This is a genomic window from Helicobacter pylori (assembly GCF_015904775.1).
Classification (GTDB): Bacteria; Campylobacterota; Campylobacteria; order Campylobacterales; family Helicobacteraceae; genus Helicobacter; species Helicobacter pylori_DM.
Genome location: NZ_JADZNC010000004.1, coordinates 1 through 57512 on the forward strand (window position 1 = coordinate 1; position 57512 = coordinate 57512).

Genomic DNA, 57512 nt, shown 5'->3' on the forward strand with positions numbered 1-57512 from the left:
CTTTGGTGTTTTTCACCATTTGAGCGGCTTCACCGATTTGATAGCCCGCACTCATGTAAAAGCCGTCGTCTTCAGCGCTCAAAGTGGAAACTAAAAGCGAGCCTAAAGTTAATGAAAGGATGTGTTTTTTCATGTTTTTTCTCCTTTTTGGATTAAATTGGATTTTAACATTAGGGATTTCATACATTAGAACGCATTTGCATTGGAATGTATTTGCATTGGAATGTATTTGGGGTATTATAGCATAAAGCGTTTTTTTTTTTTTTTGTCATTTGGGGAAAATTTTGTGATTTTTTTGCTTTTGGCGCTTTTTGTGGTGCTTTTTGTTTGGTGTTAGCCTAATAAAAAGGCTTTTAGCATTTTTTAAGATTAAATAGTAAAGAACTTGATTTTGCCATAACCTCTTTAAAAAGCGATCTTTTGGGGCGTTTGCCCCTTATGAGTGAGAAAGCTTATTTTTTGTGAGCGAAATTGTGTGGGTTGCCTTTATCCCCAACATAAGCGATTTTGTCGCCTAAAATATCATAAGCCTGACCAAAGCCTTTCACAAAACGCCCTTCTTTGAAATCCAATGCGATCAAATGGAAATCTTGCATGGCACGAATGGTTTTAATGCCCCCAGCGCCGCCGGTTTTTTCAATGAAAGAATCAAACGCTTTGTCAAACTCTGCCCCTCTTTCAATGAAACGAGCGTTGGTTTTATAACGCAAGCGTTTCCTCAAAATGGCTGATTTAGCCTTGCTTTCATCTTCTAAAAACATCACTTCCACATTATGGGGGTTGTTTTTAAGGCCGGCAAAATGCTCAGCCACTTCGCTCACATAAATGTAGTATTGTTTGCCATCTGTCATTAAAGGCGCATAAGAGCATACCACATGCCCATTAGGGTGTAAGGTCGCTAAACAAACAGAATCAAAGCTTCCTTTAAAGGCTTTAACTTCTTCTTCCACGCCTTTTAAATCATGGGTTTTTTCCACGCTTTGGCACAATTCAATGATGGCGTTTTTGTAGTCTTTAGGATCTTTAACTTCGTGGTTAAATTCAATCCTTAAGGTTTGGTTGTTGTTATAGCCAATCACAATGCCTTGAGAATCCACGCTTTTAAAGGCGACATTTTCAGCGTGATGGACTTGCCCGAATTTTTTCAACAAACCTTTCATGTCTTCTACATGGTGAGCGTTCATGTGTTCTATAATACGATTAAGCAAAATATTCTCCTTAGTTTCAAAAAATAAGGGGAATGTTATAACAAAAAATTAAATATTAGCTTAATCTTTAGCGGAAATTTTGGTTTTGATTTCTATGCCTAAAAGTTTGAAAGCGTTAGTCAAACTCAAACTCACCATTAAACAAATTTTTAAAAGCTCTTTCGCTTTAGGGGTGTCTAAGATTTTTCCAGCGTTATAGAAGCGGTGGAATTCTGAAGCGAGGGTTTTTGCGTATTCGCACATTTTTTGCAAGCCGTATTCTTCAAAAGAGGATTCAACCGCTTTAGGTAAGCTTAAAGCGCTAAAAAGCAGGTATTTTTCTTCGGCGTTTAAATTTTTTAAAGGGGTTTGCAAGATCTCTTCTTTAGAGAAAGGCGATTTTTCTAACATGGTGTGGATGCGCGAATTAGCGTAATGGATATAGTAAATAGGGTTTGAGCTGTCCTGCTTTTTTAAAGTATTGACATCAAATTCTAAATGGGTGTCAAGCCGTTTGCTTAAAAAAATAAATCTCAAAGCGTCCTTACCCACATCATCAACCACATCTTTAATCAAAATAAAATTACCCGCTCTTTTACTCATCTTGTAAGGTTCGTTATCTTTGAGCAAGCGCACCATTTGAGCGAGTAAGACTTCAAGCTTGTTGGAATCATAACCCAAAAACTCAAGGCTGGCTTTCACTCTAGCGATATAGCCGTGGTGGTCTGCCCCCCAAATGTTGATATATTTGGTGTAATTTTGCTTAAATTTTTCATCATGATAGACAATATCACCGGCTAAATAAGTGCAACTTTTATCTTCTTTAATGAGCACCCGATCGCTTTCATCTCGGTAGAGTGAAGATTTGAGCCAGATTTTAGAATCCTTTTCATAAAGGGCGTTCGCTTTTTCTAATCGTTCAAACACCGCATCTTTACGTTTAAAAATTTCTCTTTCGCTCGCATAGGAATCAAAATGAATGCCTAAAGCGTCTAAATTATCTTTAATTTCTAAAAGCATTAAATCCTTAGCATAGCCGCTTAAAATTTCAATAATCGTTTCTTCGTTTTCTTTAAAAAGGCTTGGCTCTAAATCGTTGTGAGCCTTTTTAGCGATTTCAATGATGTATTCGCCTTTGTAAAAGACTTCTGGGTAAGTTACGCTTTCTTTTAAAACATGCTCTCTGTAAGCGAGCCACACAGAAAGCCCTAACAAGCGGATTTGAGATCCCATGTCATTGACATAATATTCGCACAAAACTTCATGCCCTAAAAAGCGAGCGATTTTAGCCAAACTATCGCCAAACACCGCTCCTCTAGCATGCCCTATGTGTAAAGGCCCTGTGGGGTTAGCGCTCACGAATTCTAAAAAGATTTTTTGAGAACGCTCGCTTTTAATTTGAGAGCCAAATTGTTCTTTTAATTCTAAAGCCTTTTGGGTGAAACGCTCTAAAAGATCTAAAGAAAGCGTGAAATTGATATAGCCCTTACAAGCCACTACGCTGTCAAAAAACCCTTGAGTTTTTTCGTGTGTGCTGATTTTAAGGGCTAACTCTTCAGCGATAGCTAAGGGCGATTTTTTAAAAACTTTGGCGAGATTGAAAGCAATGGGCGTAGCGTAATGCCCATGCTCTCTGTCTTTAGGGTATTCAATAATGACTTCTTCTTCTAAAATCTCTTCTAAAACGCCCTTAATGAGAGTGTGCATGCTTAACTTTCTTGTTTGCTTTTAATCTCGCTACTCTCATGCACTTTGGTTTGCGTTGCTTGAGCGTCTAGGGTTTTTGGCTCGTTTTTAGCTTCTTCTTCATCGTCTTTCACGGCTTTTTTGAAATTCTTAATCCCACTGCCTAAACCTTTAGCCAACTCTGGGATCTTTTTAGCCCCAAATAACAACACAATCACTAATAAAACAATGACCCAATGCCATATACTTGTGAATCCGCCCATATTTTACTCCTTAAACTATTGGTTGGTTTTTATTTGAATTATAGCTTTTTTAAAAAATAATTGATAGGTTTTATAAGGATTCGTTTTTCCAAGCCTTACAGATTTTTTCAAAATTAAACGCTTTTAAGCGATAGACTAAAGTTTTTGCGATGCTTAAGATGATTTCTTTGGATTTTTCTAAATCTTCATTGATGATGAGGTAATCAAAGCTCTCCAAGCACTGCATTTCTTTATAAGCGTTGATCAAGCGTTTTTCTATCGTTTCTTTAGAATCCGTCCCCCTTAAAAGCAAGCGCTCTTTTAAAATTTCTTGGTTTTTGGTGCTAATAAACACTGAGCATGCATTAGGGTAATGCTTTTTAAGAATTTCATGCCCTTGCACATCAATATCAAAAATGACGATTTTGCCCTCTTTTAAGGCTTTTTCTACAGGGATTTTAGAAGTGCCATAATAGTGGTTATGCACGATCGCCCATTCTAAAAACTGCCCTTTTTCTATGCCTTGCTTGAATTCTTCTTCGCTGACAAAATTGTAATGCAAGCCATCAACTTCGCCCTCTCTGGGTTTTCTCGTGGTGGTGGAAAGGGAAAAATGGGTTTTTGGGATTTTTTCTTGCAAATACTTTGTAAGGGTGCTTTTACCCGCTCCGCTAGGGCCTGAAAGGATGAGTAAATTAAAATCGTTATTCATTAGGTTTTTTATCCTCTAAAGTGATTTTAATGCTTAAGGTTTTGTTTTCTAAAAGGCTTTTTAAGGACTCTTGATTCAGGCTTTTTAATAAATCCTGCAAATTCAAGCGCAATTCTAGGGGGCTGGAAGTTTTATCGCTTTCTTCTTTTTCTTGCGGGAATTCTGTGGCGTTTTCATTCTTGGAGATTTCTGTAACACTCTCTTTAGGGGTTTCTGTGTCGTTCTCATTATTAGGAGTTTTTGCAACGGCTTCATTCAAAAAGGGCAATTCTTCCCCCATCGCTTTAGCCATCACCGGCTCAGGAATGTCTTCAATATTTTCGTAATGGTCTTCTTGGGTTTTGGGCGTTTCTTTTTCTTGCACTTGGGTTTTTTCGGTAACAACTTCTTGGGTTTCTTGGGTTTCTTTTTCTTGTGATTGGGGGATTTCTACATCTTGCGGTGTTTCTGTATCTTCTTGTTTTTCTTTTTCTTGGGGCGTTTCTGCGATTTCTTGTTTTTCTAACTCGTGTGCTTGGGTTTCTTGGAGAGCTTCTGCGCTTTCTTGCGTTTCTTTTTTATCCTCTTGGTCGTTAGAGTTTTCTTGGATTTCTTTGACTAATTCTTGCATGGCCTCTAATTCTTGCGCACTTGGGGAATCTTGCGTTTCTTCTTTCATCTCTTCCTTAACTTCTTCTTGCGTTTCTTCTTTAGGAATTTCTAATTCTTCTTGCGTTTCCAACTCTTTAGAAACTTCTTCATCTTTAGGGGTTTCACCCTCTTGCGTTTCATCGTCTTTAGGCTTTTCTTCTTTTTGGGGCGTTTCTTTAATCTCTTCTTTTTCTTCTTGCACATCTAAAGTGGGGAGTAGTTGCTCTTCATTGTTAGGCTCTTCTTTGGCGAGGGCTTCTAAATCGCCTAAATTTTCTAACTCGTCCCAATTGGTTTCTAAAATTTCTTGAGTTGGGTCTAAATTCTGGCTAGGTTCTAGCTCGCTTGCGTTAGAACCAAGCTTTTTTTGAAGGACTTTCAACATTTCAGTGGGTAAAAAAGGTTTTTTGATTTTCATCTCAAAGCCCTCTAAAAAGGGCTGCGCTTCATTGCCTTTTTTATACATGCACACGCTGTTTTTATTTTGAGAGATGATTTCTTTTAATTCTAACCAATCCACTTGGTCTAGTTTTTCCAAACATTCATCATCGGCTATCAAAAGCCATTCTGGATCTTTTTTAAGGCGTGCGGATAACTCTTGATAGTGGTTAAAATTTTCTATAGATAATTCTAATTTCTTAGAGACACTCTCAAGCAGTTTTGTGATCATGGGGTTTTGGTTGAATAGAATCGTTTTCATTTTAGGGACTCCTTATTTGATAAGAAACGCTTCTTTAAGCCTATCAATTTTCATCGCTTTTTTTAAATTTTTTATTATAATCAAAAATACAATCAAAAATCCACTGGGTTGGTTATTTTTATCGCATTATTGATAAGGATCATTTGATGTTAAACAAGTTTAAAAAAATCGTTGGCGTGGGTGTGTTAGTGGGCTGTTTAGGGGTTTTGCAAGCTAAAAACAGCTTATTTGTCTTACCTTATGAGCAAAAAGACGCTCTCAATTCTTTAGTTTCTGGCATTAGTAACGCTAGAGAGAGCGTGAAAATCGCTATCTATAGTTTCACGCACAGAGATATTGCAAGAGCCATTAAAAGCGTAGCGAGTAGGGGGATTAAGGTGCAAATCATTTATGATTATGAAAGCAATCATAATAACAAGCAATCCACTATTGGCTATTTAGACAAATACCCTAACACGAAAGTGTGCTTATTGAAAGGGCTTAAGGCTAAAAACGGGAATTATTACGGCATCATGCACCAAAAAGTAGCGATCATTGATGATAAGATCGTGTTTTTAGGCTCAGCGAATTGGAGCAAAAACGCTTTTGAAAACAATTACGAAGTGCTTCTAAAAACCGATGACACAGAGACGATCCTCAAAGCCAAGAGCTATTATCAAAAGATGTTAGGGAGTTGCGTTGGGTTTTAAAAGCCCTTTAGAAGTGGTAATTATACCCCACATAAAAGGCAAAGACCCTACGCATTTGAACCTTGAGTGCATCAGTAGTGTAGTATTTGTTATTAATGGTGGGGAATTTAAACCCGATTTCAAATTCATGTTCATCTACAAATAAAGCCTTGAGGCCAAAGTTAAAGAGGAATTGAAAAGAGGTGTTATCAACCGCACTGCTGTTAGTGATGCCTAACAATTCCTGCCCTTTACTGCCAATATACCAGCTATTCCCCGCAATCGCAATCCCCCCAAAAACGCCAATATCCACGCTAATGTCATCTTGATAGAAACTCCCTTGAAAGAAATTCCACATCGCATCCACGCCCACGCCATAAGTGATCATGTTATTGCCGCCATAATAGCCTTTAGGGTATCTCATGCCATAGCCTTGCCAGTCTAAAAAAGCAAAATAGCGCAGGCCCAAGATTTTATCCGGATGGAAAAAGTGGTTATAGCCCATGACTAAGCCAATCCCATTAGATCCCATGTTGGTGAGCTTTTTAACGCTATTAATGCTAGTCATTACATTGGTGTAACCGGTTTGATAGTTAGTCACTTCTCTAACTTCATGGATATTAGTCATTAAATTGATAGAACCTGTTTGGTAATTGACTCCCATATACAAATTTTTTGTCCAAGAAGGTGCTGCGCTTTCTTCTTTAGCTACTAAGGCGTGTGTTAGCAAGCTTACACCAACTAACATTTTTAACAAGGTTCTCAATTTTATCTCCTGCATAGTAAGTTTCATTATAAAGATCTAAATTTTACAACAACTTACTCAAAATTAAGCATTTATTCTTTATAAGAGAGTATAATCTAGGGCTTAAAATAACTCAAAAGTAAGGCTAGTGGATGAAAAAAGCGCTTTATTTAGGGGCTGTTGCGTTTAGCGTTGCATTCAGCATGGCATCAGCCAATGAGCCAAAAATTGATTTTAACCCTCCTAATTATGTAGAAGAAACCCCCTCTAAAGAATTTATCCCTGAATTGAACAAGTTGGGGAGTTTGTTTGGGCAGGGCGAGCGCCCTTTATTTGCGGACAGGAGGGCGATGAAGCCTAACGATTTGATCACAATCATTGTCTCTGAAAAAGCGAGCGCGAATTATTCCAGCTCTAAAGATTATAAAAGCGCTTCAGGGGGTAATTCCACGCCCCCAAGACTCACTTATAACGGGCTAGATGAAAGAAAGAAACAAGAAGCGCAGTATTTAGATGATAAGAATAATTACAATTTCACCAAATCCAGCAATAACACGAATTTTAAAGGCGGCGGCTCGCAAAAAAAGAGCGAAGATTTAGAAATCGTGTTGAGCGCTCGCATCATTAAGGTGCTAGAAAACGGGAATTATTTCATCTATGGGAATAAGGAAGTGCTAGTGGATGGGGAAAAGCAAATCCTTAAGGTGAGTGGGGTGATCCGCCCTTATGATATTGAAAGGAATAACACCATCCAATCCAAGTTTTTGGCTGATGCTAAGATTGAATACACGAATTTAGGGCATTTGAGCGATTCCAATAAAAAGAAATTCGCTGCTGATGCGATGGAAACCCAAATGCCTTATTAAAAAGAGCAAAGCCTAGCATGAGAGCGATCGCTATTGTTTTAGCCAGAAGTTCTAGTAAAAGGATCAAGAATAAAAATATGATTGATTTTTTCAATAAACCCATGCTCGCTTACCCTATTGAAACAGCACTAAATTCCAAGCTCTTTGAAAAGGTGTTTATCTCTAGCGATAGCATGGAGTATGTTCATATAGCTAAAAATTATGGGGCGAGTTTTTTGAGTTTACGCCCTAAAGTTTTAGCGGACGACAGAGCCACGACTTTAGAAGTGATGGCTTATCACATGAAAGAATTGGGGTTAAAAGATGAAGATATTGCGTGTTGTTTGTATGGCGCTTCAGCGCTTTTACAAGAAAAGCATTTGAAAAACGCTTTTGAAACTTTAAAACAAAATCAAAATACGGATTATGTTTTCACATGCTCTCCCTTTAGCGCTTCGCCCTATCGTTCTTTTAGCCTTGAAAACGGCGTTCAAATGGCTTTTAAAGAGCATTCAAACACGCGTACGCAAGATTTAAAAACGCTCTATCATGACGCAGGGTTGCTTTATATGGGGAAGGCTCAAGCCTTTAAAGAAATGCGGCCTATTTTTAGCCCAAATTCTATCGCTTTAGAATTATCGCCCTTAGAAGTCCAAGATATTGACACTTTAGAAGATTTAGAATTAGCCAAGCTCAAATACAGCCGTTTGAAAAACGCATGCCAGTAAAAATTTTGTGCGATTCGTTTTCAACAAGCGGTTTAGGGCATGTGAGGCGTTGTGAAAAAATCCTTTCTTTTATAGAAAAATTAGGGGTTGAAGCGAGCCTTTATTTACACAAGCAAAATAATATAAGCGCTTTTTTAGAGGGCGTTGGCAATGATGATTTTTTGATTGCAGACAGCTATTGTTTAAATTCAAAAGATTTTTACCTTTTAAAAGAAAAAGCCAAAAGCCTTATGGTCATAGAAGATAAAGAGCATGCTAAGGGGTTTTACCCTAAAAACACTAAGATCATGAATTTCACGCTGAACGCTTTAAAACACTACCATCATTTATCAAAAGATTATCAGTATTATTTGGGGGTGGGGTTTTACCCTGTTGATGCTCGTTTTATTTATGAGCGCCCTATCAATACAGCAAACAAAGAAGTGCTGATCACTCTAGGGGGGAGCGAGCAAAAAACGCTCAAAGAGATAGTCAAAATTTTAGAAAATAAGAATGTGAATTTGCATATCATTTCACCTTATACTCCTAAAAATCCTCCCAAAAACACGCATTATTACAGCCCTTTAAACCCTTTGGAGTTCAGTTCTTTGATGAAATTTTGCACTTGCACTATTAGCGCTTCTGGTCAAACCCTCTATGAATTGGCCCTTTCTCAAACGCCTTCTCTTATCCTTCCTATCGCTTCTAATCAAATCATTCAAAGCCAAGAATTTGAAAGCTTGGGTATTTTCAAACAAACGAGTTTAAAAACTTTAGCGAAAGATTTTGAAAAATTACAAATTCAAAAAAACCAATCCTGGGCAAAAAACCTGGCCTTTGGGAGTGAGCTAGAAGGCGCATTAAGGGAGTTTTTAGAAATTTGAAGAAAAATTATTCTTATGGAAATATCCAAGCGATTGATTTTACTAATTTAAACGATGAAGAAAAATTGCTGGTTTTAGAGTTTCGTAACCACCCAAACACTGCCTTATGGATGTATAGCGCTTTTATTTCTTTAAAAACGCATTTGCAATTCATAGAAGATTTAAAAAACTCACCCAACCACCGCTATTTTTTGTTTAAAGAAGAGGGCGTTTATTTAGGGGTTGGCTCTATCACTAAAATCAATTTTTTTCATAAGCATGGGTATTTGGGGATTTATAAAAACCCTTTTTTGAAAAATAAGGGAGAAACGATTTTAAAAGCTTTAGAATGCATCGCTTTTGAAGAGTTCCAATTGCATTCTTTGCACTTAGAAGTGATGGAAAATAATTTTAAAGCGATCGCTTTTTATGAAAAAAACCATTATGAGTTAGAGGGGCGTTTGAAAGGATTTATCTCTAAAGATAAGGAGTTTATAGACGTTCTTTTGTATTACAAGGATAAGAAAGGATATAACGATCAATCTCCTCTAAAACTTTAGGGCAAATTTCTAGTTTTAAATTTAATACGCTTAAGGGCAAGTTGCAATCTTGTAATTTGACGAGATCTTTTGAAGTGACCAATAAGGAAGCGGCGTTATTTTGATAAAACTCTTTTTCTAAAAGCTTCAAATCAAAAAGGGCATGGTCTCTAAAATACAATTTTTTAACCACTTCTTTGGGTAAAAACGCATCAAGCCTGCTAGGATTAGCGATAGCCGTTACTAAAAGCATGCACTTGGTGGGGTGGGCGATAGAGGTGATCCTTTTATAATCCTTATCTTCTGTAACGACTAAATGGGCTTCTTTGTAGCTTTTAATATTTTCTCTATACAACCCGCTAGGCAAACAAAAAGGGTAGTAGGGGGGGACTTTAGGCTTTAAAAGCAAATTGAATTGGTTGAAATTAAACCTAAAACCATCGTCTAAAAACACGATCTTTGCCCCTAATTCAAGGGCTTTTAAAACGCCTAGCTCTCTTTTTTCGCTCACAATCACGCTCGCTTGTTTTAAATTTAAGGCTAAAAGATAGGCTTCATCGCCCGCTGTTTTTTGAGGAACTAAAATGTTTCCTTTAACGCTCACCACCACTAAACCTTTAGAATCCCGTTGATACCCTCTAGAAACAACCGCCACTTCTTGGTATCTTGGAGCGATTTCTAAAATAAAGGGCGTTTTACCGCTTCCCCCGGCGATCAAATTACCTATGCTGACAATGGGGATTTTAAAATCATGCCTTCTAGCGGTTTTTCGTTTAATTGTGGCAATAAATTGATAGATTAAAGAAAAAGGATAGAGCGCGAAAATCAACCCCTTTTGCAGGAGAGTTGGGTCATAAAAATAGCGCTCTAAAAAGGGTTTATCGCTTTTCATTCAGGGTTAAATCGTTTGGCGATGGTGGGTAATTCCAATTTAAAAGCATTTTTTTGGATACGGCTTGTGATGTTTTTTACTAAAATTTCATCATAGCCTAATTGAGTGAGCGCTTCTGCATCAATGGGCTTGTTTTTGAACAACGCTTCAATATCCTTCAATAAAGGATCGATCACGCTATAAGGATAGCCCAAATCTTTTTCATCGCTTTGCCCCACAAATAAATCCGCGCTAGGGGGCTTATTTAAAATCTTTTTAGGGATATTTAAACGGCGAGCGAGTTCATAAACTTCGGTTTTAAATAATTCCCCAATCGGGTTAATCGCACACGCCAAATCCCCAAATAAAGTGCCATAGCCTAGCATCCTTTCGCTTTTATTGCTCGTGCCAATGACTAAAGAATCGCTTTTTAAAGAATAGTCGTATAAAAAAGCCATGCGCAATCTTGCGCAAAAATTCCCCTTTCTAGTAAGGCTTGCATCTTTAAAATGAGAGCCAAAAATTTTATCATAGGGAGCGATAGAATATTCTGTATAAGGGATAGAAAACGTTTCGCACAAAGTTAAAGCGTCTGTTTTACTTTCTGGCATAGAGACTGAAGAGGGCATTAAAAGGGCATGGGCGTTTTCTTTAAAAACCTTTTGGCACAGCACCCCAACGACCGCGCTATCTAGCCCTCCGCTCAGCCCGTAAACGACTTTTTCAAAGCCTTTTTTTTGCACTTCTTTTTCTAAAAAATCGCATAAATAAACGATGAGTTTTTGGTAATCTTTTTGCATGCCTTAAATTATAATAGAAAAAACGCATCGTTTAAGTGAAAAATTAGCTTTTCTTGCTATAATCATCGTTTCACTTCTTTAAAAGTGCTCGTAGCTCAGCTGAATAGAGCAACAGGTTGCGGTCCTGTAGGTCGGGGGTTTGAATCCCTCCGAGCACACCATTTCTTAACATTCTGCATGTTTTTAAACATTATCGCTCCCATTATGGTAAAATAAATACTTGCTTAAACACGCTAGGAGATTTGATTTTGGCATTACCCGTTTATTATGATAAAGACATTGATTTAGGCGTTATCCAATCCTTACAAGTGGGCGTTATTGGCTATGGCGCGCAAGGAGAAGCTCAAGCGCTCAATTTGAGGGACTCTAAAGTGAAGGTGCGTATTGGCTTGTATCAAGGGAGTTTGAGCGTTTCAAAAGCAAAAAAAGAGGGCTTTGAGGTGTTAGAAGTCAAAGAGCTAGTCCAACAATCTGATGTGATCATGGCACTTCTTCCGGACGAATTGCATAAGGAAGTGTTAGAAAAAGAAGTGATCCCTTTTTTAAAAGAGGGGCAAATTATAGGCTTTGCTCATGGTTTTAGCGTGCATTTCAATCAAGTTGTTATTCCAAAAGGCGTGGGCGCGATTTTAGTCGCGCCAAAAGGGCCAGGGAGCGCTTTAAGAGAAGAATACCTTAAAAATAAGGGCTTATACCATTTAATCGCCATAGAGCAAGAAAGTTCAAAAAATAACGCTAAAGCGGTGGCTTTAAGCTACGCCAAAGCGATGGGTGGGGGGAGAATGGGGGTTTTAGAAACGAGCTTTAAAGAAGAATGCGAGAGCGATTTATTCGGCGAGCAAGCGGTTTTGTGTGGGGGGTTAGAAGCGATCGTAAGAATGGGGTTTGAAACTTTACTCAAAGCAGGATACCCTGAAGAATTAGCCTATTTTGAATGCGTGCATGAAGTGAAATTGGTGGCGGATTTATTGCATTATAAGGGGGTAGAGGGCTTAAGGAAGCACATTTCTAACACCGCTGAATTTGGGGCGATTAAAGCTAGAGAGCCTATGGGAAATCTGTTAGAAAAACGCATGCAAAAAATCTTAAAAAAGATTCAAAACGGCGCATTCGCTAAAGATTTTTTACTGGAAAAGAGCTTGAATTACCCCAGGTTAAACACAGAAAGGAAAGCCCTTAAAGAGACTAAAATAGAACAAATTGGGGAAATTTTACGCGCCCCATTCAATCATAAAAAATAAATCATTAAAATAAAAGGAATAAATATGGCAATAGTAGTTACTATCACTTCAGGTAAGGGGGGCGTGGGTAAAAGCACCACGACGGCTAATTTAGCGATTGGCTTGGCTGAGAGCGGTAAAAAAGTCGTAGCGGTTGATTTTGACATAGGCCTTAGGAACTTGGATATGATTTTAGGCCTAGAAAATCGCATTGTTTATGATGTGGTGGATGTGATGGAAAAAAATTGCAACCTTTCGCAGGCTTTAATTGCAGATAAAAAGACGAAAAACCTTTCTTTTTTAGCGGCTTCACAAAGCAAGGATAAAAATATTTTAGATAAGGAAAAAGTAGCGATTTTAATCAACGCTTTAAGGGCGGATTTTGACTATATTTTGATTGACTCACCGGCTGGGATTGAAAGCGGTTTTGAGCATGCGATTTTGCATGCGGACATGGCGTTAGTGGTGGTAACGCCTGAAGTGAGTTCCTTAAGAGATAGCGACAGAGTGGTTGGCATTATTGACGCAAAGTCTAATCGGGCCAAAAGGGGCGAAGAAGTGCATAAGCATTTGATAATCAATCGCTTAAAACCTGAATTAGTGGCAAATGGAGAGATGATTCCTATAGAAGAAGTGCTTAAGATCTTGTGCCTGCCTTTAATTGGGATCATTCCTGAAGATCACCATATTATTTCAGCGACCAATAAGGGCGAGCCGGTGATTCGCACGGACTGCGAGAGCGCGAAGGCTTACCAACGCATCACCAGACGGATTTTAGGCGAAGAAGTGGAATACGTGGAATTTAAGGCTAAAAGAGGCTTTTTTAGCGCGTTAAAAGGGATATTTTCATGAGTTTGTTTGATTTTTTTAAAAACAAAGGGAGCGCGGCTACTGCAACCGATAGATTAAAATTGATTCTAGCCAAAGAGCGCACCTTAAATTTACCCTACATGGAAGAGATGCGTAAAGAAATCATTGCTGTTATTCAAAAATACACTAAATCTTCAGACATCCATTTCAAAACCCTTGATACAAACCAGAGCGTGGAAACGATTGAAGTAGAGATCATACTGCCCAAATAGTTTAAAATGAAAAGTAATTTCCAATACAGCACGCTAGAGAATATCCCTAAAGCCTTTGACATTCTCAAAGACCCCCCTAAAAAGCTCTATTGTGTGGGCGATACCAAGCTTTTAGATGCGCCTTTAAAAGTGGCGATCATAGGCACAAGAAGACCCACCCCTTACAGCAAGCAACACACGATCACTCTAGCTAGAGAGCTTGCTAAAAATGGCGCGGTTATTGTGAGCGGGGGAGCGTTAGGCGTGGATATTATCGCTCAAGAAAACGCCTTGCCAAAAACCATCATGCTTTCGCCTTGCAGTTTGGATTTGATTTATCCTACGAATAACCATAAAGTGATCCAAGAAATCGCGCAAAACGGCTTGATTTTAAGCGAATATGAAAAGGATTTCATGCCCGTTAAAGGCTCTTTTTTAGCGAGAAACCGCCTGGTGATCGCTTTAAGCGATGCGGTGATTATCCCCCAAGCGGATTTAAAAAGCGGCTCTATGAGCAGCGCGAGATTAGCCCAGAAATACCAAAAACCCTTGTTTGTTTTACCCCAACGCTTGAATGAGAGCGACGGCACTAATGAGCTTTTAGAAAAAGGGCAGGCTCAAGGGATATTTAATATTCAAAATTTTATAAACACCCTTTTAAAAGACTACCATTTAAAAGAAATGCCTGAAATGAAAGATGAATTTTTAGAATATTGCGCTAAAAACCCTAGCTATGAAGAGGCGTATCTCAAATTTGGGGATAAGCTTTTAGAATACGAGCTGTTAGGTAAGATCAAGCGCATCAATCACATTGTGGTGTTAGCATGATTTTAGCGTGCGATGTGGGGCTAAAACGCATTGGCATCGCTGTACTTTTAAACGGCGTTGTCTTGCCCTTAGAAGCGATTTTACGCCACAACAGGAATCAGGCCTCTAGGGATTTGAGCGATTTATTGAGAGAAAAAAACATTCAAGTGCTAGTGGTGGGCAAGCCCAATGAAAGCTATGCGGATACGAACGCCAGCATTGAGCATTTCATCAAGCTTGTAGATTTTAAGGGCGAAATCGTTTTTATTAATGAAGACAGATCCAGCATAGAAGCTTATGAAAATTTAGAGCATTTGGGTAGGAAAAATAAGCGGATCGCTATCAAAGACGGCCGGTTAGACTCTTTGAGCGCTTGCAGGATCTTAGAGCGCTATTGCCAACAGGTTTTAAAAAATCATTAGGGATAAAGTTCTAATATAAAAAATGCTCAAAGGTATTTTTTACAAGTGCTCTTTTTGGATTAGGGGGGATTAAACGCAAAATATTCCTATCTCCTTATGATTTTTATTGTAAAACAAAACAACTAAAACCCCATTTGTGAAATTAAAAGGTTTTAGTCATCAATATTTGATTATAATAAAGTCTGAATTTTTTAATAAAAGGGAGAGCATCATGTTAGGGAATTTCAAAAAAGCGATTTTTAGGGCTTTATGCTTGTGTTGTGTGTTGATTGGGGGGGGTTAATGGCAGAGCTAAACCCTGAAGAGCTTTTTGATCAGGGCAAAGAGATTCTTGATTTTGCCGTGAGTGGTGGGGGTGGTGCATTTAGAGGAGATAGTCTTGAGGCTAAGAAATATTATATTCAAGCTAAGGAATACTTTGAAAAAGCTTGTAATTTAAACTATGCTAAGGGGTGTGTTAGTCTAGGGGGTCTATATGATGGTGAAAATCTGGTAATAGGAGAAGATCCTAGGTTAAAAGAGCGTTTGAAAAAAGCCATTCAATACTACTCTAAAGCGTGTGATTTAAAAGATGGTGAAGGGTGTTTTAATTTAGGGTATATATATGAACTAAATGGGTATGGAGTAGTAAAAAAGGATTTGAAAAAAGCCGCTCAATACTACTCTAAAGCGTGTGAATTAGATTGTGATGGAGGGTGTGTAATATTTTTAGCAAGAGAAGATGGAAAACTAGCGAACAAACAAGAAGTTTTCTCTAAAGCTTGTGAATTAAATAGTGGTAGTGGGTGTTTTTTGTTAGGGGGATTATATCATGATAGGGAAGACTTAAAAAAAGCCATTCAATACTACTCTAAAGCTTGTGGATTAAATAATCAACATGGGTGTTTAATACTAGGAGCTATGCAATATATTGGCAAGGGTGTAGTCAAAAATGAAAAACAAGCGATGGAAAAATTTGAAAAAGCTTGCAAACTAGGAAAGCAAGAAGCATGCGAGATGGTTACTTATAAAGGGCTTTGCGAATTAGGACATAAAGAAGCATGCGAGATATTTAGCCTTGAAGTGCTTTGCGAATCATCAGATCAAAAGGCATGCGGTATGTCCTATGACAAGAAAAAAGCCTTAAGTTTTTAAGGGGGTTAAGGTATCGCCAAAATGCCCCTTATTCTTTTAAGAAAATATTTTTACTAGAGAGTTTTAATCTTTTTTTGGTATTCTTTTAGGGGTCATTAGTCTCAAAAACTCTTTAAAAACGGATAACCATGAAAATTATGCATCAAGTCAAGGATTTTTTAGATTTTTGCAAACAAACGATCCATAAAAATTCTAATGAAGCGTTTCAAAAAACCAAACGAGCGCTTTTTAAAGAAAAATCTCAAAAAATCAGGGAGCAAGCGGTTAAAATCGTAGAAAAACGCTTGATAAAAGAGAACATGCAACTGAGCGATTTTAATGAAGAAGAATTAAAAATCATGTTTGAAGCTGAAGAAAAAAGGTTGTTAGAACAAATCCACGCTAAAGAATTGAAAGAAAAACAAGAAAAAACCACCAAGCATTTTAAAGAAGTTTGGGAAAAGGGCGAAAATGAGCAAGAAAAATAGCGTAATTTCTGGTTTAATGAATTTTTTTAGCGAAAAGAATGAACGCTGGCTGTTAGCCCACAGGCACACGAGAGGGTTTGTGATAGTGGCGTGGCTTTTTAGGTTTAAAAGCATTGTATTTTCTATTTTGATCACTCTGTTGGTTATTTTAGTGGATATTTGGGTTTATAGCGATGTGCGCCAGTTTTTATTGGACACTTCTAGCTCTTTTATTTGGCTTTTAATCGCTTTACTAATCAAGTGGGGCGTGATTGTCATAAGCGCGCGCAAATGCTACCAATTCAGCCAAAAAATGTTTGCGCTCATTCAAAGAAAAAGGCAAATCAGAGAGAATTTAAAAAACCGCTCCAACTACAAAGACACCAAAAATGCGGAAAAACTCTCTAGCATCGCCGAAGAAATCATTTCAAAAAAACAAGAAGAGTCCCGCCATAAAGAAGATTCTAATAGCGAAAACCATAAAGACAAGCTTTCTAGTATTACCGAAGAAATGATTCTTAAAAAACAAGAGGAATTGAAAACTAGAAAGGATAAGGGGGATTAAAAAAGGCGTATAGAAAACCTTAATCAAAAAAACCCCCCAAAAAGAAAATAGTCAATAAAATAATCAATAAAATAATCAGGGGATAATCAATAAAAAAGGGGGTCAATCTTTTAAAAAGGGCATGAAGCGTTCGGGCATGGGGGAAGCGATTTGATAGATCGCCCCTTTAAATTCAAATTCTAAACTAGCGGCATGGAGCATGAGGGTTGGGGCGTTATTTTCACGCTTCAATTGAAGGTATTCTCTGGCGTTTTCATCTGCCACCCCATAAAGCCCCTCGCCCACGATCCTGTGATCCACGCTGCTTAAATGCAAGCGGATCTGGTGCGTGCGCCCGGTGAGTGGGGTTATTTTAAGCAAGCTTATATCCAAAAAAGGGTTGTAGCTTAAAGGCTCAACAAGGGTAATTGAAGGCTTGCCTAAAGGAGAAATTTGAGATCGAATGCGCAAATCTTTTTGAATGTTTTGTGGCGTTAGAATGGGTTTGTCTATGATGATACTTTTATCCACCAACCCATGCGCTAGCGCTAAATAAGTTTTTTTCACTTTTTTTTGCATGAAAAGCGCTTTTAAATCTTTGGTGCTTTGTAAGGTTTTACCCGCTAAAACTAACCCGCTCGTTTCATAGTCCAATCTGTGGGCTGGGTGGGCGTTTTTACCCAAATGCGATTGGATACAATCTAATAAGCTTTCATGGTAAAAATAGCCTTTAGGGTGGGTATAGACTTGAGCGGGTTTGTCAAACACGCCAAAATCCTTAGTCTCAAAAACAAGCTTTTCTTGTTTTTCATTAGGCTTGAAATAAATCAAACGAACGACCCCTTGAATGATTTGAGATTTACGCACGGCTTGTTGGTTTTGTTTTAAGCGTTGCTTGTCAAGGTGCCGTTGGGCTTCTTTTAGAGAGCATTTTAAAACATCGCGCACCAAAAACAAGGCTTTGGTGGGTTTTAAAATTTCAAATTCTTCTTCAACAAAAGGCACTACAACAAACTTTTAACAAACATTTTAGGCTCATTAGAACACTCATCTAATTCCACGCTAAAAAGCACGCTCACCTTTTCACCCGCTTTCAAAAACCGATCAGCGTTAAAATAAATAGCCTCTTTGACGCATTCTTTATCCTTAAAACGCAAAATCTGGTGGCTTTCTTTAATGATTTTTTCTTCTATGACTTCTAAATTTCTTGCTTGGAATAGGGGTTCAAGGTTTTCTTGCCCATAAGGTTCGCCCGCTTCTATAATCTCTAAAAGCTCTCTGTCAATGTCTTTTAATTTGAGCGTTAAAGGGGGTTCTTTTTCACAAAAAGGCAAGACTTTAAAATCAAAATTTTCTAAAGTTTCAAAGAGCGAGACGATATTGTTTTTTCCAACGCTCAACCCGCACGCTTGCCTATGCCCTCCATAGCCGAGTAATAAAGAAGAAACCCCATTCAAAGCGTCAATCAAATCAATATTTGGAGAACTGCGTCCGCTCCCTTTATACACCCCTTCTTTAAAGGTAAAAACCAGGCTTGGCTTTTGGGTGGCTTCCACTAATTTTGAAGCCACGATCCCAAGCACACCCTCATGCCAATTATCCTTAAAAGCGACGATAATTTTTTCTCCAACCATCGCATGCTTAAAGGCTTCTTCAAAAACCTGCTGTTGGATCATTTTACGCTTCATATTGCATGCTTTCAAGCGTTCATACAAAGAATAACCATCTTGAAAATTATTCGTGCTTAAAAAATCTAAAGCCATTTTAGCGTCTTGCATGCGCCCTGCGGAATTGATTAAAGGGGCGATATTAAAAGAAATATCGCTCGCTTTTAAAGAGCGTTTTCTAAAAACTTCTCTTTGGCGTAAAAACCCCATCGCCCCTAAGGATTCTTTTTGCAAAAAATACAAGGCTTTAGAAACTAAAAAGCGGTTAAAAAAAGTCAAAGGCATCATATCAGCAATAGTCGCCACGCCCGCTAAGCACAATAACTCACTAGAATGGCTTTTTTCTTTTCCTAGAAGCTGGTGGATACCATAGCACAAATAAAACGCTACCAACGCCCCGCACACTTCCTTTTGGATAAAATCACAATCCGGTCGCTTGGGGTTGATCACCGCATAAGCGTCTGGGACTTCATCATTATTTAAGCAATGGTGATCGGTGATGATTAGGGTGTAGTTTTTTTCTTTACAAAATCGTGCGGCTTCAAAAGCGTTAATCCCGTTATCCACCGTGATGATCAAAGGGGCGTGGTGTTTTTCTAAAAATTTTTTAGAAATCCCATAGCCATCAATGAAGCGATTAGGGATTGCAACGCGAACATGCCTATAATTTAAACTTTCAAAAAATTTTGCCATGATAGTAGAGCTAATCACGCCGTCAGCGTCATAATCGCCCACCACTAAAATTTCTGTGTTTGCGTGCATGGCTTCTATGATTTTGAGCGCGGCTTTTTTCAAGTCTTTGAATAAAAAGGGGCTAGGAAACCCTTTTTCATTATAAGCGATAGAAGCCATGCGCTCTTTGATTTGAGCTTTAAGCTTTTGTTTCATTTGTTAGATTAGGATTTAGAAAGAGCGCTCTTAATGAAATCCAAAATAATAGGGTTAGGGCTTTGCAACCTAGAGGTAAATTCCGGGTGGAATTGCACCCCCACAAAGAACGGGTGATCTTCTAATTCAATCGCTTCAATCAAATGATTCGCTCCAAAACCCACCACTTTCAAGCCCTTATTTTCCCACTCTTGGCGGTATTTGGGGTTGATTTCATAACGATGGCGGTGTCTTTCTTTAATGCTAGGCTTTTTATAAGCTTTTTCTAACAAGCTATTAGGCATGATTTCGCATTCGTATTCGCCTAATCGCATGGTGCCACCCAATGGCGAATTATAGGTGCGCACCTGTTTTTGGTGGTTTTGATCCATAAAATCTTCAATCAAATACACCACAGGGTATTCGCAGCGTTGGTTAAATTCCGTAGAGTTAGCCCCCTTTAAGCCTAAAACATTGCGGCAAAACTCCACGATCGCTAATTGCATGCCCAAACAAATCCCTAAAAAGGGGAGTTTTTCTAGCCTAGCCCTTTGAATGGCGCAAATTTTGCCCTCAATCCCCCTTTCTCCAAAGCCCCCAGGCACTAAAATCGCATCAACGCCCTCTAAATCCGTCTTTTCATTAAAATTCTCGCTATCCAGCCATTCAATATTGACTTGCACATCCAAATGCGCACCCGCATGGATTAAGGCTTCAATCAAGGATTTATAAGATTCTTTTAAGCTTAAATACTTGCCAACAAAACCAATTTTGACCTTGTGTTTAGGAGCGATAATCTTTTCTACTAGAGTGTTCCAAGCCGCCATTTTGGGGTGCAATTTATTCAAGTTAAAGCGTCTGGCAATGGGGGTTAAAATGCCTTCTTGCAAGAAAAGAATGGGGCAAGCGTAAATGCTTTTAGTGTCTGTGGCCACAATCACGCTGTCTTGCTCCACATCGCAACTCAAAGCGATTTTCTTTTTCAATTCTTTATCCAAAGGCTTAGGCGATCGCGCCAAAATGATTTGAGGGGTTACGCCAAGGCGCCGTAATTCCTGGACGGAGTGTTGCGTGGGTTTGGTTTTTAATTCGTTAGTGGTTTGGATATAGGGGATCAAGGTTACATGCACATTGATGACTTTTTCATTCCCTAATTCCAATTTAAGCTGGCGGATCGCTTCCAAATAAAACATGCCCTCCATATCGCCCACAGTGCCACCCACTTCCACGATTAAAAAATCCAACCCCTTAGCCGCGCTTTTAATGCGCCTTTTGATTTCATCGGTTACATGGGGGACGATTTGAATGGTTTTGCCTAAATATTCCCCTTTCCTTTCGTTTTCTATCACGCTTGAAAAAATCTGCCCGGTGGTGAAATTATTCAACCTCGTTAAATTCCTGTTCAAAAAGCGTTCATAATGCCCGATGTCTAAATCCGTTTCAGCGCCATCGCTTGTTACAAACACTTCCCCATGCTCTAAAGGGCTCATGGTGCCTGGATCAATATTAATATAAGGATCGATCTTCAAAATAGAAACCTGGTAATTGCAATGCTGTAAAAGCGTAGCGATTGAAGAAGATGAAATCCCTTTCCCTAGAGAGCTTAACACGCCCCCTGTAACGAATATAAATTTGGCTCTATCCATAAGTTATTGCGTTCCTTTGATTTTTACTTCTTAAAATTGTAGTCTAAAAAGGGTTAAAAAGCTTTAAAAGAGGGCAAAAATTAAAGCGATTTCAAAAAAAAAAAAAAACAATTTCAGTTTCTTATTAGTTAGGTTTGATTAAAATAAAAAGCTTTTATGTATGCGTTTAAACTTCATTGTCTTAAAACTTTTAAGAGCAACTTTAAAGTTCGTTGGCGTATAATATCAAGTTTGAATGAACTAACTAAAAGGGTTTTAAATAATGGCTGAAAATTCTTTCAAAAATGTTACCATCCAATCCAAACCATTTTTTTTGTCGCAAGTTAAAACCCTTTTTCTTTTAGGGGGCGTTTTTAGCACGTTTTTCATCCTTATGGTTGGCTTGGTTTTTTTTGATTACGCTAATTCAATGGACAATGCCATTTTTAATCTTGCGCGTTCAACCCCCTTTAATTCCAGCCCTATTTTAACGCTAATCCTTCAAAATATCGCCCGTTTAGGCTCTTCTCAATTCGTGTTGCCTTTGAGTTTGTTAGTGGGGGTGTTTTTAAGCCTTTATCGCAGAAATTTAGCACTTGGGGTGTGGTTTGTGCTAAGCGTGATCCTATTTGAAGCCCTTTTAGAATCCTTAAAACACCTTTTGGCGCATTCCATCCAGTGGTTTTCGCACAGCGCTAATTTCCCTAACACTACTGCACTTTCTTTAGCGCTATTTTATGGGTTGCTTGTTTTATTGATACCCCATTTGATCACGCATCAAACGCTTAAAAACATTCTTTCTTATAGCTTATTTGGTTTGATTCTTTTAATAGGGTTAGCGCTGATTGTTTTAGGGGTGTCTTTTAGCAGTGTTTTAGGAGGGTTTTGTTTAGGAGCGTTAGGGGCTTGTTTTTCCATAGGGATTTATTTGAGCGTGTTTCAAAAGATCTAAGCGAACGGCTTAAAAGAATGAAAATTTTATCAAGGTTTTAATATTGGATTTAAAGGTATTATTGCAACGGATTGTTGATTTTTTCATCAAGCTCAATAAAAAGCAAAAAATCGCCCTAATCGCAGCCGGGGTTTTAATCACCGCCTTGCTTGTGTTTTTATTGCTCTATCCCTTTAAAGAAAAAGACTATACGCAAGGGGGCTATGGGGTTTTATTTGAAAGATTGGACTCTAGCGATAACGCTTTAATCTTACAACACCTCCAGCAAAACCAAATCCCTTATAAAATCTTAAAAGACGACACCATTCTTATCCCTAAAGATAAAGTGTATGAAGAAAGGATCACGCTGGCTTCTCAAGGGATCCCTAAAACGAGTAAAGTGGGTTTTGAAATCTTTGACACTAAAGACTTTGGAGCGACTGATTTTGATCAAAATATCAAACTCATTCGCGCCATTGAGGGGGAATTGTCGCGCACGATTGAAAGCTTAAACCCCATTCTTAAAGCCAATGTGCATATTGCAATCCCTAAAGACAGCGTGTTTGTGGCTAAAGAAGTGCCTCCTAGCGCTTCGGTGATGTTAAAGATCAAGCCTGACATGAAGCTTTCACCCACTCAAATTTTAGGGATTAAAAATTTAATCGCTGCAGCTGTGCCTAAACTCACGATAGAAAATGTGAAAATCGTGAATGAAAACGGCGAATCAATAGGCGAGGGCGATATACTAGAAAACTCCAAAGAATTAGCCCTAGAGCAATTGCATTACAAACAAAATTTTGAAAACATTTTAGAAAATAAGATCGTCAATATCTTAGCCCCTATTGTGGGGGGTAAAAACAAGGTGGTCGCAAGGGTCAATGCGGAGTTTGATTTCAGCCAAAAGAAAAGCACTAAAGAGACTTTTGATCCCAATAATGTTGTAAGGAGCGAGCAAAATTTAGAAGAAAAAAAAGAAGGCGCTCCTAAAAAACAAGTCGGCGGCGTGCCGGGTGTTGTGAGTAATATCGGGCCTGTGCAAGGATTGAAAGACAATAAAGAGCCAGAAAAATATGAAAAATCCCAAAACACGACCAATTATGAAGTGGGTAAAACCATTAGCGAGATTAAGGGCGAGTTTGGCACTTTAGTGCGTTTGAATGCGGCGGTTGTGGTGGATGGCAAGTATAAAATCGCGCTTAAAGACGGGGCGAATACTTTAGAATACGAGCCTTTGAGTGATGAATCGCTTAAAAAAATCAACGCTTTAGTGAAACAAACCATTGGCTATAATCAAAATAGAGGCGATGATGTAGCGGTGAGTAATTTTGAGTTTAACCCTATGGCACCCATGCTTGATAACGCTACTTTGAGCGAAAAAATCATGCACAAGACTCAAAAAGTCTTAGGCTCATTCACGCCTTTAATCAAGTATATTTTGGTGTTTATAGTGCTATTTATTTTCTATAAAAAAGTGATTGTGCCTTTCAGCGAACGCATGCTTGAAGTGGTGCCTGATGAAGATAAGGAAGTGAAATCCATGTTTGAAGAAATGGATGAAGAAGAAGATGAATTGAACAAACTGGGCGATTTGAGAAAAAAAGTAGAAGATCAATTAGGGCTTAATGCAACCTTTAGCGAAGAAGAAGTAAGATACGAAATTGTCTTAGAAAAGATTAGAGGGACCCTTAAAGAGCGCCCTGATGAAATCGCAATGCTCTTTAAACTCCTAATCAAAGATGAAATTTCTTCAGACAGCACGAAAGGCTAAAAAGATAAAAGGTTAAAAATGGCAACCAAGCTTACCCCCAAACAAAAGGCTCAATTAGACGAACTCTCCATGAGTGAAAAAATCGCTATTTTACTCATTCAAGTGGGCGAAGACACCACAGGTGAGATTTTAAGGCATTTAGACATTGACTCCATTACAGAGATTTCTAAGCAAATCGTGCAATTAAACGGCACAGACAAGCAAATCGGCGCGGCGGTTTTAGAGGAATTTTTTGCGATTTTCCAGTCTAACCAATACATCAATACCGGTGGTTTAGAATACGCTAGAGAGCTTTTAACCAGGACTTTAGGGAGCGAAGAAGCTAAAAAAGTGATGGACAAACTCACTAAAAGCTTGCAAACGCAAAAAAACTTCGCTTATTTAGGCAAAATCAAGCCCCAACAACTCGCTGATTTCATCATTAACGAACACCCTCAAACCATTGCCTTGATTTTAGCCCACATGGAAGCCCCTAATGCGGCTGAGACTTTGAGCTATTTTCCTGATGAAATGAAAGCCGAGATTTCTATTAGAATGGCGAATTTAGGCGAAATATCGCCCCAAGTGGTTAAAAGGGTTTCCACGGTGTTGGAAAACAAACTAGAATCGCTCACTAGCTATAAAATTGAAGTGGGTGGCTTGAGAGCGGTGGCTGAAATCTTTAACCGCTTAGGCCAAAAGAGCGCTAAAACCACGCTCGCTCGCATTGAAAGCGTGGATAACAAGCTCGCCGGTGCGATTAAAGAGATGATGTTCACTTTTGAAGACATTGTGAAATTGGATAATTTTGCTATCCGAGAGATCTTAAAAGTAGCGGATAAAAAAGATTTGTCTTTAGCCTTAAAAACTTCTACCCAAGATTTAACCGATAAATTCTTAAACAACATGAGTAGCAGGGCTGCAGAGCAGTTTGTAGAAGAAATGCAGTATCTTGGGGCGGTCAAAATCAAAGATGTGGATGTGGCCCAAAGGAAAATCGTTGAAATCGTGCAGAGCTTGCAAGAAAAAGGCGTGATCCAAACCGGTGAAGAGGAAGATGTCATTGAATAGCCGTAAAAACTTGATCCAAAAAGATCATTTGAATAAGCATGACATTCAAAAATACGAATTTAAGAGCATGGCAAACTTACCCCCTAAAACCAATCCTAATGGTGCGTCTTTAGAAACGCCTAACCCAGAAGAGCCTTTGGAAAAAAAAGCGATAGAAAACGATTTGATTGATTGCTTATTGAAAAAAACCGATGAGCTTTCAAGCCATTTAGTGAAATTGCAAATGCAATTTGAAAAAGCCCAAGAAGAGAGTAAAGCTTTGATTGAAAACGCTAAAAACGATGGCTATAAAATCGGCTTTAAAGAGGGCGAAGAAAAAATGCGTAACGAGCTCACTCATAGCGTGAATGAAGAAAAAAACCAGCTTTTGCATGCGATCACGGCTTTAGATGAAAAAATGAAAAAATCAGAAGATCATTTAATGGCTTTAGAAAAGGAACTGAGCGCGATTGCGATAGATATAGCTAAAGAAGTGATTCTTAAAGAAGTGGAAGACAACAGCCAAAAAGTGGCCCTAGCTTTGGCTGAAGAGCTTTTAAAAAATGTTTTAGACGCAACGGATATTCATTTAAAAGTCAATCCCTTGGATTACCCTTATTTAAACGAGCGTTTGCAAAACGCTTCTAAAATCAAATTAGAGAGCAATGAGGCTATTTCTAAAGGAGGCGTTATGATCACTAGCTCTAACGGGAGCCTTGATGGGAATTTAATGGAGCGCTTTAAAACGCTCAAAGAAAGCGTGTTGGAAAATTTTAAGGTGTGATTTTGCAGAATAAAACTTTTGATTTAAACCCTAATGATATTGCAGGCTTGGAGTTGGTGTGCCAAACGCTGCGGAGTCGTATTTTAGAAGTGGTGAGCGCTAATGGGGGGCATTTAAGCTCTTCTTTAGGGGCTGTAGAGCTGATTGTAAGCATGCATGCCTTATTTGATTGCCAAAAAAACCCCTTTATCTTTGACACTTCGCACCAGGCTTACGCTCACAAGCTCTTAACCGGGCGTTTTGAAAGCTTTAGCACTCTAAGGCAATTTAAAGGTTTGAGCGGCTTTACTAAACCCAGCGAGAGCGCATACGATTATTTCATTGCCGGGCATAGTTCCACTTCGGTGTCTATAGGCGTGGGGGTGGCTAAAGCTTTTTGTTTGAAACAAGTGCTAGGCATGCCCATAGCTTTATTAGGCGATGGGAGCATTAGTGCAGGGATTTTTTATGAAGCCTTAAACGAACTGGGCGATAGGAAATACCCCATGATCATGATTTTGAACGATAATGAAATGAGTATCAGCACGCCTATTGGAGCCTTATCCAAAGCCCTTAGCCAGCTGATGAAAGGCCCGTTTTACCAGTCTTTCCGCTCTAAAGTTAAAAAAATCTTAAGCACCTTACCTGAAAGCGTGAATTACTTAGCGAGCCGTTTTGAAGAATCTTTCAAGCTCATCACCCCGGGCGTGTTTTTTGAAGAATTAGGCATTAACTATATAGGGCCTATTAATGGGCATGATTTGAGCGCGATTATTGAAACCTTAAAACTCGCCAAAGAGCTTAAAGAGCCGGTGCTAATCCATGCACAAACCTTAAAGGGCAAAGGCTATAAAATCGCTGAAGGGCGGTATGAAAAATGGCATGGGGTGGGGCCTTTTGATTTGGATACCGGTCTGTCTAAAAAATCCAAAAGCGCGATTTTATCGCCCACTGAAGCGTATTCTAACACCCTTTTAGAATTAGCCAAAAAAGATGAAAAAATCGTAGGCGTAACCGCTGCTATGCCTAGCGGCACAGGATTAGACAAACTCATTGACGCTTACCCTTTGCGCTTTTTTGATGTCGCTATCGCTGAACAACACGCTTTAACTTCTAGCAGCGCTATGGCTAAAGAGGGGTTTAAACCTTTTGTGAGCATCTATTCTACTTTTTTGCAAAGGGCTTATGATTCCATTGTGCATGACGCTTGCATTTCTAGCTTGCCGATTAAATTAGCCATTGATAGGGCTGGGATTGTGGGCGAAGATGGCGAGACGCACCAAGGGCTTTTAGATGTGTCGTATTTGCGCTCTATCCCCAACATGGTCATTTTTGCCCCACGAGATAATGAGACTTTAAAAAACGCCGTGCATTTTGCTAATGAACACCATTCAAGCCCTTGCGCGTTCCGCTACCCTAGGGGGTCGTTTGCGTTAAAAGAGGGGGTTTTTGAGCCTAGCGAGTTTGTTTTAGGGCAAAGCGAATTATTGAAAAAAGAGGGCGAAATTTTACTCATTGGCTATGGTAATGGCGTGGGGCGGGCGCATTTGGTCCAACTGGCTTTAAAAGAAAAAAACATAGAATGCGCGCTTTTGGATCTCAGGTTTTTAAAGCCCTTAGATCCAAATTTGAGCGCAATCATTGCCCCTTATCAAAAGCTCTATGTTTTTAGCGATAATTACAAGCTTGGGGGGGTGGCTAGCGCGATTTTAGAGTTTTTGAGCGAACAAAATATTTTAAAGCCTGTTAAAAGCTTTGAAATCACTGATGAATTTATCATGCATGGGAACACCGCTTTAGTGGAAAAATCCTTAGGCTTAGACACAGAGAGTTTGACTGACGCTATTTTAAAAGATTTAGGACAAGAGAGATGAAAGAAAAGACGCCTACGCCAATGAAAAATATCCGCAATTTTTCCATTATCGCTCACATTGACCATGGTAAAAGCACTTTAGCGGATTGTTTGATTTCTGAATGCAACGCTATCAGCAACAGAGAAATGACGAGCCAAGTGATGGACACTATGGATATTGAAAAAGAAAGAGGCATTACGATTAAGGCTCAAAGCGTGCGCTTAAATTACACTTTTAAGGGGGAGGATTATGTGTTAAACCTCATTGACACCCCAGGGCATGTGGATTTTAGTTATGAAGTGTCGCGCTCTTTGTGTTCGTGCGAAGGGGCGTTATTAGTGGTAGATGCCACTCAAGGCGTGGAAGCGCAAACCATCGCCAACACTTATATCGCTTTAGATAACAATTTAGAAATTTTACCGGTGATCAATAAAATTGATTTGCCGAATGCGAATGTTTTAGAGGTCAAACAGGATATAGAAGACACGATAGGGATTGATTGCTCTGGCGCTAATGAAGTGAGCGCTAAAGCTAAGCTTGGCATTAAAGATTTGTTAGAAAAAATCATTACCACCATTCCTGCCCCTAGCGGTGATCCTAACGCTCCCTTAAAAGCGCTCATTTATGATTCATGGTTTGACAATTATTTAGGGGCGCTAGCGTTGGTGCGTATCATGGATGGGAGCATCAATAAAGAGCAAGAAATTTTAGTGATGGGAACGGGTAAAAAACACGGCGTTTTAGGGCTATACTACCCTAACCCTTTGAAAAAAATCCCTACTAAAAGTTTAGAATGCGGTGAGATTGGCATTGTGAGTTTAGGGCTAAAAAGCGTTACGGATATTGCGGTAGGCGACACGCTCACAGACGCTAAAAACCCTACCCCTAAACCCATTGAAGGCTTTATGCCGGCTAAACCCTTTGTTTTTGCGGGGCTTTACCCTATAGAAACGGACAGGTTTGAAGATTTAAGAGAAGCGTTATTGAAACTCCAGCTTAACGATTGCGCTTTAAATTTTGAGCCTGAAAGCTCCGTGGCACTTGGTTTTGGCTTTAGGGTGGGCTTTTTAGGGCTATTGCACATGGAAGTGATCAAAGAAAGGCTGGAAAGGGAATTTGGCCTTAACTTAATCGCTACCGCTCCCACGGTGGTGTATGAAGTGCATTTAACCGATAATAGCATCAAATACGTCCAAAACCCTAGCGAATTGCCCCCTGAAAACCATATCGCTTGCATCAAAGAGCCTTTTGTGAGGGCAACAATCATCACGCCGAGTGAATTTTTGGGTAATTTAATGCAGTTATTAAATAATAAAAGAGGCATTCAAGAAAAAATGGAATATTTAAACCAGTCTCGTGTCATGCTCACTTATTCCTTGCCGAGCAATGAAATTGTGATGGATTTTTATGACAAGCTCAAATCTTGCACGAAAGGGTATGCGAGCTTTGATTATGAGCCTATAGAAAACAGAGAGGCTCATTTGGTGAAGTTAGATGTGAGAGTGGCAGGCGATGTGGTGGATGCACTTTCTATCATTATAGATAAAAATAAGGCGTATGAAAAGGGGCGCACTTTAGTGGAAACGATGAAAGAGCTTATCCCAAGACAGCTTTTTGAAGTCGCTATCCAAGCGAGCGTGGGGAATAAAATCATCGCCAGAGAGACGATTAAATCTGTCGGTAAGAACGTAACGGCTAAGTGCTATGGGGGCGATATTACACGAAAAAGAAAACTCTTAGAAAAGCAAAAAGAGGGCAAGAAACGCATGAAGGCTATCGGTAAAGTGGAGCTTCCCCAAGAAGCGTTTTTAGCGATATTAAAGATTGATTAGGCGATTTAACTTCTATGGCAAAACATAAGAACTATGAAATTTTAAATCTCATAGGCTATGCTTTGGCGAAATTTGATAATGATTTTATTAAAGAATTTGGCTTTTCTACTAAAAATGCTTTTTTTGAATATTGCGTCCAAATTGGCCTAGCTGACACGATTGGCGTTATCAAAAATCGCATGGATTTATTTGATTATTTTTTTCCTAACAAACGCAAAGGTTGGTGGCAAAAAGGCGATGCCTATATCCATAGAAAATTATGGATTGATAGCTTGTTTAAAGATGAAGACGCTAAAGGTTTTAGCCATATTGTGAAATTATTTTTACAAGAACAATATGGCATTCAACTAGACATTACCCCTAACGCTTACCTTAAAACCCGCTATAAAAGCATGCAAGAAACAGGCTTAGAGGCAGAGTTATATTTTTTAAACCACTATAAAAATATAGAAGTGTTTTCTTGTGGGAGTTTAAAAGACATGCGTCTTTTTGGCGATGGGTATGACTTCTATATTCAAACCAACAAGCAGGCGTTTTTAGTGGAAGTTAAGGGGATCAGAGAAAAGCAAGGGACATTGAGATTGACCCAAAAAGAATACGATCAAGCGCAAGCGTATAGCCATGATTATGTGCTTGTAGTGGTATTGAATTTGAGTGAAAAACCCTATCTTTTGTCTATCGCTAACCCCTTAAAGCATTTAGAGTTTAAGGCATGCGAGAGGAAGCAAAAAAGCATTTTAGAATACCATTTAATAGGGCAAATAAAATAACTTTGAATTTTACAGGGGGCTATAGGAGTGGGGTTCAAATTGATAGGAATGCCCCTAAACGCGCTTACAAATACACCAAAAAAGATTGCGATTTGATTTTAGGGATAGACACTTGCACGAGCGAATGCTATATTATCCCTATTGAAGACACACAAGAATGGGGCAACACAAAGAGCTTGTCGCAACTCCAACACTATAAAGAGAATTGGCAAATTTTGATTGACTTGGCGTTGGAGTAAAAGTATAAAATTACATTCACAAACAAGAAAAAAGATCTCTTTAATCATATAGTGTTGGTTATGTTAAAAAGACAAAATCAAATTGGACTTTAAAAACAAAAGCTCTCGTTCACACACCGCCTATACAAGCGCTTTAAAAAATGACTTGCCCTTAAACTCTAACTTAGTGGAAAAAGAAAGAAAATTTTTACAAGCTTTTGGAATGGCTCTATTCTAAAATGAGCGTTGATAATCAAGTGGATAATAAAAAAGCTTGATTTTAACGGGGCGATAAAAACATTAAGGGAGTTAGAGACCATTGGGACACTCCCTAACCATTACAGAGACGGCAATAGCGTCTCAAACCTTAATGGGAATACCTTATCACAAACGAGCTTAAAACACAAGAGCTATAACAAGAAAAATGGGGGCGTTTGCTTACAGAATACCACAATAAAGAGCGTTTTAAACAACAAACGAAATAATTAAAATTGAATCATTGTTGAATAGTTAGCGGCTATAAAGAGAAGCTTGCGTTACCGTCTACTTTGCAAGCGATTACAAAAGAAAAGACATTTAATTCTTTAAACTCTTTTAAAACTAATGTTATACAAAAAAGATTAACAAGGCTTTTAAAAAAGCGTTATTAGGGAGTTAGGGTATCGCAAAAACCCTCCTATGAATTTTAAAATCGCCAAAAGTTTAAGCTTTTGTAGCGAGTTTGTTGATCGCTTCAGCGTTCATGTCATCTTGATGGGTTTTTAGCACTTTAGAATACATGTCCAAAAAGCGGTTGATTTCAATCAAAGCACTCATCTCACGCACCGCATTGACATTGCTTTTTTCTAGCATATATTGCCTTAACGCGCCAGAGTCAGAGACTTGATGGACGCCTTCGCCCTGATAAGTATAAAGGTTTTGCCCTATTTTTTTAAGGTTTTTAGGTTCGCTAAAACCCACTAAAGCTAACGCGCCCGCTTGAATTTGGGCTTCATTATCCCTAAAAGTGATTCCGCCATTTTGATCCACTTCAATTTCAGCGTCAGGCATGAGCATGATCCCTCCTTTTTCGTTCAAGCCAGAGCGTGAAAGCACCTTAAAGCCATTAAGAGTTACTAAAAAGCCGTCTTTATCCACGCTAAAATGCCCATCTCTGGTATAAGCGACGCCCTCATTAGTTTGTATCGCAAAATAGAGGTTAGGGCTTGTTAGGGCAAAATCTAGGGGGTTATGCGTTCCTTCAAACGCGCCAAGACTCCTATCCGTATAGATTTCTGATAAAATAGGCACACGATTGAGATTACGGTTTAAATACTTCGCGCTCGCTTTGGTTTGATCTTCTAAGGGCAGTTGCTCTCGGTATTGTTGGTAAAGCCTTAAAAAATCGCCTGTAATCGCATCGTCTCTTTTAAAGCCGTTGGTGTTTAGGTTGGCTAAATTGTTAGAGGTTAAATCCAAGCGGTTAAATTGTGTCGCCATAGCCCCTGTGGCCGCATAATACCCATTTTGCATGCAATAATCCTTTTAAAAGAAAAAATTATAGCAAAAATCAAATAAAAACTAAGATTTATTCCAAATAGGTTTTTTTAGGGAATATGATAACCATAACCATAAAGATAATAATACTCAACATGACATAGCCCACAAACCCCGCTTCAAAACCATGCTGTTTGAACTCTAACGCTACATAACTCGCGCTCCCTCCAAAAAGTGCATTGGCGATCGCATAGGCTAAACCCACGCCAAGCGCTCGCACATGTTCAGGGAATAATTCCGCCTTAATGACCCCAGCAATGCAAGTGTAAAAACTCATGCTGCTCAATGCGAGTATTTCATAAAATAGGGCTTCATACACGCTAGTGGCATGCTTAATACCATAAAAGACAACAGGCGTTACAATAAGCCCTGTGATCGCAAAAACCATCAGCATTTGGGTGCGTTTGATTTTATCTGCAAGCATCCCGCATAAGGGTTGTAAGAAGATAAAATAAGAGAGCGCTAAAAGCATGATGAAACTGCTTTCTTTGGGGCTGAATGATGAGCTGTTGGTTAAAAAGATTTTTAAATACACCGTAAAAGTATAAAAACACAAACTCCCTCCCATAGTGAGTCCAAAAACTATCATTAAGGCTTTTTTATGGTTGAGTAATTCTTTTAAACTGCCCCTTTGGGTTTCTTTGATACGGGTTTCTTTTACATTAGTCTCTTTTTGGGGAGTCGCTTCATTATCCATGGTTTCTTCCATGATATTTCTCAAAAAGAGTGAGAGTAGGGCTAATATACCCCCTAAAGCGAATAAATAACGCCAAGCAAACGCGCTGATTTGATCATGCGTGTAAATGTTTTCAACAATAAAGAGTGAAAAAATAGCTAAGAGCTGCCCTCCAACTAAAGTTACATATTGAAAAGAGCCATAAAAACCTTTTTTACCATTCTTGCCTAATTCAGAGAGGTAAGTAGCGACCACGCCATATTCTCCTCCCACGCTAAAGCCCTGTAAAAGCCTGGCTAATAATAAAAACAAGAACGCCCATTCCCCTACGATTTCTTTAGTGGGGAGCAATGCGAGCATGAAAGAGCCTAGCGCCATAAGGATAATGGAATACACCATAGAAGTTTTACGCCCCTTTTTATCCCCCAATTTACCAAAAAACAAACTCCCCAAAGGGCGCATGAAAAACCCTAGCATAAAAACCAAAAAAGCTGAGATTAGCGCTAGAGTGGGGTCGTTCGTGTGGGTAAATTCCTTAGCAAAATAAGGAGCGAGAAACGCATAAGCGTAAAAATCATACCATTCCACTAAATTGCCTGAACTAGCGGCTAAAAGGGATTTTAAGGGTTTTTTGGTGGCTGGTTGAATCTGGGGGCTCATGGCTATCCTTGAACATGAAATTTTTAGGTAATTTTACTAGGAGTTAGGGAAACCACAGATAATATTTGATTAATAGATGAAAGGTTAGTGTCGTTTGTATCATTGAGAAAAGTTTTTGTTTTTAATAAAGGATTGGTGATAAAGTCTAAAAAATGCGCAAAGGCATTTTTAAAATCAATCATAAAGGGCTTGCGAAAAGCAAGCGGTAACTTTTTAAAAATTAAAAATAATGTTTTTATTGCCAACGTTCAATGAAAACAAAGCCTAAAAATTTTGCAAAATCTCTCTGTTGCCTTTAGCGTTTCTTGGGGATAAAAAGCCTTGAGCTTCTAATTCGTCAGTAATGGTGGCGGCTTGGTTGTAGCCGATTTTTAATTGGCGTTGTAAAAAACTCGTAGAAGTGATCTTTTTTTCTAAAATCACCGCTTTAGCCCTTTCTAGAATGTCATCGCCTTGATAATTAGGGGTGTCTAAAGGCATGCGCGATTCTTCTAGCAAGAAATCTTTATCATATTCCACTTCTTTTTGGGCTTTAATAAAATCCACGATTTTTTTGATTTCATCTTCAGTGGCAAAGGGGGCATGCAAGCGCACTAACCCGTTTGTTCCTGGGGGGGTAAAGAGCATATCACCCCTTCCTAGCAAGCTTTGCGCCCCATCGGTGTCTAAAATCACTTTAGAATCAATCTTAGTGCCTACCCTAAAACTCACCCTTGAAGGCAAATTGGTTTTAATCAAGCCGGTTACGACATCCACGCTCGGGCGTTGGGTCGCTACAATGAGGTGTAAGCCGCTCGCTCGCCCCATTTGAGCGATTCTAGCGATAGGAAACTCCGCTTCTTTGCCTCCTGTCATCATCAAATCCGCTAATTCATCAATCACCACAATCAAATAGGGGAACGCTTCAACGCCGTTATTTTCCGCCTGCTCGTTATAAGAATCAATGGTTTTAACCTTGTATTCGCTCATTAAAGAATATCGGCGTTCCATTTCTTTAGCCACGCTTTGCAAAGCCCCGATAGCTTTTTTAGGGTCGGTGATAATGGGCGTGAGTAAATGAGGGATGTCCGCATAAATGCTAAATTCTACCATTTTGGGATCGATCATCACTAATTTGAGTTGATCGGGGGGGTTTTTATAAAGTAAGGATAAGATCATCGCATTCACGCCCACGCTCTTACCGCTTCCTGTCGTGCCGGCGATGAGCAAGTGGGGGAGCTTTTTTAAATCCGTGATGAAAGGGTTACCCACAATGTCCTTGCCTAAAGCTAGAGTTAAGGGCGAGCTGGATTTTTGAAACAATTCGCTCTCTAAAATTTCTCTTAAATAAATGATCTGGCTTTGGCTGTTAGGGATTTCAATGCCAACGACATCTTTACCTTTAATAGGGGCTTGAATGCGAATGGATTCAGCGCATAAAGTCATCGCTAAATCATCGCTCAAGCCTAAAATGCGGCTCACCTTAACATTAGGGGCTGGGCGGAATTCAAAAGTGGTTACAATAGGGCCTGAATAAGTGCGGATAATATCGCCATCAATTTTAAAGGTGCGCAGCTTGCTCAATAAATCCTGGATTTTTTGGTCAATCTCGTTTTCATCTAAAGAAGTGTCCTTCAAACAAACCGCATTCAATAATTGCGTTGTGGGAAGCTCATAATCTTTGGGTTTTTGCACTTCGCCATAATCCAATCCGTCTAGCATTTCTTTATTTTCGCTCAATTCTTTAACCATAACGGGTTTTTTAGCGCTTGTGGGGGTTAGTGGGCTAAAGCTTGGAGCGTTTTGTATTTCTTTTTCTTCTTCTTTGAGATTTTCTTGTATCGTTTCTTCTATCATTTCTTTTTGCGCGTTTTCTTGCGCATTTTCTTCTTTTGTGGGGTGGTTTGGGGCTTTGTGGTTTTGGGCTTTGTTGTCATTTTCTGTGTTGGGTGCAGGTGCGGGCATGACGGGTGCTGACATGATAGGTTTGAGTGTGGTGGGCGTTTCTTTTTTTAGCGTGGGTTCTCTTTCTTTGGTTTCTTGTTGGGGTTCTAAAGTGGGGTTAGTCAAGTCATCAAATCGGTTTTTTTTAGGGTAAATGGTGTAATGAGTGGGGGGGTGTGGGGAAATTTGGACTAAGCCTTCTTGCGGCTCTGAATCATTTAAGGTCGTGTTATAGGGGGTAGGGATCGCTAGAAACGATTCTTCGTTAGGGGTTTTGTGGTTTTCATCAATAGGGTTTTCTTTGAGGTTTTCTTTTTCGTTGTTGGTTTCTTTTTTTTGAGAATCTGATGAGATGTTTTCAAAACCCTCTTTTTTTGGGCTAAAATTAGGGCTAAAGGCTTGTAAGCATTGTTTGTAAATCTCTTTTAAAAGGTTTTGTGTCTTGTTTATATAAGGGTAAAAAACGCTTTTAGGGGGCAGTTTGAATAAAATCAAATAAGAGATGACTAGCATGAGTATTATCAGCGCATAAAGCCCAAAGTCCCCTATAAAAGGGCGTAAAAACAAACGCGTGCTGTTGCCGATTTCCCCTTGATTTAATAGGCTAGATTGTAAAAAAAGCAAAGATAAAATGCCTAATAGATGCCCTAAAGTTTTTTCTAAAACGATTTCTGTAAAAGGGTTTTTAGTCTTGTATAAAAGGAATAAAACCCACGCTAAATAGGGTAAATTAATGAATGAAAGATACCCAAAATATTTTTTATTGATTGTGGCAAACCACACCCCAAAACGCCCCACTAAACCGCTGTTACCCAGCCATGAAGATAGGGTTAAAAACGCTAATAAAACCCCTATGATTAAAACCAAGTAAAGTTTTTTAGATTTCATCGGTTGCACATGTCTTTAAAAGAGCAATACTCACAATCTTTAATCTCTAAAGTTTTTTCAAAATCAATTTCTTGTTTGAGCTTGGGGATAAGAGAAAATTCCAAATGATCCATTTTAGCCTGCAAAGTAAGCTCATCTTCTTCCACTAATTCGCCCTTTCTCAAATCATAAAAAAAGGCTTTTATAGGATCTTTGTAACCCAGATTTTTAAGGGCAAACGCGTAGATGGCCATTTGGTAATCGGTGCTGATTTGAGCGATTTCTATGGGTCTTAAGCTTTTTCGTTGTTTTTCGCTCATATTGTCTAATTTCAAATCGTTTTTGAATTTGTAATCCAATAAAATAATCTCATTGTCAGCCGTTTTGTCAATCCTGTCTATGCGCCCTTTAAAAATAACGCCTTGAATAATCGTTTCAAAGCTTTTTTCAAGATCAAGGATTTTGATTTTTGCCTTAAAGCGTTCTTTTTCTTTAAGATAAAAAGCCTGGATTTTTTTGAGCGCTACAAGAGTGTCTAAACGCTCTTTAGGGGTAATGTTTTCTCTTGTTTCTAAGAGCCAAATGAGCCTTTCTTCTAATGCATAAGGGTTTTTGTCTTTTTCATAAGCTTCTTTTAAAAGTTCATGGAGCAAACTGCCCACAGCGCTATTGCTTTCATCTTTAGGGCTTTCTTTGAATCGCTTCATGTAGTGGTAATAAAAACGGCGCTTGCAAGTTAAAAAAGCGTTTAATGAGCTAGCGCTAAAGCTAAAATCTTTAGGGATAGCGGCTTTGATTTCTTCTTCTTGGTAGTCTTTTAAAGGACTTGGTGCAAAAAGCGTGTAAGCGTCTTTGATAGGCTCTGTATGCAAATCTAATTCTAAAAGCATGTTAGAGGCTTTTGAAGTTTCGCTCTCTATATAAGAAAGTGTTATTTCTTTAGAGTTTTTAAAGAGTTGGTAGTAATAGTGTTTTTGCAAATTTTTCTTATCCAATAAAGTGGGGAGGTTGAGCGATTTTCTTAAAGCAGAGTTTAAAAACAAATCGCAATCTTTAAGGCTTGGCACACAGGTTTCATTAAAATCCACAATAACCACTTTATCAAATTGCATGCCCCTTGTCTCTAAAGTGTCCATGACTCGTATTTTGCCCCCACTAGAATCGTCTAAGCGGAAGTTGGCCTCAAATTCTTGCAAATACAAATGCAATAAATCTTTAAGGCTGTAGTTTTTAAGCGTGTTTTTTAAAAGATGATACTGGTACATGATTTGAGAATGCACTTCTTTTAAGGGCGCTTTTTCTTTAGAGCTTTGTTGTTCTAAAAGCGCAAGCGTAAGGTTTTCCAAATCCAATAAAGGCGATGCACTCAAATCAAAACCGCTTGTTTCTAAATTTTCTAAGATTTTGACAAGCTCTGTATAATAAGGGCTGTTTTTAGCCCCTAAGCCCATAGCGAAATTCAAATTGTTGTTTTGGTCTAAGAGTTTTAAAAAAGGTAAAAAATCCGCATTGGGCGTGATGATCGCCATTTTATTAGGATCGTTATCTTTTTGCAAATACTCTTCTATGGTTTGTAAAACTAAAGCGCTTTGTTTTAAATAACTAGAGTTGGCATAGAGCTTTGGTTCTATTTTTTGATCATTAAAAGTTTGAGAAAGGATCTTTTGGGTTTTAAAATCAATGGAATAATCGCAATCCGTTTCTAATTTGAGATTGAGAAATTCCAAGAATTTTTGGTTGTATTTATCGCAAGATAAGTGTAAAGTGATAGGCACTAATTCGGCCACTTCTAATAGGCATTGCCTTTCAAAAACGCTCATAAAGCCGTCTAGATGCCATTCAATGGAGGAAAAATGCTCAAAAAATTCTTTTAAAATGGCGGGCTTTTCTTGCATGATTTTGTCATAAAAGCCTAATTTTTCTAGCTTTTTAATGTAACGATCATAAATCATTTCTAAGACTTCTAAATGCTTTTCATAATCTAAGTAAATGTCTTTAAAAGAAAGTTCATTGAGTTTGATACAAGCGGAGCTTAATTCGTCAAATAAATCAAACAAAAAAGAAGTGCTTTCCAAATACCCTAAAAAGCTGTTTTCAAAAAGTAAAAGCCCTTCAAGAATGGATTTTTTCTCTTTAGCGATAGCCTTAATGGTGTCTATCATTAAAATTTGGCGCGCGCTGTTAGGGATTTTCTTTTTATTAGGGATGTAAAAAGCCTGTTCAAAAAAATTCCCCATGCTCATTGTGCTAGGCAAAAACCCTTCGCCTTGCTTTAAATAGAAATGTTTTAAACGCCTAGTGGAGCTAAAAACAAATAGGGGGGTTTTTTCTAAAAAAAGTTTTTCTAAGTTCATGCGTTGAGTAACCTTTTAGCTTGAATGGTAATGTTTTCAACGCTAAAGCCAAATTTTTCAAAGAGTTTATCGCCCTTTGCTGAGCTCCCAAAAGAATCCATGCCAATGATTTTATCCGCAAAACGATACCACTCTATCGCGCGGCTCGCTTCAATGACTAAGACTTTGCCCTTAAAGAGTTCTTTAAGATAGCTTTCATCTTGCTCTATCAATAGATCAAAGCATGGCACGCTCACCACTTGAGTGGGGATATTTTCTCGCTCTAAAATTTTAGTGCTCTCTAAAGCCAAAGAGACTTCGCTCCCGCTCGCAACGAGCGTGATAATGGGATCTTTAGAGTGGTGTTTAACATACGCCCCTTTTAAAACCTGCTCTTTAGAAACCTCATCAAGCACGGGCAAATTCTGGCGCGATAAAATAAGAGCGCTAGGAGCGTTCAAACTTAACGCTACTTGCATGCAAGCCTTATTTTCAAAAGCGTCGCTGGGTCTGAAAGCGTAAAAATTAGGCAAAGCGCGTAAATGGCTCAATTGCTCTATGGGTTGGTGCGTCGCCCCGTCTTCGCCCACGCCAATGCTGTCATGCGTGAAGATAAAAAGGGCTTTTAATTTCATTAAAGCGCTCAAACGCATGCTGGGCATTAAATAATCGCTAAACACAAAAAAGGTCGCACAAAAAGGCACAAACAAGCCATACGCCGCTAAAGCGTTAGTGATAGCCCCCATGGCATGCTCTCTGATCCCAAAATGCAAGTTTTGCCCCAAAGGGAAATCGCCAGAATGTTTTAAATGCGTGTTATTGGATGGGGCTAAATCCGCGCTTCCCCCTAAAAAGCCCTCGCATTCTTTAGCGATAGCGTTTAAAATCATGCCGTTACTCACTCTCGTGGCTAGAGATTCGCCTTTTTTAAAGGCGGGGTAATGGATGGCGCTAAAATCAAAATTCTTCAACGCATGGATTTTTTCTTTTGTTTTAGGGCTTAAGGATTTTTCCCATAAGGCTTCTAATCTAACGCCCCTAACTTTCACTTCTTCAAAATGCATTTTGTTTTTTGGGCCAATGATAAAGCTTTCATCAGGATTGATTTGAGCGTTTTCTTTGGATTGTTTTAACACTTCTTTATTTAAAGGCGAGCCATGCGTTTTTTCACTCCCCTCTAAGCCAATAGCCCCCTTACCAATAATCGTATGAGCGATTAAAAGCGTGGGTTTATGGGATTTTTTGGCTTCTTCTAAAGCGTTATGAATCGCTTGATAGTCATGCCCATCGCATTCTAGCACTTCCCAATTTTGCGCTAAAAAACGCGTTTTAACCTGTTCGCTAAAACTAATATTAATAGTGCCTTCAATGCTAATTTGGTTGCTGTCATAAATCACAATGAGATTGTTCAGGTTGAGATGCCCGGCTAAAGAAGCGCTCTCATAACTAATGCCTTCTTGCAAATCCCCATCCCCACACAAGCAATAGACTTTATGAGAAATGGCTTCTTTATCCAAAAGGGTTTGAGCGTATTGACTCGCCATGCTAAAGCCCACAGCGTTAGCAAAACCTTGCCCCAAAGGGCCTGTCGTGATCTCAATGCCTTCGGTGTGGTGCAATTCGGGGTGTCCTGGGGTTTTAGAGTGTAATTGCCTGAAACGCTTTAAATCTTCTAAACTCAAATCAAAGCCCCACAAATGCAACAAACTATACGCTAACGCGCTCGCATGCCCTCCGCTAAAAACCAACCTGTCCCTATTGAGCCATTTAGGGTTAATGGGGTTAAGGTTTAGGTGCAAGCTTAAAACCACCATCACATCAGCTAGCCCTAAGCACACGCCCGGATGCCCGCTATTAGCCTTATCTATCATGTCCGCGCACAAAAAGCGAAGTGCATTGGCCATGCTTTTTAATCGTTCTAAATCAGCGTTACTCAATTGCATCAAATTTTTCCATTTTTAAGGTTTTTAAAAGCCATTTTAACACAAATTATCTCAAAATCTCTTTGGCTCTTAAGATGTCTTGTTGGATCTGATTTTTAAGCTCTTTTAACGAAGAAAAACGCATGTTGTCTCGTATTTTTTGAACCCAACGCAAAGCGATTTCTTTAGGCGGGTTTTCTATGATAGTATCAAGAACATGGCATTCTATGGCGAAATGTTGATCCGTGCTCAAGCGATTGCCTATAAAACTCACGCTTTTTTGATAAATTGGATCTTTTATTTTCACTAAACTCGCATACACCCCAAAACTAGGGAGGATAAAATCTTTAGTTTTGATATTTAAAGTAGGCGCTAATTCTTTATGCCCTAAGCCTTGATCGCTAATGACTTCCCCACACACTTCATAAGGCCTGCCTAAGAGCTTGTTGGCTAAAAGTAAGTCGCCATGACTTAGGGCTAGTTTGATCATCTTAGAATGCACGCTAATATTTTGGATTTTCACTTCAGGCACAATAATGGTTTTTTCAAAACGCTCTTTTAAAAATAAAGCGTCATTTTGTCTTCCATGCCCAAACCTGAAATCATAGCCCACCACCAAGCGTTCTAAGTTGGGGAATTTCTTTTTTAAAAGCTCTAAAAATTCTAGGGCATTTAATTGTGAAATCTCTTCTAAATACACAAAAAATAAAGGCATTTTAACGAGTTTAGCGCGGTATTTTAGGGGGGTCAAATAGCCCTTAGTGTAATGTTTTTTTTCTATGATTAAAAGGGCTTTAGGATCTTTTAATTCCTTAAAAAGGGCTTGATGCCCTAAATGCAAGCCGTCAAATTTACCGATAGCTAAGCTTTTAATCTTAGGCTCGCTTGAAATGGATAAAAAATTCAACATTCCCGTTTTTCCCTTTCACTAAGCTTTCTTGGATCTTTAAGATTTGAAAATCCTTTGTTTTTAAATGGTTTTTAAAGTTTTCTAAAGCGTTTAAAATGGCTTCTTTATCCACCACCACCCCCTTTTTATTGCGTTTTGCGGCTCTGCCCACTTCAAATTGCGGTTTGAAAAGCGCCAAAAATTCATCGCTTAAAGGCACAATCGCTTCTAAAATACAATATAAAGAAATAAAGCTCACATCACAAAGCACTAAATCAATTTTTTCTGGCGTTTTAAACCCTCTAATATCGCATTCTTCGTAACATTCTATGCGTTGGTCGTTTTTCAAACCCTCATCTAATTGCATTTTCCCCACATCCACGCAAAGCACCCTTTTAGCCCCTTTTAAAAGAGCCACTTGACTAAAGCCCCCCTTGCTCGCTCCCACATCTAAAACAACCTTTTCTTTAAAATCTATAAAGTGATTTTCTAAAAAAGCCCCTAATTTTTCCCCAGCCCTGCTAACGAATGGATTGGTAGCGATTAATTCAATTTGATCACCCTCTTTAACGATAAAAGAGGGTTTAGAGATCACTATTTTATTGACTAAAACCCGATTTTTTAAAACCAACGCTTTAGCTTTTTCTCTGCTATTTGCTAAATGCTGGTTGAATAAGGCGTAATCTAATCGCATTAAAATTGAGGTAAGGGGACTTGATAAGCGAAATTAAAAACAATCTTGCCTAAACTATAGGCATCAAGCTCTAGTTTGGCTTCTTGCACCGCTAAATAATCCAATTTGTCAAAAGCGAGTAAAAAGGCTCTGCTCCAGCGATTCGTGGTTTCTAAAATGCCATCAAATTCATCTTTTGTGATTTCTCGCACCCATAAAGGCTCTGATCCTGTAGGTTTTGTGCCAAAAAGTTCATAAGAAATATAGCCATCATCTATCCAGTCGTTATTTTGCGTGAAAATCTCCACTAAAAAATACTCATGATCATAGTAAGTGCCGCTATCCACATCGTTTAAATGCGTAGCGATAGCCGTGATGATAGGCACATTATCTTGGGTGATTTCGCCTTTTCTGCTGGCTTGGATCTTTTTTTCTAACACTAAGTCTAGCGTGTAAGTGTCTTCATTAAAATTGCTCACACACCCCAAACAGAAGAATAAAAACACCAGAAGTGTTGAGAGATTTTTCAAGCCCATTCCTTGCTAAAATCCATGCCATTTTTAGCTAAAATAAAACCTATATTATAACTAAAAGGGGGTTTTATGCCAAAAAAATGCCGACACTTGCTCCAAACCAGCGATTTAAGCCTAGATGAAATCAAGCTTTTATTGAACAAAGCGAGCGTTTATGCGAACGATTTTAACGCTGTATCTTTAGAAACGAAAGAAAAAATGCACAATAAAATCATCGTGGCTTTATTTTTTGAAAATTCCACCAGAACGGTGTCTAGTTTTGAAATCGCAAGCTTGAGGTTAGGGGCAAAAATAGTGAAATTAAACATGCAAACGAGCTCCACTTCAAAGGGTGAAACTCTGATAGACACTTTTAAAAATATCCATGCCATGCAGCCTGACGCTATTATCACACGGCATGCTTTTTCAAGCGCACCTTTTAAATTAGCCGAATTTTCACAATGCCCCTTGATTAACGCAGGAAGCGGCACAAGCGCTCACCCTACCCAAGCCTTATTAGACTTGCTCACCCTTTATCGGCATTTTGGCAGTTTGGAAAATTTAAAAGGGAAGAAAATCGCTTTCATAGGCGATGTGAAAAATTCCAGAGTGGCTAATAGCAACATTAAATTACTCCAAAGGCTAGGGCTTGAGATCATGCTGTGTGCTCCAAGCTCCATGCTCCCTACCACTTCTTTAAAAACGACGCATAATGTTGAAGAAGCGATAGGATTTGCTGACATCTTAATGAGCTTAAGGACCCAAACCGAACGGCACAACGCGCCCATTTTTGCGAGCTTGAAAGATTACGGCAACGCTTATTGCATCACCCAACAACGCCTAGATGATCACGCTAAAAATAAAGAGATCATTATTTTACACCCAGGCCCGGTGCATAGGGATATTGATATAGAAAGTGCGGTGTTAGAAGACAAGCGATCTAAAGTTTTAGAGCAAGTCAAAAATGGCGTAGCAATGCGCATGGCGGTGTTGGAGTTTTTGCTAATAAATTAAATTTTAAAAACTTAAAAAAGGCTTTTAGCATTGTTTAAAATCAATATAAGAGTTTCACAAGAGTTTTTGTATGAAGAAAATGAGTCTGGTTGTAAAACAGTGCAAAAATCCCACTTTGATTAAATTTTGATTTACTCTCTCTCATTTTATGATGAAACTAAAAAAATTTCGTTATAATCTAAAATAGTTGAGTTAATTAAAAGTAAATAAATAGCTTGATTATGCTTCTTTGTTTTTTAGATCAGTTAAGAATTGTATAGTCTTTAAGATGTATTGGCTATTAAAAGGGAAAAAATGAAAAATAGCGCGCCTTTAAAGAATAAAGTTTTTTGTGGGTTATACGTTTTGAGTTTGAGTGCTTCTTTGCAAGCGTTTGATTATAAAATTGAAGTTTTAGCGGAGTCCTTTTCTAAAGTTGGCTTTAATAAAAAAAAGATTGACATAGCTAGGGGGATTTATCCTACAGAGACTTTTGTAACCGCTGTAGGGCAGGGCAATATCTATGCGGATTTTTTATCCAAAGGCCTTAAAGATCAAGGGCATGTTTTAGAGGGAAAAGTCGGCGGAACAATCGGTGGGGTCGCTTATGATAGCACGAAATTCAATCAAGGCGGATCGGTTATTTATAACTACATCGGTTATTGGGATGGCTATTTAGGGGGTAAAAGGGCCTTGCTTGATGGCACGAGTATCCATGAGTGCGCGCTTGGATCTGATGGCAAGGTGATTGATTCTATAGCGTGCGGGAACGCTAGGGCCAATAAAATCCGCCGTAATTATTTGATGAATAACGCTTTTTTAGAATACCGCTATAAGGATATTTTTACGGCTAAAGGAGGGCGTTATCAATCCAATGCTCCTTACATGAGCGGTTACACGCAAGGCTTTGAAATCAGCGCTAAAGTTAAGGATAAAAATGAGGGAAGCCACAAATTATGGTGGTTTAGCTCATGGGGTAGGGCGTTCGCTTATGGGGAGTGGATTTATGATTTTTACTCTCCAAGAACCGTGGTTAAAAACGGACGCACTTTGAATTATGGTATCCATTTAGTGGATTATACTTATGAAAGAAAAGGAATTAGCGTCAGCCCTTTTTTCCAATTTTCGCCTGGGACTTATTATAGCCCTGGGGTGGTTGTAGGCTATGATAGTAACCCTAATTTTGATGGCGTGGGCTTTAGATCCGAAACAAAAGCTTATATTTTGCTCCCTGTCCATGCCCCCTTAAGAAGGGATACTTATCGTTACGCTGTGAAAGCGGGTACCGCCGGGCAAAGCTTGCTTATTAGGCAACGATTTGATTACAATGAATTTAATTTCGGAGGAGCGTTTTATAAAGTGTGGAAAAACGCAAACGCTTACATAGGCACGACAGGAAACCCTTTAGGCATTGATTTTTGGACCAATAGCGTTTATGATATAGGGCAAGCCTTAAGCCATGTGGTAACCGCTGATGCCGTCTCTGGCTGGGTTTTTGGTGGGGGCGTGCATAAAAAGTGGCTGTGGGGGACTTTATGGCGTTGGACTAGCGGCGCTTTAGCCAATGAAACGAGCGCGGCTGTTAATGTGGGCTATAAGATCAACAAGAGTTTGACAGCGAGCGTGAAATTAGAATATTTTGGCGTGATGACGCATTCAGGCTTTACGGTAGGGAGTTACAGACCCACGCCCGGCTCTAAAGCGCTTTATTCAGACAGGAGCCATTTGATGACAACCCTTAGCGCCAAATTCTAACCAATCGCTTTAAGCTGTTTATTAAAGCGTTAAAAATCCCTTAATAAAAACACTATAATACAAGTTTAATCAAATCCAAAGGTTAAGCATTTGAAACTCTTTTTCAAGCGTTATTCTAAATATCTTAAAGAGCATTATAAAAGTTTTATAGTGGTTTTATTTTCTTCTTTAGTGGTGGCTTTAAGCACGGCTTGGGGGACTTATTTAGTCAAGCCCACTTTAGATGAAATTTTTATCAATAAAGACACTCACATGCTCAAAATCCTGCCTTTTTTAGTGATTTTGGCGTATTTGGGCAAGAGTGGGGGCATGTATTTAGGCACTTATTTCACTAACTTTATTGGGCTTGATATTGTCAAAAAAATACGCAATACTATGTTAGAAAGCCTTCTCAAAATGGAAATGGATTTTTTTAACAAGACTAAAAAGGGCGAATTGATCGCAAGAATCACCAATGATATAGGTTTGATCAGAGCGAGTTTGTCCAATTACCTTTCAGAGAGCCTAAGAGAGGGGCTAACGATTGTTGGATTAGTGGGGGTGGTGATCTATCAAAGCCCTAAATTAGCGTTAGTGGGGCTAGTCATCATGCCGCTAGCCGCCATTCCTATCAGTAAAATCATTCGTAAGGTTAAAAAACTCGCTAAATCCCATCAAGAGAGTAACGCCAAAATCACCGCTCGTTTGAGTGAAGTTTTTAACAATGTGGAAGCGATTAAAATCTCTAATGGCGAAAAATTAGAGCATAAGGCTTTTGTGAAAGAAAATGAAGCGTTTTTTAAAATCGGTATCAAAAACATCGCCGTGGCTGAAATTTCTTCGCCTTTAATGGAGTTTTTAGGCTCTATCGCTATAGCGCTAGTGATTTATTTAGGGGGGAATGAAGTGATTAGAGGCCATATTAGCGTGGGGGCGTTTTTTTCTTTCATCACGGCCCTTTTTATGTTCTATACGCCGATCAAACGCCTAACTAGGATCGCTTCTAATTTTCAAGAAGCCTTAGTCGCTAGCGACAGGATCCATGAGATTTTAGAAAGAGAGCCGGCTATTGTTGATGGAAAATTGACGCTGGATAACGCTATACACACCATTGAATTTAAAAAGGTATGGCTGGCTTATGCGCTAGACAATCAAGAGCGTTATGTTTTAAGCGATATTAGTTTGAAATTCCAACAAAATGAAATCATCGCTCTAAAAGGCGAAAGCGGGAGCGGTAAAAGCTCATTAGTGAATCTGATTTTACGCCTTTATGAGCCAAGCCAGGGCGAAATTTTCATCAATAATCAAAAAATAGAGAGCATCACTCAAAAATCCTTGAGAGAAAAAATTAGCGTCGTCACTCAAAGGGTGTTTATTTTTAACGGGAGCGTGGCTGAAAATGTGGCATATGGTTTAGAAATTGATGAGGTAAAAATCAAAGAATGCCTAAAAAAAGCTCAAGCCTTAGATTTTGTGGAAAAAATGCCTCATGGGATAGAGAGTGTTTTAGATGAATTTGGCGCTAATCTTAGCGGCGGCCAACGCCAAAGAATCGCCATTGCAAGAGCTTTGTATAAAGACGCTCAAGTTTTAATCTTTGATGAGGCCACTTCCGCTTTAGATAATAACACAGAAGAGAGCGTTAAACAAAGCATTTTAGAATTGAAACAAAATCGCTTGATCATTCTCATCTCGCACAACCCAAGCACGCTCCAATTAGCCACTAAACATGTGAAATTAGAGCATGGGCGTTTGACAGAATGCTAAGGGTTTTAAGCGTTGGTGTTATTTTTATTTTACTAGGGTGTCAGTTTTTCAACAAAACAACGCTCCATTTAAAATATAAAGATTACCCCAAAAACAGCCCTTTAAAAACCGCTTCCACTTTAACCCCCCCTAAAATCTTTTTTAACGCCCATTTTGTGCCGCCCTTTTACCAAAAAGAATTTAAAAAAGCACTCGCCCAGCAAATCGCTTATTTTTTAAAAGATAAAAGCGCTTTTACCCTCAATGTTTCAGGCAATGTTTTTTTTTCTTTTGAAGAGAGTCCTAAAGATTTAAAAGCCATTAAAGAAAGGCTTAAAAAGACGATTGAGCCTAACGCTGACCCTAAATCTGTCATGCGTTTTTTAAACCTTCAAGCGAGCTTGATTTTAGAATGCGTCCCGCAAACCGCTTGCCCGTTTGACACCCTTTTGATCCCCACCGCTTTCAGCGTGCCTGTTTATTACGCTAATCGTTTGGGCGATAACCCCTCTCTTTTTTCCCAAGAAGACAAATCCTATCATAACGCTTTAATCAAGGCCCTTAATAAGGCTTACTATTCTCTTATGGAGGGTTTAGAAAAGCGTTTGAACGCTATAGAAAATGCAGAGTGGCTTTAAGGCATGAAAAAGATTGCATTTTTTATTTTTGTCATTTTGTTTTCGGTAGGGATTTATCTAGCTTGGCATGTTTTATTGGAAAAAGCCTTAGAATTGAAATTAGTAACCTCGGCTAACGATTTGCTTTTAAAATTGTTCGCGCTTCTTGGCGTTTTTTCCATGTTAGTGCTTTTTCAAGGCATTATTTCTTCGTATAAGAAGCGCCAACTCAAACGCATTTTGCAAAAAATAGACGCCATGAACGGCTTTGAATTTGAAGAATATTCCAAAATCTTTTTCACTTCAAAGGGTTTTGAAGTTACAATCACTCAAAAAAGCGGCGATTATGGAGCGGATTTGATTATAGAAAAAGACGGCGTCAAATGGGCGGTTCAAGCCAAACGCTACTCGTATAAAGTTTCGCCCAAAGCCATTCAGGAGGTGGTCTCTTCTAAAGCTTACTACGCTTGCGAAAAAGCTTGCGTGATCACCAATAGCTACTTCACGCACGCCGCTCAAAAACTGGCTCAAGCTAATGAAGTGCTTTTGATTGATAGAGACGAATGGATCAAATTTTTGGGTGGGAAAAACTAATCCAAATAGAATAATTTATATAATGCTTTTATTTTTATGATTTCTTATTTATTTCCTATTAAATTTTTTCGTAATCGCATGCGTTATAATATGAAAATTTAGCATCAATTTCTGTTTGGATAAAGGGGTTCAATGATTCAGTCTGTTCGCATTAAAAATTTTAAGACTTTTAAGGACACTCAAATTGATGGTTTTACCAAACTCAACATTATTACTGGTGGGAACAATGTGGGTAAATCTAATTTGTTAGAAGCGTTGTATTGTTTAGTGGGAAAATCCATGCACCCATGCGCTAATCTAACAGAAATTTATGACAATATACGCAAAGAGCCTTTAAAAACAGAATCAAAGAACTTGATGTTTTATAGTTTAGACACTGAGAAAGAAATACAGATTGTTACAACTTTAGACAACAATCAGACCTTGGACTTGCAAATAAAATTCATAGCCAGTGAAAACCAAAAGGTAATAGAGTCGCAAATAATACCCACAGCAGAACAAACTCAAATGTCTTCTCAGCTTAATTTCACTCTTAAAAAAAATAATGAGGAAATTTATAACGATCACTTAAATATTGCTAAAATTCCTAATTTCCCACCAATTCCTAATCAGTCAGGCTACAACAGGCAATTTAAGAATTTTGAACCCAGTCAATTGCAAAAACTTTCACCCTTTGAAAGCGCTGTCATAATACCTAGCGATGTTGCTTACAGGCAAGCTCATATGATTCAAGCGGTGAGTAAAATTTGCAGTAACAACCAATTAGAAGAAGAATTAAATAAACATCTTAATCAATTTGATAACAATATCCAATCTATTAGCTTTAATACTAACAACCAACTCAAATTAAAAGTGAAAAATATCAAAGAAAAAGTCCCACTATCTGTATTTGGCGATGGTTTGAAGAAATATTTGCATATTGTAAGCGCTTTTATGGCTGATAATGCAAAAACGATTTATATTGATGAAGTGGAGAATGGCTTGCACTTTTCTCGCATGAAATTATTATTAAGGTGTGTTATTGATTTTATCAACGACAACAAAGATGGTAATTTGCAAGTGTTTATGACTACCCACAACCAAGAATTTATAGAAATTTTAAATCAAGTTATCAAAGAAAAGGATTTTGCGCATCAAACTAAGTTGTTTTGCTTAGAACAATACGATGATTTAATCGTTGCAGAGCCTTATTATGGAGAAAATTTATCTCTTTATTTCAAGAATGGCACCAATCTTTTTGGAGGTAAAGAAAGGTTTAAGGAAAATAATTATGAGTAAAAAGACACTCATTTATACAGAAGGAAAAAGTGATAAAAATTTTCTAAGTTGGTGTCTTAATGTTTGGGAATATCAAGCTCATTTTGATATATTCCATGTAGAAGGTAAAAATAACTTATTCTCAGATGGATTGTGTAAGGATATTAAGAGTATTTTAAATAATGAATACCACAGATATAAACAAGTGTACATTATTTGTGATGCAGACATAAAAGAAGAGAACCAAGAAAGCGATGCAGGTTTTGATAACAAGCTTAAGCATATTCGTAAAGAATTCAAAGAAAAAGAGATTGATTTTCCAAAAGAACAAATCTTTTTATTCCCTAACAATCAAGATGATGGTGATTTAGAAACCCTATTATTAGAAATTGCTAAACACGATGATTTTCTTAAATGTTTTGAAGGATACTTAGAATGCATTAAAAGTAAAGAACATTATAAACCGATTAAAAACATAAGAAAAAATATGCTATATGCCTATTTAGAAGTGTTTGAACTACAGAAATTTTTCCAATACAAGTGGGATACAAATAACAAGAAGAATGAAGAAAACATTATTATTGATGATAAAGGTAAAATAAAGGAAAAACATGAAGAAGATTATAGGAGATTAAAAGAAGTGATTGATTTTAACTCAAAATCTCTCATTCCCCTTAAAAATTTTCTAGGGCAACCTACAGAAAATAAACAAAAAACAAAACTTAAGATTTTCTAATTTAACAAAATATATTACAATCATTCAAAAAATATTATTTTACAAAAGGCGTGCTGTGAAATTGTGGTTTCCTTATTTTTTAGCGATTGTGTTCTTGCATGCATTGGGTTTAGCGTTACTTTTTATGGCTAATAACGCTTCGTTTTATGCGGCGGCATCTATGGCTTACATGCTAGGGGCAAAGCATGCGTTTGACGCGGATCACATCGCTTGCATAGACAACACCATTAGAAAGCTCACCCAACAAGGCAAAAGCGCCTATGGTGTGGGATTTTACTTTTCTATGGGGCATTCAAGCGTGGTGATTTTAATGACTATCATCAGCGCGTTTGCGATCGCTTGGGCTAAAGAGCATACGCCGATGCTAGAAGAAATAGGGGGGGTAGTGGGGACTTTAGTTTCTGGGCTTTTTTTGCTCATTATAGGGCTATTGAATGCGATTATTTTAATAGATTTATTAAAAATATTCAAAAAATCGCACTCTAACGAAAGCTTGAGCCAGCAACAAAATGAAGAGATTGAACGGCTTTTAACGAGTAGGGGCTTACTCAACCGCTTTTTTAAGCCCTTGTTTAATTTCATCTCCAAGTCGTGGCACATTTATCCTGTGGGTTTTCTTTTTGGGCTAGGCTTTGATACCGCTAGTGAAATCGCGCTTTTGGCCCTTTCTAGCAGCGCGATTAAAGTGAGTGTGGTGGGCATGCTCTCTTTACCCATTCTTTTTGCCGCTGGCATGAGTTTGTTTGACACTTTAGATGGGGCGTTCATGCTCAAGGCGTATGACTGGGCGTTCAAAACCCCTTTAAGAAAAATCTATTACAATATCTCTATCACGGCCTTAAGCGTGTTTATCGCGCTCTTTATCGGCTTGATTGAGCTTTTTCAAGTCGTTAGCGAAAAACTCCACTTAAAATTTGAAAACCGCCTTTTAAACGCCTTACAAAGCCTGGAATTTACAGACTTGGGCTATTACTTGGTGGGCTTATTTATAATAGCGTTTTTAGGCTCATTCTTTTTATGGAAAATCAAGTTTTCTAAACTAGAGGGCTAAATTTCAAGCCCTCAAATTATCGCTTAACAAATCTTTAAGGCTTTTATTTGAAAAACTTGGCATAAAGGCTTTAGGGTTTGAAAGGCTTTCGCTCAAATAACCTAATAATTCCTTAATTTCGTTTAATTTTTCTTCCAAATAAGCTTGAAACTTGCCCGCATTTTCCAATAAATCCAACGGATTAGCCACAATCATGGAAAAAACTTCATCATTGATTGCAATGTTGAGCTGAGTGTCAAACAAAGGGGAGGCTAAAAACTGGCAATTTTCTACAATTTCTCGCAATTCCTGTTTAATGATAGAAGCTTGCAAAGCGTCTTTATCTTCTAAACCCATGCTCTTATTGAAAAGCTTTTTGCAAGCGATTTGCAAGACTTGTAACGCTCCAACGCTCTCGTTTATATTTTTCATGTCCCTACTGAATTTGGCGATTTGTTGGGATTTTTCTATCGCATTGGTTGTAAAATCGCTTGTTTCAACACCGCCCAAATGTTTTTGAAGAGTTTTTAAAATATCCATAAAAAACCTTTTAAATAGAATTGATCATTCACAAGCATTTTTCGTTCCTTTTTTATGGAAACTTTAAAAAACACCCTTAAAAAGGTTTTTAGGTATAATTAGCGATCTTTTAGTTTTAAATAGTAGAGAGATTGGATGAAAAAAATATGGCTTTTGGTGTGGGGTTTGTATTCTTGGGTGTTTTTGCATGCGATAGAAACGATAGAAAAAGCCCCTACAAATGTAGAAGATAGAGACAAAGCCCCCCATTTGTTGCTTTTAGCAGGGATTCAAGGCGATGAGCCTGGAGGGTTTAATGCAACTAATTTGTTTTTAATGCATTATAGCGTTTTAAAAGGCTTGGTGGAAGTGGTTCCCGTATTGAATAAGCCTTCCATGTTAAGAAATCATAGGGGTTTGTATGGGGATATGAACCGCAAATTTGCCGCTTTAGACAAGAATGACCCTGAATACCCCACTATCCAAGAAATCAAATCCTTGATTGCAAAGCCCAATATAGACGCTGTCTTGCACTTGCATGATGGCGGTGGGTATTACCGCCCTATTTATATTGATGCGACGCTCAATCCCAAGCGTTGGGGGAATTGCTTTATTATTGATCAAGATGAAGTTAAAGGGGCGAAATTCCCTAATTTGCTTGCTTTTGCAAACAATACGATTGAGAGCATCAACGCCCATTTATTGCACCCCATTGAAGAGTATCATTTAAAAAACACGCGCACTGCGCAAGGCGATACAGAAATGCAAAAAGCCCTAACTTTTTATGCGATCAACCAAAAAAAGAGCGCTTTTGCTAATGAAGCCAGCAAAGAACTCCCTTTAGCATCAAGGGTGTTTTACCATTTGCAAGCCATTGAGGGCTTACTCAATCAGCTCAATATCCCTTTTAAGCGCGATTTTGAGCTTAACCCTAGCAGCGTGCATGCCCTAATCAATGATAAAAGCTTGTGGGCAAAAATCAGCTCTTTGCCTAAAATGCCCCTTTTTAACTTGCGCCCTAAACTCAATCATTTCCCTTTACCCCACAACACTAAAATCCCACAAATCCCCATAGAGAGCAACGCTTACATTGTAGGGTTAGTCAAAAATAAACAAGAAGTGTTTTTAAAATACGGCAACAAGCTCATGACACGATTATCGCCCTTTTATATAGAATTTGATCATTCTTTAGAAGAAGTGAAAATGCAAATTGACAATAAGGATCAAATGGTTAAGATAGGGAGCGTGGTTGAAGTGAAAGAGAGTTTTTATATTCATGGCATGGATAATATCCGCGCGAATGTGATTGGCTTTAGCGTTTCTAATGAGAGTAAGCCTAATGAAGCCGGCTATACGATTAGATTTAAAGATTTTCAAAAACGCTTTTCATTGGACAAGCAAGAAAGGATCTATCGCATAGAATTTTATAAAAATGATGCGTTTAGCGGGATGATTCTAGTGAAATTTGTGTAGGGATGGATAAACCTTACCAAAAGATCTCATAGCGTTTTAAGGCAACGCATGATATAACATGACAACCGCCAATAAAGGATAGTCATGCCAGACATTAGAAATCTTGATTTATCATTACCTGACTTAACAGAGAGGCTATGCAAAATAAGCAACAGACTTTATATCATGCGTTTATCTCATTCTTTTTCAGCAAGGGAATATTGTGTTTTAGAAACAATGCATGAGATAGTCCAAAAGGGTCCAAAAGGGTATGGATAGCTTAACACAGCGATTAGACAATGACTTAAAAGATAATCACTCCCGTATTCTTGTCCCTATTGAATGCATAAGGGGCTTATGCCTTGTTGGCAACATGAAACCTGATGGAGCTATGCGTATTGTTTGTTAAAATCTCTGAACTTATTCGTTCGCAATGCAGAAGCAATCTGTCTCGTAATTCCCTTTTTTTTATTGGTGGTGTGATTAGCGGCTTGAACAAGCAGATTCGTTTGTATCAAAAATGGAAATGAGAAAAGGAAAATGCGATAATTTCTTTCCCTTATTGTTATGATAAATCACCATTGAAGGGCGTGAAAACACCCAAACAAAGCATTCAAAGACAATAACCCTTTTGAATGTTGCGTTTTTTAACCTACTATTTCTATATCACACACCTTTATTATATTACTTCTTGCCCCGCATCCAATAAGGCTTCTTTAATCAAATCCTGTGTCGCTGGAGCGTCAAATTCCACAACCACGCTCTTTTTTTCCACGCTCACATCAATAAAGCTCACGCCTTCAATTTCGCCCACAAATTTTTCAATTTTATCCACGCAATGGTCGCAAGTAATGCTTGGCACTTGAAAAGTAACTTTCATTCAATGATCCTTAATTTTAAAATTCCTTAGCCTTTGGGAGTTTAAGACCACACTCACAGAGCTTAAACTCATCGCTAAACCCGCAATCGCCGGGCTTAACATGAGATTAGCCTTATAAAGAACCCCACAAGCTAAAGGGATAAACACGCTATTATAACAAAAAGCCCAAAACAAATTTTCTTTGATATTTTTAATGGTCGCTTGGCTTAATTTAATCGCGCTATAAACCGATTTAATGTCGTTGTTAAAGCTCACAATATCCGCTGCTTGCACGCTCACATCGCTCCCTTTAGCCATCACCACCGCCACATCGCTCATAGCAAGGCTAGGAGCGTCATTCAAGCCATCGCCCACCATCATCACGATCTGCCCTTTTTCCTTAAGCTCTTTGATCTTATTGAGCTTGTCTTGTGGTTTAGCGTTGCTGATATAACCATCAATCCCTAATTCAAACGCGCATTTTTGGACATTTTCCCTATTGTCCCCACTTAAAAGAAAGGTGTTAATGCCTAAATTTTTGATTTGAGCGATATGCTCTTTCACGCCTTTTTTGGGCAAATCTTCTAAAACAAACGCCCCTAAAAGCTCGTCTTCTTTTTCATTAATCATTCTACCCACAAACACTAAAATCCCATTTTCTTTAATTTCTAGCGTGTTAATAGGGTTAAAAAACTCGCTGTTACCCACTTTAATGATCTCTTTAGCGCCTTGATAATCTGTTTTAGCGCTGATGCCAAAACCCGTTTTCACTTTAACTTCACTCATTTCTTTTAAGGGAGCGTTATGCTCTTTGGCGTATTCTACAATCCCTTTAGCAATGACATGTTCGCTGCTCTTTTCAATGCTGCCCGCTAAACTCAATAGCTCTAATAATTCTATGTTAGAATGAACGCTTTTAACGACAGGTTTGCCGTTAGTGAGCGTGCCGGTTTTATCAAAAACGATCGTATTGACTAGCCTTGCTTTTTCTAAACTTTTAGCGTCTTTAAAAAATAAGCCTAAAGAACTCGCTTTTTGGTTCGCCACTAAAATACTCATAGGCGTAGCCAACCCTAAAGCGCAAGGGCAAGAAATCACCAAAACCGATACAAACACTTCTAAAGCGATTCCAAAATTCCACCAAAAATCAGGCTTAGGCGCGATGATGAGCCACACCACAAACGCTAAAACAGCGATAGCGATCACGCTTGGCACAAACACGCTTGAAACCTTATCCGCTAAGCGAGAAATCTCTGCCTTTGAGCTTTGAGCGTTATGGATCATTTCTATAATTTGAGACAAGGTGCTGTTTTTGTTATCTTGCGTGGCTTTCATTAAAAAACTCGTGTGGCTATTGAATGTCCCTGAAAAGACTTTATCGCCGACTTTTTTATAAACCGGTAACGCTTCGCCGCTTAACATGCTCTCATCTAATTCCCCTTCGCCCTCTATGATTTCGCCATCTACCGCAATCGCACTTCCAGGGAGGACTTTCAAAATATCCCCCACCACAATGCTGTCCACTAAAACTTCAATCTGTTGGTTATTTTGCATTTTAAGGGCGGTTTTTGGGGCGTTTTTCATCAAGGCTTGCATAGCGTCTAAGGCTTTGTCTTTAGAAACGTTTTCAATGCGTTTGCCCACCATCACAAACATTAAAATCACGCACACGCTTTCAAAGTAATAATGCCCATAAGACCACTGATCGGTATAATGATTGGCATAGACCAAATACAATTGCCACAGGCTTGAAATTAAGGCAGCGCTTGTGCCTATGGCGATAAGGCTGCTCATGTTGGGTTGTCTGTGCCATAAGGCTTTAAACCCTTGAATGTAAAAATCCCTCCCCCAATGCATGACAATGAGCGTGCCTATAAGCTGTAAGCAAGCGTTTAAAAAATTACTATGGTTGTTAATCGTAAGCAAGCTTTCAGGTAAAAGGCTAGGACTAAGCATCGCCCCCATAGAAAGATACACCACAAAAAGCGTGAAAATAACCGCCAACGCTAATTTAACATTAGGGCTAAAAAATTCTTTTTTTTCTTCCGCTAGAGTTTTTTTAGGGCTATAACCCAGTTTTTCAATGAGTTTAAAAATCTCGTCTAAATTGGTTTCATTTTCGTTAAATTCAATGTTAGCGCTCTTATTTAAAAGGCTCACTTCTATTTTTTTCACAAAACTTTTACGCCCTAAAGAGCGTTCAATCCCACTAGAACACGCCGTGCAAGTCATTCCCTCTATGTAAAAAGATTCTTTCATGCGCTTTTATTTTTATTAAAAATAATTTTTACCATTAAAAAGAGCCACCGAATGATGCCATAAATCAAATACAGCCCCATAAACACGCTTAAAGCTTCTAAAGGGCGCACAAACACTAACGATAAAAAAATCAACACTAAGATGAAAAGCTTGAGATTCCATTTGACTTTTTTAAAATTAGGGTAGCGGATATTGCTCACCATAAGCACCCCCAACAAGACAATAAAGCTTAAAAATAACTTTTCGGTATTGCCTTCTAAGAAATGGTATTTGTTATCCAATAACACGCAAAGCACCACCAATACCGCCGCCGCAGGAATGGGGATACCGATGAAAGAATAGGGGTCGCTTGTGTTGGTGCTGATATTGAATCGTGCCAATCGTATCGCTCCAAAAATCACAAACAACGCACTCACCGCCATGCCTATGCGCCCAAAGTTATACCCCACATAAAAGTAAGTGATTAAGCTCGGGGCTACCCCAAAAGCGATTACATCAGCTAAGGAGTCAAATTCAATACCAAACTTGCTAGTGGTGTTGGTAAGCCTTGCGACACGCCCATCAAGTCCGTCTAAAATAAGGCTCGCTACCACTAACCAGCATGCCATGACAAATTGGTAACTGGAAGCGTAAAAAATACTCATCATGCCTAAAAAAATACTGCTAGCGGTAAAAAGATTAGGGAAAAGATAGAGAGGGTTAATAGGCATTAGAGACTCTTTTTAACTTGGCTTTTAGAATAGGAATAAAAACGATTTCAAAACCAATTACGGGAAGAAAAATCTTGCAAGCGTTAAAAAACTTACAAGAAAAGAGCGTCAGATCGAACGCTTTATAGTGCTGTTGGTAAGCATGAGTTTTTAGAAAACAAAACCTAAAAAAAAGCTTTAAACAAACAGAATGTTTATCATAAGGCTTTAAACCCTTATCAAAAATCTGTTTGCAAGCCCGCACTCTTAACTCGCTTGCTCTTCTAAAGGGATCAAACGGCTTTCTAAATTGTTGGCAACTTCGTATTCGCTGATGATTTCACGCACCCTTTCGCCTGTAATGACTTCTTTGTCAAACAATTCTTTGACCATGATTTCAATCGCTTCTCTATAGTCGCTCAAGGTTTGTTTGACATGCTCATAGCGCTCTTCTAGCAAATTTTTAATGAAAAGATCCATTTCTTCTGCGGTTTTTTCGCTAAATTCCCTACTGCTTCCATAACCACCTCCCAAAAAGGCGTTCCGTTGCTTTTCTAACACCATAAGCCCACTGACACTGCTCATGCCGTAGTAACTCACCATGCCTTTAATAATATCAGTCGCTCTTTCTAAATCGTTGCTCGCACCGGTAGAAATTTCTTCCAAAAAGACTTCTTCAGCCGCTCTCCCGCCTAAAAGCACATCAATTTCAGCGATGAGTTCGTGTTTTTGCATCAAGTATTTGTTTTCTTCAGGCGTGTTAAGGGTGTAGCCTAAAGCCGCCATGCCCCTTGGAATGATAGAAACTTTATTCACCCTAGCACTCCCTTTAGTCATTTCAGAAATCACGGCATGCCCGCTTTCATGGTAGGCGACGATTTTCT

58 protein-coding genes and 1 tRNA gene (1 of these 59 running past the window's edge) are annotated in these 57512 nt (G+C 38.6%); 34 read left to right on the plus strand and 25 right to left on the minus strand.

The window, feature by feature from the left end:
• Positions 1-452: 452 nt before the first annotated feature.
• The 5 genes from I6852_RS03265 to I6852_RS03285 form a co-directional block, all read right to left on the minus strand.
• Positions 453-1208 (minus strand): HugZ family heme oxygenase, encoded by a 756-nt coding sequence (locus I6852_RS03265; protein WP_001900197.1) that lies wholly within the window; start codon positions 1206-1208, stop codon positions 453-455.
• Positions 1209-1268: 60 nt separating this feature from the next.
• Positions 1269-2894 carry an arginine--tRNA ligase gene (argS, locus tag I6852_RS03270; protein WP_197291440.1) on the minus strand — a complete coding sequence of 542 codons (1626 nt, stop codon included), beginning with the start codon at positions 2892-2894 and terminating at the stop codon, positions 1269-1271.
• A 2-nt stretch (positions 2895-2896) separates the two neighbouring features.
• Entirely contained in the window at positions 2897-3136 is a 240-nt protein-coding gene (gene tatA / locus I6852_RS03275; protein WP_000508588.1) for a twin-arginine translocase TatA/TatE family subunit, read from the minus strand.
• A 70-nt stretch (positions 3137-3206) separates the two neighbouring features.
• Entirely contained in the window at positions 3207-3827 is a 621-nt protein-coding gene (gene gmk / locus I6852_RS03280; RefSeq protein WP_001058032.1) for a guanylate kinase, read from the minus strand.
• Positions 3820-5157 carry a putative sodium/potassium/calcium exchanger gene (locus tag I6852_RS03285; RefSeq protein WP_197291439.1) on the minus strand — a complete coding sequence of 446 codons (1338 nt, stop codon included), beginning with the start codon at positions 5155-5157 and terminating at the stop codon, positions 3820-3822. The genes gmk and I6852_RS03285 overlap by 8 nt, the downstream gene beginning before the upstream one ends.
• Before the next feature lie 146 nt (positions 5158-5303).
• On the opposite strand from I6852_RS03285, the gene I6852_RS03290 reads away from it, so the two are divergent.
• Positions 5304-5846: a phospholipase D-like domain-containing protein gene (locus I6852_RS03290; protein WP_000932481.1), complete on the plus strand. Its 543-nt coding sequence runs from the start codon at positions 5304-5306 to the stop codon at positions 5844-5846.
• Positions 5847-5853: 7 nt separating this feature from the next.
• Here the strand turns inward: I6852_RS03290 and I6852_RS03295 are convergent, their stop codons facing one another.
• The gene (locus tag I6852_RS03295; RefSeq protein WP_197291438.1) at positions 5854-6591 is read right to left on the minus strand and encodes an outer membrane protein; all 738 of its coding nucleotides are present in this window, start codon (positions 6589-6591) and stop codon (positions 5854-5856) included.
• A 131-nt stretch (positions 6592-6722) separates the two neighbouring features.
• On the opposite strand from I6852_RS03295, the gene flgH reads away from it, so the two are divergent.
• The 4 genes from flgH to pseH are packed head-to-tail and all read left to right on the plus strand — an operon-like array spanning position 6723 to position 9545.
• On the plus strand, positions 6723-7436 hold the full coding sequence (gene flgH, locus I6852_RS03300; RefSeq protein ID WP_000709991.1) for a flagellar basal body L-ring protein FlgH: 714 nt from the start codon (positions 6723-6725) through the stop codon (positions 7434-7436).
• A 17-nt stretch (positions 7437-7453) separates the two neighbouring features.
• On the plus strand, positions 7454-8143 hold the full coding sequence (gene pseF, locus I6852_RS08110; protein WP_197291437.1) for a pseudaminic acid cytidylyltransferase: 690 nt from the start codon (positions 7454-7456) through the stop codon (positions 8141-8143).
• Positions 8134-9006 (plus strand): CMP-N-acetylneuraminic acid synthetase, encoded by an 873-nt coding sequence (locus I6852_RS08115; RefSeq protein WP_231630920.1) that lies wholly within the window; start codon positions 8134-8136, stop codon positions 9004-9006. Before pseF ends, I6852_RS08115 begins: the two co-directional genes overlap by 10 nt.
• Positions 9003-9545, plus strand: a complete 543-nt coding sequence (gene pseH, locus I6852_RS03315) for a UDP-4-amino-4,6-dideoxy-N-acetyl-beta-L-altrosamine N-acetyltransferase (RefSeq protein ID WP_197291436.1) — start codon at positions 9003-9005, stop codon at positions 9543-9545. The genes I6852_RS08115 and pseH overlap by 4 nt, the downstream gene beginning before the upstream one ends.
• On the opposite strand, the gene I6852_RS03320 is transcribed toward pseH, so the two are convergent.
• Entirely contained in the window at positions 9478-10416 is a 939-nt protein-coding gene (locus I6852_RS03320) for a tetraacyldisaccharide 4'-kinase (protein WP_197291435.1), read from the minus strand. The genes pseH and I6852_RS03320 overlap by 68 nt on opposite strands.
• Positions 10413-11195 (minus strand): NAD+ synthase, encoded by a 783-nt coding sequence (locus I6852_RS03325; protein ID WP_079363588.1) that lies wholly within the window; start codon positions 11193-11195, stop codon positions 10413-10415. Before I6852_RS03325 ends, I6852_RS03320 begins: the two co-directional genes overlap by 4 nt.
• Positions 11196-11279: 84 nt before the next feature.
• On the opposite strand from I6852_RS03325, the gene I6852_RS03330 reads away from it, so the two are divergent.
• The 9 genes from I6852_RS03330 to I6852_RS03370 all read left to right on the plus strand — a co-directional run bounded on the left by I6852_RS03330 (position 11280) and on the right by I6852_RS03370 (position 16850).
• Positions 11280-11356: transfer RNA gene (locus I6852_RS03330), tRNA-Arg, on the plus strand.
• 87 nt (positions 11357-11443) lie between these two features.
• The gene (ilvC, locus tag I6852_RS03335) at positions 11444-12436 is read left to right on the plus strand and encodes a ketol-acid reductoisomerase (RefSeq protein ID WP_197291434.1); all 993 of its coding nucleotides are present in this window, start codon (positions 11444-11446) and stop codon (positions 12434-12436) included.
• 24 nt (positions 12437-12460) lie between these two features.
• On the plus strand, positions 12461-13267 hold the full coding sequence (minD, locus tag I6852_RS03340; RefSeq protein ID WP_120854664.1) for a septum site-determining protein MinD: 807 nt from the start codon (positions 12461-12463) through the stop codon (positions 13265-13267).
• Entirely contained in the window at positions 13264-13497 is a 234-nt protein-coding gene (minE, locus tag I6852_RS03345; protein ID WP_000051418.1) for a cell division topological specificity factor MinE, read from the plus strand. The genes minD and minE overlap by 4 nt, the downstream gene beginning before the upstream one ends.
• A 6-nt stretch (positions 13498-13503) precedes the next feature.
• Positions 13504-14304, plus strand: coding sequence for a DNA-processing protein DprA (gene dprA, locus I6852_RS03350; RefSeq protein WP_197291433.1), 801 nt, complete (start codon positions 13504-13506; stop codon positions 14302-14304).
• Complete coding sequence (gene ruvX, locus I6852_RS03355; RefSeq protein ID WP_197291432.1) at positions 14301-14705, plus strand: Holliday junction resolvase RuvX; 405 nt, start codon at positions 14301-14303, stop codon at positions 14703-14705. Before dprA ends, ruvX begins: the two co-directional genes overlap by 4 nt.
• A 282-nt stretch (positions 14706-14987) precedes the next feature.
• Entirely contained in the window at positions 14988-15839 is an 852-nt protein-coding gene (locus I6852_RS03360; RefSeq protein ID WP_197291431.1) for a tetratricopeptide repeat protein, read from the plus strand.
• Between the two features lie 128 nt (positions 15840-15967).
• Positions 15968-16306 (plus strand): hypothetical protein, encoded by a 339-nt coding sequence (locus I6852_RS03365; protein ID WP_000699885.1) that lies wholly within the window; start codon positions 15968-15970, stop codon positions 16304-16306.
• Entirely contained in the window at positions 16290-16850 is a 561-nt protein-coding gene (locus tag I6852_RS03370) for a hypothetical protein (protein ID WP_079363053.1), read from the plus strand. Before I6852_RS03365 ends, I6852_RS03370 begins: the two co-directional genes overlap by 17 nt.
• Before the next feature lie 102 nt (positions 16851-16952).
• On the opposite strand, the gene I6852_RS03375 is transcribed toward I6852_RS03370, so the two are convergent.
• The 3 genes from I6852_RS03375 to pyrG are packed head-to-tail and all read right to left on the minus strand — an operon-like array spanning position 16953 to position 21009.
• Positions 16953-17834: an RluA family pseudouridine synthase gene (locus I6852_RS03375; protein WP_197291430.1), complete on the minus strand. Its 882-nt coding sequence runs from the start codon at positions 17832-17834 to the stop codon at positions 16953-16955.
• Positions 17834-19384 (minus strand): single-stranded-DNA-specific exonuclease RecJ, encoded by a 1551-nt coding sequence (recJ, locus tag I6852_RS03380; RefSeq protein WP_197291429.1) that lies wholly within the window; start codon positions 19382-19384, stop codon positions 17834-17836. Before recJ ends, I6852_RS03375 begins: the two co-directional genes overlap by 1 nt.
• An 8-nt stretch (positions 19385-19392) precedes the next feature.
• Complete coding sequence (gene pyrG / locus I6852_RS03385) at positions 19393-21009, minus strand: glutamine hydrolyzing CTP synthase (protein WP_000373201.1); 1617 nt, start codon at positions 21007-21009, stop codon at positions 19393-19395.
• 262 nt (positions 21010-21271) lie between these two features.
• Between pyrG and I6852_RS03390 the strand changes: the two genes are divergently transcribed.
• The 9 genes from I6852_RS03390 to I6852_RS08175 all read left to right on the plus strand — a co-directional run bounded on the left by I6852_RS03390 (position 21272) and on the right by I6852_RS08175 (position 30641).
• Positions 21272-21940: a phosphatase PAP2 family protein gene (locus I6852_RS03390; RefSeq protein ID WP_197291428.1), complete on the plus strand. Its 669-nt coding sequence runs from the start codon at positions 21272-21274 to the stop codon at positions 21938-21940.
• A gap of 43 nt (positions 21941-21983) precedes the next feature.
• Complete coding sequence (gene fliF, locus I6852_RS03395) at positions 21984-23687, plus strand: flagellar basal-body MS-ring/collar protein FliF (protein ID WP_197291427.1); 1704 nt, start codon at positions 21984-21986, stop codon at positions 23685-23687.
• Positions 23688-23705: 18 nt separating this feature from the next.
• Positions 23706-24737, plus strand: a complete 1032-nt coding sequence (fliG, locus tag I6852_RS03400; RefSeq protein WP_197291426.1) for a flagellar motor switch protein FliG — start codon at positions 23706-23708, stop codon at positions 24735-24737.
• Positions 24724-25500 (plus strand): flagellar assembly protein FliH, encoded by a 777-nt coding sequence (fliH, locus tag I6852_RS03405; protein WP_000056250.1) that lies wholly within the window; start codon positions 24724-24726, stop codon positions 25498-25500. The genes fliG and fliH overlap by 14 nt, the downstream gene beginning before the upstream one ends.
• Before the next feature lie 2 nt (positions 25501-25502).
• The gene (gene dxs / locus I6852_RS03410) at positions 25503-27353 is read left to right on the plus strand and encodes a 1-deoxy-D-xylulose-5-phosphate synthase (protein ID WP_197291425.1); all 1851 of its coding nucleotides are present in this window, start codon (positions 25503-25505) and stop codon (positions 27351-27353) included.
• 20 nt (positions 27354-27373) lie between these two features.
• Entirely contained in the window at positions 27374-29164 is a 1791-nt protein-coding gene (lepA, locus tag I6852_RS03415) for a translation elongation factor 4 (RefSeq protein WP_197291442.1), read from the plus strand.
• Between the two features lie 14 nt (positions 29165-29178).
• On the plus strand, positions 29179-29934 hold the full coding sequence (locus I6852_RS03420) for a protein NO VEIN domain-containing protein (RefSeq protein WP_197291424.1): 756 nt from the start codon (positions 29179-29181) through the stop codon (positions 29932-29934).
• 2 nt (positions 29935-29936) lie between these two features.
• Positions 29937-30173, plus strand: coding sequence for a hypothetical protein (locus I6852_RS03425; RefSeq protein ID WP_197291423.1), 237 nt, complete (start codon positions 29937-29939; stop codon positions 30171-30173).
• Positions 30174-30398: 225 nt separating this feature from the next.
• Complete coding sequence (locus tag I6852_RS08175) at positions 30399-30641, plus strand: hypothetical protein (protein WP_197291422.1); 243 nt, start codon at positions 30399-30401, stop codon at positions 30639-30641.
• 213 nt (positions 30642-30854) lie between these two features.
• On the opposite strand, the gene I6852_RS03430 is transcribed toward I6852_RS08175, so the two are convergent.
• The 8 genes from I6852_RS03430 to I6852_RS03465 form a co-directional block, all read right to left on the minus strand.
• Positions 30855-31664 carry a flagellar hook-basal body protein gene (locus I6852_RS03430; RefSeq protein ID WP_127998330.1) on the minus strand — a complete coding sequence of 270 codons (810 nt, stop codon included), beginning with the start codon at positions 31662-31664 and terminating at the stop codon, positions 30855-30857.
• A 55-nt stretch (positions 31665-31719) separates the two neighbouring features.
• The gene (locus I6852_RS03435; protein WP_197291421.1) at positions 31720-33024 is read right to left on the minus strand and encodes an MFS transporter; all 1305 of its coding nucleotides are present in this window, start codon (positions 33022-33024) and stop codon (positions 31720-31722) included.
• A 264-nt stretch (positions 33025-33288) separates the two neighbouring features.
• Complete coding sequence (locus I6852_RS03440; RefSeq protein ID WP_197291420.1) at positions 33289-35835, minus strand: DNA translocase FtsK; 2547 nt, start codon at positions 35833-35835, stop codon at positions 33289-33291.
• Positions 35832-38168: an ATP-dependent deoxyribonuclease AddB gene (addB, locus tag I6852_RS03445; protein ID WP_197291419.1), complete on the minus strand. Its 2337-nt coding sequence runs from the start codon at positions 38166-38168 to the stop codon at positions 35832-35834. The genes I6852_RS03440 and addB overlap by 4 nt, the downstream gene beginning before the upstream one ends.
• A complete protein-coding gene (gene tkt / locus I6852_RS03450; RefSeq protein ID WP_197291418.1) occupies positions 38165-40090 on the minus strand; it encodes a transketolase in 1926 nt (641 codons plus the stop codon). Before tkt ends, addB begins: the two co-directional genes overlap by 4 nt.
• A gap of 46 nt (positions 40091-40136) precedes the next feature.
• Positions 40137-40979, minus strand: coding sequence for a bifunctional riboflavin kinase/FAD synthetase (locus I6852_RS03455; RefSeq protein ID WP_197291417.1), 843 nt, complete (start codon positions 40977-40979; stop codon positions 40137-40139).
• Complete coding sequence (tlyA, locus tag I6852_RS03460) at positions 40945-41652, minus strand: 23S rRNA (cytidine-2'-O)-methyltransferase TlyA (RefSeq protein WP_197291416.1); 708 nt, start codon at positions 41650-41652, stop codon at positions 40945-40947. The genes I6852_RS03455 and tlyA overlap by 35 nt, the downstream gene beginning before the upstream one ends.
• Complete coding sequence (locus I6852_RS03465) at positions 41652-42167, minus strand: hypothetical protein (protein ID WP_000523534.1); 516 nt, start codon at positions 42165-42167, stop codon at positions 41652-41654. The genes tlyA and I6852_RS03465 overlap by 1 nt, the downstream gene beginning before the upstream one ends.
• Positions 42168-42233: 66 nt before the next feature.
• On the opposite strand from I6852_RS03465, the gene pyrB reads away from it, so the two are divergent.
• The 8 genes from pyrB to I6852_RS03505 all read left to right on the plus strand — a co-directional run bounded on the left by pyrB (position 42234) and on the right by I6852_RS03505 (position 50871).
• Positions 42234-43157, plus strand: coding sequence for an aspartate carbamoyltransferase (gene pyrB, locus I6852_RS03470; RefSeq protein ID WP_197291415.1), 924 nt, complete (start codon positions 42234-42236; stop codon positions 43155-43157).
• Positions 43158-43451: 294 nt separating this feature from the next.
• Positions 43452-44891, plus strand: coding sequence for an outer membrane beta-barrel protein HofB (gene hofB / locus I6852_RS03475; protein WP_197291414.1), 1440 nt, complete (start codon positions 43452-43454; stop codon positions 44889-44891).
• Between the two features lie 90 nt (positions 44892-44981).
• A complete protein-coding gene (locus tag I6852_RS03480; RefSeq protein WP_197291413.1) occupies positions 44982-46637 on the plus strand; it encodes an ABC transporter ATP-binding protein in 1656 nt (551 codons plus the stop codon).
• Positions 46631-47254 carry a neuraminyllactose-binding hemagglutinin family protein gene (locus I6852_RS03485; RefSeq protein WP_120930008.1) on the plus strand — a complete coding sequence of 208 codons (624 nt, stop codon included), beginning with the start codon at positions 46631-46633 and terminating at the stop codon, positions 47252-47254. Before I6852_RS03480 ends, I6852_RS03485 begins: the two co-directional genes overlap by 7 nt.
• A 3-nt stretch (positions 47255-47257) precedes the next feature.
• On the plus strand, positions 47258-47827 hold the full coding sequence (locus I6852_RS03490; RefSeq protein ID WP_197291412.1) for a restriction endonuclease: 570 nt from the start codon (positions 47258-47260) through the stop codon (positions 47825-47827).
• A gap of 132 nt (positions 47828-47959) precedes the next feature.
• Positions 47960-49105, plus strand: a complete 1146-nt coding sequence (locus I6852_RS03495) for an AAA family ATPase (protein WP_197291411.1) — start codon at positions 47960-47962, stop codon at positions 49103-49105.
• Positions 49098-49820 (plus strand): DUF3226 domain-containing protein, encoded by a 723-nt coding sequence (locus I6852_RS03500; RefSeq protein ID WP_197291410.1) that lies wholly within the window; start codon positions 49098-49100, stop codon positions 49818-49820. The genes I6852_RS03495 and I6852_RS03500 overlap by 8 nt, the downstream gene beginning before the upstream one ends.
• 55 nt (positions 49821-49875) lie before the next feature.
• Positions 49876-50871: a HoxN/HupN/NixA family nickel/cobalt transporter gene (locus tag I6852_RS03505; RefSeq protein ID WP_197291409.1), complete on the plus strand. Its 996-nt coding sequence runs from the start codon at positions 49876-49878 to the stop codon at positions 50869-50871.
• A 3-nt stretch (positions 50872-50874) separates the two neighbouring features.
• On the opposite strand, the gene I6852_RS03510 is transcribed toward I6852_RS03505, so the two are convergent.
• Positions 50875-51390, minus strand: coding sequence for a flagellar FLiS export co-chaperone (locus I6852_RS03510; RefSeq protein ID WP_197291408.1), 516 nt, complete (start codon positions 51388-51390; stop codon positions 50875-50877).
• Between the two features lie 135 nt (positions 51391-51525).
• On the opposite strand from I6852_RS03510, the gene csd4 reads away from it, so the two are divergent.
• The 3 genes from csd4 to I6852_RS08270 all read left to right on the plus strand — a co-directional run bounded on the left by csd4 (position 51526) and on the right by I6852_RS08270 (position 53351).
• A complete protein-coding gene (gene csd4 / locus I6852_RS03515; protein ID WP_197291407.1) occupies positions 51526-52842 on the plus strand; it encodes a DL-carboxypeptidase Csd4 in 1317 nt (438 codons plus the stop codon).
• Positions 52843-52926: 84 nt separating this feature from the next.
• Positions 52927-53100 carry a hypothetical protein gene (locus tag I6852_RS08265; protein ID WP_197292972.1) on the plus strand — a complete coding sequence of 58 codons (174 nt, stop codon included), beginning with the start codon at positions 52927-52929 and terminating at the stop codon, positions 53098-53100.
• A 119-nt stretch (positions 53101-53219) separates the two neighbouring features.
• Positions 53220-53351 (plus strand): hypothetical protein, encoded by a 132-nt coding sequence (locus I6852_RS08270; protein ID WP_414735870.1) that lies wholly within the window; start codon positions 53220-53222, stop codon positions 53349-53351.
• 149 nt (positions 53352-53500) lie between these two features.
• Here the strand turns inward: I6852_RS08270 and copP are convergent, their stop codons facing one another.
• The 5 genes in view from copP to ftsH are tightly spaced (at most 2 nt apart) and all read right to left on the minus strand, a layout consistent with a single transcriptional unit that may run on beyond the window.
• Positions 53501-53701 (minus strand): copper-binding metallochaperone CopP, encoded by a 201-nt coding sequence (gene copP, locus I6852_RS03530; protein ID WP_150180673.1) that lies wholly within the window; start codon positions 53699-53701, stop codon positions 53501-53503.
• The gene (gene copA, locus I6852_RS03535; RefSeq protein WP_197291406.1) at positions 53702-55939 is read right to left on the minus strand and encodes a copper-translocating P-type ATPase CopA; all 2238 of its coding nucleotides are present in this window, start codon (positions 55937-55939) and stop codon (positions 53702-53704) included. It abuts the gene before it with no gap.
• The gene (gene pssA / locus I6852_RS03540; protein ID WP_001122192.1) at positions 55936-56649 is read right to left on the minus strand and encodes a CDP-diacylglycerol--serine O-phosphatidyltransferase; all 714 of its coding nucleotides are present in this window, start codon (positions 56647-56649) and stop codon (positions 55936-55938) included. Before pssA ends, copA begins: the two co-directional genes overlap by 4 nt.
• Positions 56639-56893, minus strand: coding sequence for a hypothetical protein (locus tag I6852_RS03545; RefSeq protein WP_197291405.1), 255 nt, complete (start codon positions 56891-56893; stop codon positions 56639-56641). Before I6852_RS03545 ends, pssA begins: the two co-directional genes overlap by 11 nt.
• 2 nt (positions 56894-56895) lie before the next feature.
• Positions 56896-57512: the end of an ATP-dependent zinc metalloprotease FtsH gene (gene ftsH / locus I6852_RS03550; RefSeq protein ID WP_120857179.1), read on the minus strand. Its footprint extends 1282 nt past the window's final position; the window shows 617 of its 1899 coding nt (coding positions 1283-1899); the start codon falls outside the window, past its right edge — the gene reads right to left on this strand; the stop codon is at positions 56896-56898.

Bases quoted from the DNA above. Each gene is read 5' to 3' on its own strand.
- I6852_RS03435 (WP_197291421.1), bottom strand. From the start codon at position 33,024: ATGAGCCCCCAGATTCAACCAGCCACCAAAAAACCCTTAAAATCCCTT.
- I6852_RS03490 (WP_197291412.1), top strand. From the start codon at position 47,258: ATGAAAAAGATTGCATTTTTTATTTTTGTCATTTTGTTTTCGGTAGGG.
- dprA (WP_197291433.1), top strand. From the start codon at position 13,504: ATGAAAAGTAATTTCCAATACAGCACGCTAGAGAATATCCCTAAAGCC.
- fliH (WP_000056250.1), top strand. From the start codon at position 24,724: ATGTCATTGAATAGCCGTAAAAACTTGATCCAAAAAGATCATTTGAAT.
- copP (WP_150180673.1), bottom strand. From the start codon at position 53,701: ATGAAAGTTACTTTTCAAGTGCCAAGCATTACTTGCGACCATTGCGTG.
- I6852_RS03500 (WP_197291410.1), top strand. From the start codon at position 49,098: ATGAGTAAAAAGACACTCATTTATACAGAAGGAAAAAGTGATAAAAAT.
- I6852_RS08265 (WP_197292972.1), top strand. From the start codon at position 52,927: ATGCCAGACATTAGAAATCTTGATTTATCATTACCTGACTTAACAGAG.
- I6852_RS03320 (WP_197291435.1), bottom strand. From the start codon at position 10,416: ATGAAAAGCGATAAACCCTTTTTAGAGCGCTATTTTTATGACCCAACT.
- I6852_RS03495 (WP_197291411.1), top strand. From the start codon at position 47,960: ATGATTCAGTCTGTTCGCATTAAAAATTTTAAGACTTTTAAGGACACT.
- minD (WP_120854664.1), top strand. From the start codon at position 12,461: ATGGCAATAGTAGTTACTATCACTTCAGGTAAGGGGGGCGTGGGTAAA.
- addB (WP_197291419.1), bottom strand. From the start codon at position 38,168: ATGAACTTAGAAAAACTTTTTTTAGAAAAAACCCCCCTATTTGTTTTT.
- I6852_RS03420 (WP_197291424.1), top strand. From the start codon at position 29,179: ATGGCAAAACATAAGAACTATGAAATTTTAAATCTCATAGGCTATGCT.
- csd4 (WP_197291407.1), top strand. From the start codon at position 51,526: ATGAAAAAAATATGGCTTTTGGTGTGGGGTTTGTATTCTTGGGTGTTT.
- I6852_RS03365 (WP_000699885.1), top strand. From the start codon at position 15,968: ATGAAAATTATGCATCAAGTCAAGGATTTTTTAGATTTTTGCAAACAA.
- I6852_RS03510 (WP_197291408.1), bottom strand. From the start codon at position 51,390: ATGGATATTTTAAAAACTCTTCAAAAACATTTGGGCGGTGTTGAAACA.
- I6852_RS03285 (WP_197291439.1), bottom strand. From the start codon at position 5,157: ATGAAAACGATTCTATTCAACCAAAACCCCATGATCACAAAACTGCTT.
- fliG (WP_197291426.1), top strand. From the start codon at position 23,706: ATGGCAACCAAGCTTACCCCCAAACAAAAGGCTCAATTAGACGAACTC.
- flgH (WP_000709991.1), top strand. From the start codon at position 6,723: ATGAAAAAAGCGCTTTATTTAGGGGCTGTTGCGTTTAGCGTTGCATTC.
- ruvX (WP_197291432.1), top strand. From the start codon at position 14,301: ATGATTTTAGCGTGCGATGTGGGGCTAAAACGCATTGGCATCGCTGTA.
- I6852_RS03290 (WP_000932481.1), top strand. From the start codon at position 5,304: ATGTTAAACAAGTTTAAAAAAATCGTTGGCGTGGGTGTGTTAGTGGGC.
- minE (WP_000051418.1), top strand. From the start codon at position 13,264: ATGAGTTTGTTTGATTTTTTTAAAAACAAAGGGAGCGCGGCTACTGCA.
- pssA (WP_001122192.1), bottom strand. From the start codon at position 56,649: ATGCCTATTAACCCTCTCTATCTTTTCCCTAATCTTTTTACCGCTAGC.
- pyrG (WP_000373201.1), bottom strand. From the start codon at position 21,009: ATGGATAGAGCCAAATTTATATTCGTTACAGGGGGCGTGTTAAGCTCT.
- I6852_RS03485 (WP_120930008.1), top strand. From the start codon at position 46,631: ATGCTAAGGGTTTTAAGCGTTGGTGTTATTTTTATTTTACTAGGGTGT.
- I6852_RS03370 (WP_079363053.1), top strand. From the start codon at position 16,290: ATGAGCAAGAAAAATAGCGTAATTTCTGGTTTAATGAATTTTTTTAGC.
- I6852_RS03390 (WP_197291428.1), top strand. From the start codon at position 21,272: ATGGCTGAAAATTCTTTCAAAAATGTTACCATCCAATCCAAACCATTT.
- tkt (WP_197291418.1), bottom strand. From the start codon at position 40,090: ATGCAATTGAGTAACGCTGATTTAGAACGATTAAAAAGCATGGCCAAT.
- I6852_RS03325 (WP_079363588.1), bottom strand. From the start codon at position 11,195: ATGCAAAAAGATTACCAAAAACTCATCGTTTATTTATGCGATTTTTTA.
- recJ (WP_197291429.1), bottom strand. From the start codon at position 19,384: ATGAAACAAAAGCTTAAAGCTCAAATCAAAGAGCGCATGGCTTCTATC.
- pseF (WP_197291437.1), top strand. From the start codon at position 7,454: ATGAGAGCGATCGCTATTGTTTTAGCCAGAAGTTCTAGTAAAAGGATC.
- pyrB (WP_197291415.1), top strand. From the start codon at position 42,234: ATGCCAAAAAAATGCCGACACTTGCTCCAAACCAGCGATTTAAGCCTA.
- tatA (WP_000508588.1), bottom strand. From the start codon at position 3,136: ATGGGCGGATTCACAAGTATATGGCATTGGGTCATTGTTTTATTAGTG.
- I6852_RS03455 (WP_197291417.1), bottom strand. From the start codon at position 40,979: ATGTTGAATTTTTTATCCATTTCAAGCGAGCCTAAGATTAAAAGCTTA.
- argS (WP_197291440.1), bottom strand. From the start codon at position 2,894: ATGCACACTCTCATTAAGGGCGTTTTAGAAGAGATTTTAGAAGAAGAA.
- I6852_RS03465 (WP_000523534.1), bottom strand. From the start codon at position 42,167: ATGGGCTTGAAAAATCTCTCAACACTTCTGGTGTTTTTATTCTTCTGT.
- tlyA (WP_197291416.1), bottom strand. From the start codon at position 41,652: ATGCGATTAGATTACGCCTTATTCAACCAGCATTTAGCAAATAGCAGA.
- I6852_RS03430 (WP_127998330.1), bottom strand. From the start codon at position 31,664: ATGCAAAATGGGTATTATGCGGCCACAGGGGCTATGGCGACACAATTT.
- hofB (WP_197291414.1), top strand. From the start codon at position 43,452: ATGAAAAATAGCGCGCCTTTAAAGAATAAAGTTTTTTGTGGGTTATAC.
- I6852_RS03360 (WP_197291431.1), top strand. From the start codon at position 14,988: ATGGCAGAGCTAAACCCTGAAGAGCTTTTTGATCAGGGCAAAGAGATT.
- lepA (WP_197291442.1), top strand. From the start codon at position 27,374: ATGAAAAATATCCGCAATTTTTCCATTATCGCTCACATTGACCATGGT.
- I6852_RS03440 (WP_197291420.1), bottom strand. From the start codon at position 35,835: ATGAAATCTAAAAAACTTTACTTGGTTTTAATCATAGGGGTTTTATTA.
- I6852_RS08115 (WP_231630920.1), top strand. From the start codon at position 8,134: ATGCCAGTAAAAATTTTGTGCGATTCGTTTTCAACAAGCGGTTTAGGG.
- gmk (WP_001058032.1), bottom strand. From the start codon at position 3,827: ATGAATAACGATTTTAATTTACTCATCCTTTCAGGCCCTAGCGGAGCG.
- copA (WP_197291406.1), bottom strand. From the start codon at position 55,939: ATGAAAGAATCTTTTTACATAGAGGGAATGACTTGCACGGCGTGTTCT.